Below are 56,386 nucleotides of genomic sequence, written 5' to 3'. Positions count from 1 at the left end.
GGCACCGCTCACGGTGAGGCGAGCTTTCTGGCGCCGGGCACCGCCGACGGTGCGGCGGGTCCTCTGGTGCCAGGCGGCGTCCGTGGTCAGGGCAGCGTCCTGACGTCGGTCCGCGGCGAGGGCGATGCGGCCGAGCAGGAGGCGTTCGCGCTCTACGACGCGGTCACCACCGCGCTGGTCGCGGTCTCGCAGCGCCGGCCGGTCATGGTGATCCTCGACGACCTGCACTGGGCCGACCCGGCGTCGATGCGACTGCTGCGGTTCGCCGCCCAGCACACCTGGTTCGAGCGGCTGCTGCTCGTCGGCACCTACCGCGACGCCGAGGTGGAGGCCGCCGACCATCCGCTACGGCCGCTGCTGATGTCGCTGATGGCCAAGGCCACCACGATCAGCCTCAGCGGCCTGACCCGGGACGAGGTCGGCGAGTTGATGACCCGTACCGCCGGTCGGACGCCCGACGCCAACTGCCTCGACGACGTGCACCGGCGTACCGGCGGCAACCCCTTCTTCGTGGAGCAGACCGCCCGGCTCTGGCACGCCGACGGTGGGCTGGCCACCATCCCTCCCGGCGTACGGGAGGTGGTGCGGCGGCGGCTGGACCACCTGCCCGCCATGGTGGCCGAAGCGCTCACCGTCGCCGCCGTCCTAGGGCGCGAGTTCCACGGCGAGGTTCTCGCGGTCAGTGTCGGCCTGCCCCCGCCCCGGGTCGGTGAGTTGCTGGAGGTCGCGGTCACCGGGCGACTGCTGCTCGGCCTGGGCGACGGCCGGTACGCCTTCGTGCACGACCTGGTCCGCGAGACGCTCTACGACGCGTTGACCGAGGACGACCGCAGAGCGCGGCACGCCGCCGTGGTGCGGGCCGTCGAGGAGTACGACACGCTGGGCCAGCTGCTGATCCCGGCCGATGTGGCCCGCCACGCGTGGCTCGCCGGTGCGCATCTGGACGCGTTCCGCGTCACCGAGCTGCTGCTCGATGCCGCCCGGGACGCCCGGTGCCGGCTGGCGCTGGAGGAGTCCACCGTTCACCTTCGACGGGCGCTGGAGGTGGTCCGGGACGACCTCCAGCGAGTCAAGATCATGACGGCGTTGACCGATCAGCTTTTTCACTGCGGTGCCCGGGAGGAGGCGCGTCAGCTGCTGAGCGACGCCACGGCGCTGGCCCTGACGGTCGACGACCAGGCGACGCTGGCCCGGTTCGCGCTCAACGTGCGTCGCCACTGGCAACTCGAGCCGGTACCCGGCATCGACGGCGAGGCGCTGCTGCGGGAGGCGTACCGGCGGCTCATCGGCGAACCCGACGACAGCGCCGGGCCGGCCGTCCTCGAAGCGGACCTGATCACCGCCACCGAGACGCTCGCCCGGTCGACGCGGGACGACGAGGCGCTCACCTTCAGCCTGTGGGTGCGACACGACTCCACCTGGGGGTTGGGCACCGCCCCCGAACGGGCCGCGCTCACCGGCGAGATCCGCGACGTCGCGCGCCGCAACGGGGACCGGGAGACAGAGTTGTGGTCCACCTCCCTGCGCTGGGTCGCGTTGCTGGAACTCGGTGACCCGCACTATCTCGACGAACTCACCGCCTTCGTCACCGGTGGACGGCAGACCGGCAAGCCCCGGCACCGGATGGCGGCGGCCATCGACGGCGGCATCATCGGCGCCTTCCGAGGCGACTTCGCCGGTGCGGAGGCGTGCTACGCCGAACTCGGTGAGCTGGACGAATGGGAACACGCCGACCACGCCTTCCTCGGGCACCACCTGCGCTGGGCGTTGCTGCTGCTGCGGGGCCGACTAGACGACGCCGACGCGTTGCTCGACGGGCTCACCGCGGCCGATCATCCGCACCTCGGCCTGCTGCGGGCGATCACCGCCGCCGAACGCGGTGACCACCGCACGACGGCCGACCTCGCCGCGGAACTCGAAGCCGCGGGTACCCGGTTCGCCGGGTCGATCTCGCCGATGTGGTTGCGGGCGCGTGCCCAGGCCACGGTCGCCGACCCGAGCCGCTGCGCCGAGGTCCGGCAGGCCCTGCTGCCGTACCGGGGCCAGTGGCTCGTCTCGCTGTACGGCTGCGACCTCAGTGGCCCGGTGGATCACTGGCTCGCCGTGGTCGACGCCGCCGAGCAGCGCTGGGACGACGCCGTCGCCGGTTTCTCCGCCGCCCGCGCCGCCGCTGACCGGATGGGTGCCCGCCCCTGGTCGCTGATCGCCCGGGCCGCGCTCGCCGACGCGCTGACCGCTCGTGGCGGCCCGGGTGACGCCACGAGCGCCGCCGCCCTGCGCGCCGATGCCGAGCGTGAGGCCCGCGAACTCGACCTGCCGCAGATCCTGGCCCGACTCGCCGCCGTCGCGCCGGCCCTGCCGGCCACCGAGGCACCCGAGCGGTCCGCCGAGGCAGACCCGGCGGCCGGCTCGGCCACGGCCGACAGGTTGACGGCGGGCACTGCGGCGGCGGGCGGAGCGGCGGCGGGCACTGCGGCGGCTGGCACAGCGGCGGCGGGCACAGCGGGGGCTGGCTCTGCGATGGCGGGTCCAGCGGCGGGGTTGGCGGCTGGCCCGGCGGGGACGGCCACAGCCCGGTGGGCGTCGGACGGGTCGGCCGTGGGGTCGATGCCAGCCGGTACGGCCGGCAACGGTGGCGCGGTGGGCCCGGCGTACGAGTTCCGGCGCGAGGGCGCCGTCTGGCGACTCACCTTCGACGGAAGCACGGTTCATCTACCCGACGCCAAAGGGCTGCATGACCTGCGACTGCTGCTCGGCTACCCGGGCGTCGACGTACCCGCGGTCGAACTACTCGACCCGGCCGCCGGGCCGGAACTCGTCGCCGCCCGCCGGATGGGTGGCGATCAGGTGCTCGACGACGAAGCGAAGAACCGTTACCGCCGCCACCTGGAACGGCTCGACGACGAGATCGATCTGGCGGCCGGGCGCGGCGACGAGGGCAGGGTGGCGGCGCTGGAGGCTGAGCGGCAAGCGTTGATCGACCAGTTGCGGGCCGCCGCCGGGCTGGCCGGACGTACCCGTCGGCTCGGTGACGAGGCGGAACGGGCCCGCAAGACAGTCACCGCCCGCATCCGCGACACGTTGCGCCGTCTCGACCAGCGGCACCCACCCCTCGCCACCCACCTGCGCGCCACAATCTCCACCGGCACCGCCTGCCGCTACCTCCCACCCACCCCCCTCCCCTGGCACCTCTAACCCCACCCCCCAACCCCCACCCACCAACCCCAACCCCCACCCACCCACTTCGATGAGTTGATCATGAGGTTAGCGGCGTATTCGATCTCTATGAGTGCCGCCAACCTCATGATCAACGAGGCCGGGCGGGGTGGGAGGGGTGGGAGGGGGGAGAGGAGGGGTTAGCGGCGGTTGTAGCGGTACATGGTCAGGGTGCCGAAGACCACGATGAAGGCGGCGCTCCAGAGCACGATCCACATCATCGCCGAGGCGTCCGTGGTGCCGGCCATCGCCGCGCGTACCGACGAGACCAGGTGCGTGATCGGATTTGCCTTGACGAACGCCTGGAGCCAGCCGGGCATGGTGGACGGGTCGACGAAGACGTTGCTCAGGAACGTCAGCGGGAACAGCACCATCATGCTGACCCCCATCACCGACTTCTCGCTGCGCAGGATCAGCCCGAAGAACGTCCACACCCAGGAGAACGCGAAGGAGAAGACCACCAGCAAGCCGATCCCGGCGAGGACGCCGAGCACGCCACCGTCGGGGCGGAAGCCGAGCACCAGCCCGACGGTCAGGATCACCAGCGCGGCGAGGATGTAGCGCAGCACGTCGCCGACGATCATGCCGACCAGCGCGGCGGGTCGCCAGACCGGCAGCGTCCGGAACCGGTCGAAGACGCCCTTCTCGATGTCGGTGTTCAACCCGACACCGGTGTACATGGTGATCATCACGACGCTCGTCACCATGATGCCCGGCAGGAAGAACTGCAGGTAGTCACGGGGGCTGTCGGCGAGCGCGCCACCGAACAGGTACGTGAACATCAGCACCATGATGATCGGGAACGCGGTCACGTCGAAGAGTTGCTCCGGAACGTGCTTGATCTTCAGCAGAGCGCGCCAGCTGAAGGTGAGCGACGCCGACAGCGGGCTCGGCCGCGGCGGTCGCGCGCCCGGCGCGAGGACCGTCGCGAGCGCCTCCGACGAGGGTACGAAGACCGTCGGCGCCCGGCCGGTCGAGGTGGCGGTGTCGCTGCTCATCGGGCTGCCTCCAGCTCATCGTCCCGCTCGTCGGTGGCCGGCACTGCGGGGTGGTCGGTCAGGGCCAGGAAGACCTCGTCGAGGCTCGGCTGGCCGAGGGAGAAGTCGTCGACCACGATCCCGGCCCGGGACAGCTCGCCCAGTGCCCGGGCGGCCTGCGCGCTGGCGTCCAGTTCGCTGCCGTCGCCGCCGACGCGAGCGGTGATCGCCACCGGGTCGGCCTCCAACTGGACCGGCACGCTCAGCGTCGCCTGCAACACCCGTTCGGCCTCGGGTCGCTGGTCGGCGTTGCGCAGCCGCAGGTGGACCGTGCCGGAGCCGACCGATGACTTCAACTCGCCCGGGGTGCCCTCCGCGATCACCCGGCCGTGGTCGACCACCGCGATCCGGCTGGCCAACTTGTCGGCCTCGTCCAGGTACTGCGTGGTCAGCAGCACGGTCGTGCCGTGCGCGACCACCGCCCGGACGATCTCCCACACCTGGTTACGGCTGCGAGGATCGAGCCCCGTCGTCGGCTCGTCGAGGAAGAGCAGGTCGGGGGTGTTGAGGATGCTCGCCGCGATGTCGATGCGTCGCCGCATGCCGCCCGAGTACTTCTTCACCTGCCGCCCGGCCGCCTCGGTCAAGCCGAACGCGGCGAGCAACTGCTCCGCCCGTTGCCGGGCGGCGGACTTGGGCAGCCCGAGCAGCCGGCCCAGCAGGATGAGGTTCTCCGTGCCGGTCAGGTCCTCGTCCACCGAGGCGTACTGGCCGGTCAGGCTGACCCGGGCGCGTACCGCGTCGGCCTCGGCGACCACGTCGTGACCGAACACCCGGGCCTGCCCGCCGTCCGGGCGTAGCAGGGTGGCCAGCACGCGTACCGCGGTGGTCTTGCCGGCCCCGTTCGGACCGAGCAGCCCGTACACGGCGCCGGCCGGAACCTGGAGGTCGATGCCGGCGAGCGCGCGGGTCTCGCCGAACGACCGGGTCAGACCCTCGGCCTCGATGGCGAGGCCGGTGGTGCGTCTACTCATGATTGCGAAGTGTCCTTCCATTCGTCACGCCGATGAGCCGGGCCGCCGTGACCCGGCGACCCACCACACCCCACGGGTACGACAGAATGCTCCGTTCCGTGGCCACCCGCCAGCTACAACGACGCCGCCCGGCGGGAGTGGTCGGCTCACCTCAGAGGCGCGAGACGGCGGACGGCCGCCGCTAGATCAGATCTAGCGGCGGCCGTCCCGACACCCGGCACCCGCCCCTACCGGCAGTGCGACCCGTCGCGCTGCCGGCCCCCGTTACCAGGCGGTGTCGAGCCGGTGCCGTTGCTCGGGCGTCAGTTCCAGGTCCACGGCGGCGAGGCTCTCGTTCAGCTGGGCCACCGAGGAGGCTCCCACCAGCGGGATGGTGGGGATGTCGCCGTCGATCAGCCAGGCCAGCACCACCTGGTTGGCCGTCGCGCCCGTCTGCTCCGCGACCTCGCGCAGCGCGGCCAGCCGCACCGGCGCGCTCGGCAGGTCGTACTCCGGCCCCAGCGGCTTGTCGTCGCGGACGTAGGCACCCCACAGCAGTGACCCGTACGACACCAGGGTCAGGCCGGGCTCGGCGCGCAGGTAGCTGGTCAGTTCGCCGCCGGCGGCGCCCACGTTGCCGTCGATGTCGATGTCGGCCGGCCCGTCCAGTCGGGCGGGCAGGTAGCTGCGGTGGTACTGGAGCACCTCGTACCCGGGCAGACCGGCCGCGGCGGCCAACGCTCGGGCCCGTTCCACCCGCCAGGTGCGGTGGTTGCTCGCGCCGAGCAGCCCCACGGTGCCCTCGGCGACCAACTCGGCGAAGCCCTCCACGGTCTCCCGCAGCGGCACCCGGTGATCCTCGATGTGGGCGTAGAGCAGGTCCAGCCGCTCCACGCCGAGTTGTTCCCGGCTGCGTTCGGCGGACTCCCGGATCACCTTGGCCGACAGTCCCTCCGGGTTGTCCAGGTAGCTGGTGCCGGGGGCCAGCGGCCGGGCGCCGAGCTTCGTGGCGATGACGATCTCGTCGCCGATGCCCCGGCTGCGCCGCCACCGACCCAGCAACTCCTCGCTCTCGCCTCCCTGCCCGCCGGTCATCCAGAACGCGTAGTTGTCCGACGTGTCGATGAAGGTGCCGCCGGCCTCGACGAACCGGTCGAGGATCGCGTAGGAGGTGGCCTCGTCGGTCTTGGTGCCGAACAGCATCGCCCCGAGGCTGAGCGCGCTTACCTCGCGGCGGGTACGCGGGTCGCTGCCGATCGTGCGGTACCGCATGGAAACTCCTCTCGTGCGCCCGAACAGATGGACGCGGCACCAGCCTGCGTCTTCGAGCGCACTCGAGGTCAACCCCTTGACCCTCCCCGCTTGGCCGAAGGTCCATCGACGGTGACACCTGAGCCGGGTGCGGACCGGCAGCCCCACCCATACGGTGTGTTCCTGTCCGATGTCACCGAGTAGAGGAGCCGCCCTGTGCCACAGCTGCCGGACCTGCCATTCGGTTTGGAGTACGCGGCACTCGGCCTCTTCCTGGTGGCCGTGCTCGTCGGGGTGGTCCAGCAGTTCTTCGCCGACTGGATCAGATCCCTGCTGGCCCGGCTGTGGGGGCTCGTCGCCGGCCGACGACGCGGCATCCGGGCGGACGAGTGGCGCCGCTACCGTGCCTGGGTCGCCCGCACCTACAACCGGATGGAACTCGGCTTCCTCCGGGACGTCTCGGTCACGTTGGACGAGGTGTACGTGCCGTTGGAGTACGAACAGGACGGCCGGCGGGTCGACGTCTACCGCGACGTCCAGGGCCGCCGACGGACGGTGATCCTCGGTGCGGCGGGGGCGGGTAAGTCGATGCTGCTGCGACACTCGATGGTGCGGTGGGCGGCGGAGCCCGAGCGGTTCGAGCGGGTACCGGTGCTGGTGGAGCTGTCCCGGTCCAATCGGGACGGACGCACGATCCGGCAACTGATCGCGGAGGCCCTCGGCCGGCTCGACGACGAACCGGGGAGCCGCCGCCGGCATCGTCGCGCCCGTCCGCTCGTCGCCGACGCGGAGCAGGTCGTCGAGGTGGCGTTGATCAGTGGCCGACTCTGTGTGTTCCTCGACGGGCTCGACGAGGTGGTCACCGAGCGGCGCGGCGCGGTCGCCGAGGACATCAAGGAGTTCGCCGAACGCCATCCGACGACGCAGGTGGTGGTCACCTGCCGGGACGCGGTCTACGACGGTGACCTGCGGCCGGTCTTCGACCGGGAGGTCCGGGTGGCCGGCTTCGACGACGCCGGGATCCGGCATTTCCTGCGGCTCTGGTTCACCCGACGGCGCGGCGCGGAGCAGCACGGGGCCGGGCGGGAGCGCGACGAGGTGTCGGCCGATCCCCGGCACAGCGTGGAGCAACTCCTGGCGGAACTGCGGTCGAGCCCGACGGTGATGAGGCTGGCCCGCAGCCCGCTCATGCTCACCATGATCAGCACGTTGTACGAGGCGGACGCCGGTGCCGGCCCGATGTTGACCAACTCGCGGGCGGAGTTCTACCAGCAGGCCGTCGAGCACCTGCTCCGCCGGGACCGGGATCTCGGCCGGCACCGCAACCTGGCCCGCTACCAGGCCGGCCACAAGCTCATGGCGTTGCGGGCGATCGCGCTGGCCGCGCAGGGTGGGCGGTCCCAGGGCACCGACCGCCGGGTGATCGGCGAGGCGGAGGTGTACGCCGAACTCGCCCGTATCCTGCCCCGCTTCCGCCTGGCCGAGGAGCACCTGCCGCGCATGGTCGACGAGATCGTGGAGCGCAGCGGGCTGTTGATCCGCATCGACGACAACAACCTGCTCTACGAGTTCGCCCACCTGACGTTGCAGGAGTACCTGGCGGCGGTGGAACTCGCGGACGATCCCGAGCGGCTGCTCGGGCTCTACCGGCAGAACCCGGGCCGGTGGCGGGAGACGGTGAAGCTCTGGTGCGCCGGGGCCAACCGCGACGCCTCCGGCGTGGTCCGGCAGATCTTCGCCGGTGACGACCGGGACAAGCTGCTCGCCCTGGAGTGCGTCGCCGAGGCCCGGCAGATCGACGAGAGACTCGCCTCGACCATCGTGGACAGGCAGGTGCGGCTGCTCGGCAGGCCGGTGGCCGACAGGCATCTGGTGCTGGCGGCGCTCGGTGCGGTGGCCGGCAATCCGGGGCCGTTCGGTCAGCGGCTGTTCGACAGCCTGTCGCAACAGGCGCGCTCTGGCGGCCAGGTGGCCGAGGACGCCGTGGTGGCCCTCGCCGAGTCCCGCCGTCGCGAGGCGATCGAGCTGCTCAGCGAGATGGCGGTACGGGTACCGGCGGCCCGTACGGCGTTGCGGGCCACCGGTGAGCTGGCTATCCCGACGTTGGCCGCCCGGGCCGGTGCCGGCTCGGTGGCGGCCGTCGACGACCTGGCCGCCGTCGGCACTCCCGCCGCCGCGGTGGCCCTGGCGGAACAGTTGTGGGCGCGAGACCCGAAGGTCGCCGTACGCGCGGCGTGGCGGCTGGCCGTCCTGGTCGGCGCGCCGGACGTGGCGAACGAACTGCGCACCTTCGACCCCACGGCGGTGGAGGCCGCGTCCGTCGCCGCCGAGGCGGCGCGGCTGACCGACCGGCGATCGGGACGGGTGCCGGGCGCGGAGTGGTGCGACTGGCTGTGGGCGCCCTTCGAGCCGGGTACCACAATGGCCCGGACGATGGGCCGCCTCGGCTGGCTGATCCTTGAGTCGACGGACGACGCGCCGAGTGATCTCGGCAGGGTCGACGTACGTCTCGCGATCGGCCTCGTCGCGAAGCCCGGCACGTTCGACGGCCGCAAGGTGCCCAAGGAACTGACCGAGGAGCTGAGCCGTACGGCGCACAGCTACGAACGGCTGCTCTCCGGTGCCTTCGGCACGTACGAGATTCGCGCCATGCTCGACCTGGTGGTCCGGCGGGAGCCCGAGGCGGCACGCGACATCGCGGTGCGGGCGCTGGCGCATCGGATGTCCGGCTGGCGGGCGGCGCTGTTGACCAGCCTACCCACGCCGGTGCTGGCGGAGTTGGCCGGTCGACTGTGGAACAGCACCGACCTCGACGCCGACCTGCGGGACTGGCGGACGCTCAACGAGCGGCCGGAGGCGCCCACGGTCCTGACCTTCCTACGCAACGTCGCCGTGACACTCGGGGTGCTGGCCGGCGTGGCCCTGGTCGGCATCGCGATCACGCGCTCGGTCGGCACGTGGATCGGCTGGTGGGCGTGGGGGACGAAGGAAATGGCGGCCCTCGTGCTGGTGTGCACGGTAGTTTTCGTCATCTCCTTCCTGGTCGCACTGTTCATGCCGGCCGACCACGACCTGCTTTGGGTACCCTCCGTCGTCCTGATGCTCAGCGGGGTCGGGCTGGCCGGCGTGGGAGCGCCTGCCGCGGTCGCGACCGTGGCCGGTTGGCTGGGCGTCGTCTACACCGTCGTCTCGGGTGTGGCGCTGGTGGGCGCGATCGTCGTGCTGGTGCGCTGGACCAGCCGCCGGGAGCGGGCGTTGCGCAACCCGTACCGGGCCCTGCTCGACCGGGCGCCCACGGCCCGTACCGCCGCACAGACCGTGATCGGTCGTCAGACCGCCAGTGGTAGCGGCCGAGCGCGGCAGGCGGTCAAGACCGGCGGCTGACCGGTACCGTGCTCGGATCAGCGTCGGCGCAGCGCGGTGGAGGTGAGGCGGTAGCCGATGGTCTGCTCGACCAAGCGCTCGACCAGGTCCGCCTTGCGTAGCCCGCCGACGCCGCGTAACCCCAGCTCCGCGGCGAGGTCCCGCAGGTCACGGAGCGGCCAGGGGGAGAGGTACGCGGTGCCGTCGGCGCGGTTGGTCATCGTCGCCAGCCGGTCGACGGCAACGGTCAGGTCGTCCCGGCTACTCATGTCGACCCTCCGCTGCGCTGCGGGCCGCCATGAGGCACCACGCGCAGAGTTGATGATTCGCTCGCTGTCGCTCGCTCATGTCGACCCTCCGCTGCGCTGCGGGCCGCCATGAGGCACCACGCGCAAAGTGATGATTCGCTCGCTCATGACGGCTGCCGGTCCGGTTGGAGATGGTCGAGGAACTCGGTGGCGAGGCGGCGCAGTTCGTCGCGTACGGCGGGTACCGTGACGCGGTCGCGCAGCACCACGGGCACGCCGCGCGGGGTGTTCGTCGCGTAGAGCGTGACGTTCTCCCGCAGCGCGGTGGGGAAGACCGGCAGGCCCAGGTTGCGGACCTGGTCCATGTAGCTCTGGTGGGTGGCGATCGGTTGCTGCGACAGCAACTGGATCATCGTGAAGACCACGCCGGCCACGCCGGGGGCGACCTTCTGGTGCCGGCGTACGGTGGCGAACCGGCGGGCGTCGGCGTTGTACTGCTCGACCAGCTCCCGCACGTTGCCGTGCAGGTAGTCGATGCCGAGAGTGGACAGGTAGTCGGCTCGGGCCGGGATGACCAGGTGGTCGCTGGCGATGATGGCCGACTGGGTGACCACGTTGAAGTTCGGCGGGCAGTCGATCAGCACCATGTCGTACGGGTCGAGCCCGTCGGCGAGCAACCCTTCGGCGAGCGAGCCACGGACCCGGAACAGTTCGGCGTCGTACTCCTCGCCACCGGCGACGCTGCGGGCCAGGGCCAGGTCGATGTCCACCAGTTGCAGGTGCGACGCGATCAGGTCGAGCCGGCCGGCGCCGGTGAGCCGGGCGTTCGCCGGGCCGGGCGACACCACGAGTTCACCGAGGGTGACCGACGGGCTGCCCTCGCGCAGGCCGTCGTACCACCGTTTCACGGTCCGGCTGTCGCGCAGCCGCTCCCGCCAGTCGTCCGGGTCGTAGAAGCCGAAGGTCAGACTTGCCTGCGGGGCGAGGTCGATGAGCAGCACCTTCATGCCTCGGTTGGCCAGTTCGGCACCGAGGTTGGCGGTCACCGTGGTCTTGCCGACCCCACCCTTGTAGTTGATCACGGACACGACGTACATCGACGTACCTCCCCAAGACGACTGACGGTAGCGGGCCGTCCGCCGGAAAGTCGATCATCCTCGGTTTGCACGTAACTACGTAAGTTCGTATTGTCGAACTATGGCGAGCGTGCAGGAGCGGTTGGCGGCACTGGAGGCGCAGGTCGCCGGGCTGGTCGAGCGGCTCGGCGGCGCGGACCGACCGACGCCACCGCCGGAGGGGGTCTTCTGGGCGCTCGACGGGCTCAAACAGCGAGTGCCCGCCGAGAGCGCCGGTGCCGTGCTCTACACCGGCACGGTCCGCCTCGGCGGGCAGCACTACGACTGGCAGTACGGCCGGGGCGTCGAGGACCTGTTGGCCGACGACTGGGCCGACCTGCCGGCCGTCCTGTCCGCCCTGGCCCATCCCGTACGCCTGCGGCTGTTGCGCGAGATCCTCGGCGGCCGGCAGGGCACCGCCGAGCTGGCCGGGATCGAGGATCTCGGCACCACCGGCCAGCTGCACCACCACCTGCGCCAGCTCACCGCCGCCGGCTGGCTGCGCAGCGCCGGCCGGGGCCGGTACGCCATCCCCGCCGAGCGGGTGGTGCCGTTGCTGGCCATCCTCACCGCCGCTGGTCGTTGACCCCGGTCGCGCCGGGACCACCCCGGGGCCAGCATGTCGGCTGCGCGTCGGGCCGGCAGGAACGGAAGGAGCACCCATGCGTAAGACAATCGTCATCGTCCTCGTCGCCGGGGTGGTCGCCGGCCTGGCCGGGCTCGGCCTGATGCCCCGGCAACCCCGGCTGACCGCACAGACCACCGGCGACGCCGACCTCGCCGCCGCCGCCCGGGCCGTCGTGGACGACCCCGGCGGCTACCGTGGGCTCGCCGTCGCCCTGATCGATGGAGGTCAGGTCCGCACCGCCGGCCTCGGCGACCGCGACCGCGACGGCAAGCCGGTCGAGCCGGACACCCCGTTCGAGATCGGATCGGTGCCCAAGGTGCTGACCGGCATGCTGCTAACCCACCAGGCGGACGCCGGGGCGGTACGCCCCGACGACACCCTCGGCGCGACCTGGCCGGCGGTCACCGGTGCCGCCCGGGAGGTGACCCTGGCCGAACTGGCCAGCCACCGCTCCGGGCTGCCCCGGGTCGTGCTCAGCTCGGTCACCGACTGGGCGCGCCTGCTCTGGGCCAACTATGCGGCCGGCAACCCGTACGCGGGGCAGGACGTCGACCGGGTCCGCGTCGCCGCAAACGACCAGACACCCGGCGACGACCGGGGCGAGGTCGGCTACTCGAACCTCGGCATGGCGCTGCTCGGCCAGGCCCTCGCGGCCGACGCCGGCACCGGCTATCCCGAGCTGCTCGACCGGGAACTGCTGACCCCGCTGGGCATGACCGCGACCATCCAGGTCACCGGCTCGGACGCGCTGCCGGCCGAGCGGGCCGAGGGTGCGACCGGCAGCGGTCGCACCCCGGACCCGTGGACCGGCACCGGATACGCCCCCGCCGGCATCGGCTACTGGTCCACCGTGGAGGATCTCGCCCGGCTCGTCGCGGCCACCGCCGTCGGCACCGCGCCCGGTGCCGACGCCCGCGACCCGCGCTTCGACGACACCGAGCGCACCCGTATCGGGTACGGCTGGTTCACCACCCGCTACGGCGACCGCGAGATCACCTGGCACAACGGCGCCACCAGCGGCTTCCACTCGTACGTCGGCTTCGACCGGGCCACCGGCCGGGGCGTGGTGGTGCTCGGCAACACCGACCGGGGCGTCGAGCCGATCGGGTTGCGGCTGCTCGGCGTGCCTCGCGACCAGGCCGGCACCGCCTCGCCGGGGCGGCCCACCTGGATCGGCGTCGGGATCGCGCTGCTGTTCACCTTCATCGGTGGCCTGTCGCTGCTCGGCACCGCGCTGCGCACCACGTCGGACCGGCTGACCGTGCTGTCCGGCGCCGTCTGGGCGGTGGTCTATCCGGCCCTGGGTCACCAGCTCGGTGACTGGTCGGCCGTGCCCGGATGGCTCTGGCCACTCGGGGTCGCGGCCTCCGGGGCCGGGCTGGCCCTCGCCGCGATCCAGTGGCGAACCCTGCCGGTAAACGGTGCACCCCGGCCCTGGCTGCGGGTGGCGGCGACCGCCGGCTCGCTGGCCGCCGCCACGGCACTGACCGTCGCGCTGCTGTCTTGAACGGCGGCACGGGCCGGATGCCGGCGTCCTCGCTTTGTCGACATGGGGCATGACGACCGAACGTCGCCCCGTATCGGCTGATCAGGCGCTGTGCGGTGACATCGAGATGTATCAGGATGGCGGGACGTCCGGCGCGCGGGGGTAGGGGAGCCGGACATCCACAGCGGAAGGACGTGGCACATCGTGGTGCCTTTCACCGGCAGGAAAGTGCTCGCTGCCATCGCAGCCGGCACGCTCCTGGGCACGACAGCGCTGGTAAGCCCGGCGTTGGCCAGCCCGAACAACAACTCGGCCAAGAAGCTGACCAAGGCGGTGACGGTCAAGGGGGTGCTCAAGCACCTCGACACCTTCCAGGCCATCGCCGACGCCAACGCCGGCACCCGCGCCTCCGGCACCCCGGGTTACGACGCCAGCGCCGACTACGTGGCCCGGCAGTTGAAGAAGGCCGGCTACCAGGTGACCCGGCAGCAGTTCGACTTCGCGTTCTACGAGGAGTTCGGCTCGTCGTTTGCCCAGGTGTCGCCGAGCCCCACCACGTACACGGAGGGCGTCGACTACGAGCTGATGAGCTACTCCGGCGACGGCACCGCCCAGGGGCTGGTCGTACCGGTGGACCTCGCCCTCGACCCGCCGCGCGCCTCGTCCTCCGGCTGCGAGGCGAGCGACTTCGCCGGCGTCGACGTGGCCGGCAAGGTCGCGCTGATGCAGCGGGGCACCTGTGCGTTCGGCGACAAGGTGGTCAACGCCGAGGCGGCCGGCGCCGTCGGCGCGATCATCATGAATCAGGGCAACGGTACGCCGGAGGCCAACGCGGATCGCTACGACCTGTACGCCGGCACCCTCGGCGCACCTGTCGGCATCCCGGCCATCTCCGTGTCGTACTACAGCGGTGAGCAGTTCGCGGCCACCGACGGCCTGGTGCTGCGGATCGAGGCCGACACCACCTCGGAGATCCGCAGCACCGAGAACGTCTTCGCGCAGACCCGGCACGGTCGCACCGACAACGTGGTCATGGCCGGCGCACACCTCGACTCGGACCCGGCCGGGCCGGGCTACAACGACAACGGCACCGGCAGCGCGGCGCTACTTGAGGTGGCGTTGCAGATGGCGAAGGTGAAGCCGAAGAACGCCGTCCGTTTCGCCTGGTGGGGCGCGGAGGAGGCGGGCCTGGTCGGCTCGCAGTACTACGTGGACAGCCTGACCGAGCAACAGATCGCGGACATCGCCCTCTACCTCAACTTCGACATGGTCGGCTCGCCGAACTACGTGTTCGGGGTGTACGACGGCGACGACTCCGCCGAGCAGGGCTCCGGCCCGGGTCCGGAGGGTTCGGCGGAGATCGAGAAGGTGTTCGAGAAGTTCTTCGCCTCCCGCAAGCTGCCCACCGTGCCGTCCGACTTCACCGGGCGCTCGGACTACGGCGCGTTCATCGCCGCCGGTGTCGACATTCCGGCCGGTGGCCTGTTCACCGGGGCCGAGGGCGTCAAGACGGAGGACGAGGTCGCGCTCTTCGGTGGGCTGGCCGGGGTCTCCTACGACCCTTGCTACCACCAGGCCTGCGACAGCCGTACGCCGGTCGCCGACGGCGGCGACGCCGACATCTACCAGGCGCTGGGCAAGAAGTACCGGCTCCAGGGCAACGTGAACGTCTTCGCGCTCGACGTCAACGCCGACGCCATCGCCACCGCTGTGATCACGTTCGCGTACGACACCTCGAAGGTGAACGGCGTGACGACGCCCGGCAAGGGCAAGGGTAAGCACGGCCACAAGCACGGTCATGGCCACAAGCACGGCCACGGCCACCACTGGAGGTAGCCGCTCGTCCGCCCGGCGGGCCGGACCCCTGTCGCCGGGGTTCGGCCCGCCGGGTCAGTCGGGCAGTGCGGCGCGGCGGGTCAGCCGGAAGTGCTGTCGCTTGCCGTCGTCGCGGATCACCACGCCGTAGCGGGACAGTTCGGCGCGCAGCTCCTTGGCCTCGCCGCCCCGGTCGTGCTCCAACGCCTCCCGCCGGGCCCGCAGCAGCGCATCCGCGCCGGCCGGCAGGCCGGGCAGGTCGGGCACCCAGAGCCGGTACGCCGCGTGGTGCGGATCCGCCTCCGCCCACGGCCAACCGTGCTCCCGGAAAGCTTCGGCCAGTTGGTTGGCCGGCAGGTCGCTGGACTGCCGGGCCAGCTCGGCGTCGTCCGCGTCGAGCAGCACCAGGTTCTTGCCGTCCAGGTAGACCGCCTGGGTGTCCCGTCGTTCGATCTCCCGTTCGGAGCTGCCCTGACGCAGCCGCACCCCGGTGCCGGAGACGGTCACGCGTACCCGCTCGGCGGTGCCGATGGCGGCGATGACCAGCCCGACCAGGATGCCGACCGCCACCCCACCGGGCAGGGCGTACCGGTCGGGCAGGCCGTCGACGGCGCGGAACAGGCCCTGCGCCGGAGCCCAGGGCAGGTCGGCCACCCAACCCGCCCCGGCCACCAGCAACCCACCCAGCGCGCCGCCGACCAGCGGGATCCCGCCCCAGAGCACGACCAGTTCGGCGACGCCACCGCTTACCACTGTCGGCGTCCCGTACGCCCTCACGCCACCTCCCGCCGCATGGTGCGGACCGTACCGGCGACCACCGGCACGACCAACCACAGCAGCAGTGACACCGCCAGTCGCTGCCACTGCCCAACGGTCACCTCGGCCGTGAACAGCGGCTCCATGGTCCGCCCGGTGTCCAGCCACTCGGCCGCGCGGTTCAGCGGCCGGACCAGTTCTCCCACGATCGACCAGATGATCGGCAGTACCAGGTAGGTCACGATGGCCAACGGGGTGTTCAACAGCAGCAGCCCGAACCCCGCGCCCATCAGCACGCTCGCCACCTGGAACACCACGGCGTGCGCCACCAGGGCCGCCTCGATCCGCCAGGTGCCCGCGCCACCCGTGGCACCGGCGATCGCCGTGCCGACGGCGGCGAACGCCAGGCTGCTCAGCACCGCCCCGAGCGCCGCCAGCACCACCGCGACGAGCTTGGCGGTGATCACCCGTTCCCGGCGGGGCACCAGGGCGAACGTGGTGAGTGCGGTGCGCTGGGACCACTCACTGGTGATCGACAGGATGCCGAGCACCGGAAGGAGCACCCCGACCGGCAGCAGCGCGGTGGTGAAGAAGATTGTGAAGTTCTGTTCCGGTGCTTCGGCGTACACCAGGAGGAGCGCGACGATCACGGCGCTGATCAGGCCGATGGTGATCAGCAGCCAGCGGCCGGCCCGGGTGTCGACGAGCTTGCGCAGCTCCACGGCGGTCAGCCGGGCCAGCGACGGTCGGTGTTCGCCCGGGCGGTGACCCGGGGTGACCTCTGGTGCGGTGCTGACGGTGGTCATCGGACGACCTCCCCGGTCGGTTCGGTGCTGGTGGTGGAGTGCATGACGGGGCCCGCTGCGGTGGCGGTCAGGGTGAGGAACAGCTGTTCCAGGCCACCGCCGCCGGCCGGACGCAGCTCGGTGAGGACCAGCCCGGCGCTCAGCGCGACCTCACCGACCGCGTCGGTGTCGGCGCCGACCAGCAGGCCCTCGGAGCCCTCGCTGACCGTCAGGCCGGCCCGCTGCAGCGCGGCCCGTAACGCCGCACCGTCGCGGGCCCGCACCACGGTGCCGGCACCGGCCAGCAACTCGTCCTTGCCGCCCTGGGCCACGATCCGGCCACCCCCGATGACCACCAGCCGGTCCGCGACCGCCTCCACCTCGCGTAGCAGGTGGGAGGAGAGCAGCACGGTGCCGCCCCGGTCGGCGAAGTCCCGGAGCAGGCCACGCATCCAGAAGATCCCTTCCGGGTCCAGGCCGTTGGCCGGCTCGTCCAGGATCAGCACCCGGGGGTCACCCAGCAACGCGTGTGCCAGGCCGAGCCGCTGACGCATGCCCAGCGAGTACGCCCGCACCCGCCGCCGGGCCGCCGTCGGGCCCAGCCCCACCCGGTCGAGCACCGCACCGACCCGGTGCCGGTCGACGCCCATCGTCGACGCGGCCACGGTCAGCGCCTCCCGGCCGGTCCGCCCGGCGTGCTGGGCGGAGGCGTCCAGCAGCACCCCGACCGTACGGCCCGGGTTGGGCAGCTGCCGGTACGGCTGACCGTCGACGGTGGCGGTGCCGGCGGTCGGTGGGGTGAGCCCGCAGATCATGCGCATGGTGGTGGACTTGCCGGCCCCGTTGGGGCCCAGGAAACCGGTGACCGTGCCCGGTTCGCAGTGGAACGACACGTCCTCGACGGCGGTGTGCCGCCCGTACCGTTTGGTGAGCTGATGTACGGCGATCATGTCGGTGAGCCTGTCTGAGCCGGCCGGCCACCCGCAGCGGCCATCGGTCTGCCCCGCGCAGACCAAGGTCGATACTCAGGTCTCGACTTTGGTAGCTGGTCCGGTGCCCGACCGGCTGCCTACCATTGCGCCTGTGACCAGCGCCGTCGTACTCGATCACCCGGGTCTGCTGCCCGGGGCGCTGGACCCTGGGGTGGGCCGCCGGTCGCGGCGCACCCCCCGCGACTGGCTGGTCGACAGCCTCGCCTTCCTGGCCTGTCTGGCCTGGGTGGTGCTGGCCACCTTCGACGCCGCCTCACCGAGTCCGGCGCTGGCCGACCGGCTGCCCCACGACTGGATGATCGCGGCCGACGCGCTCCTGGGTCAGCTCTGCACGGCGGCGCTCTGGTTACGGCGTCGCTGGCCGGTGGGAGTGGCGCTGGTGACGCTGCCGCTGGGGCTGTTCTCCATCGCGTCCGCCGCCGCGCTGTTGATCATCTTTTTCACTGTGGTGGTGCACCGTCGGACTGCGGTCGCTCTGGCCGTCACCGGGGCCGGGCTCTTCACCAACTTCTTCTTCGCCCTGCTGCGTCCCGAGCCTGGCAGCCCGTACTGGATATCCACCCTCTGGGGCGTGGTGATCACCCTGCTGGTGCTGGCCTGGGGGATGTTCGTGCGGGCGCGCCGGCAGCTGGTGCTGTCGCTGCGCGAGCGCGCCGAGCGGGCCGAGGCCGAGCAGCAACTACGCGTCGCCCAGGCCCGGCAGTTGGAGCGCACCCGCATCGCCCGGGAGATGCACGACGTGCTCGCCCACCGGATCTCGCTGCTCAGCCTGCACGCCGGGGCGCTGGAGTTCCGACCCGACGCGCCCGCCCAGGAGGTGGCCCGGGCCGCCGGGGTGATCCGGGGCAGCGCGCACGCCGCCCTTCAGGACCTGCGCGAGGTGATCGGCGTGCTGCGGGCCGAGACCTCGCTCCCCGACGACCCGGAACGCCCCCAGCCGACCCTCGACGACCTGCCCGCCCTGATCGCCGAGTCCCGGGCCGCCGGGGTCCGCGTCGGCCTGCGGGAGCAGGTGTCGACGCCGGACCGCCTGCCGGTGGCCGTGGGACGCAGCGTCTACCGCATCGTGCAGGAGGGGCTCACAAACGCCCGCAAGCACGCCCACGGCGCCGCCGTCACCGTCGGCCTCAGCGGTGCACCCGGTGACGGGCTGCTCGTGGAGATCCGCAACCGCAGGCCGGTGGGCGAGCTGTTCGGGACGACCATCCCCGGCACCGGCACCGGCCTGGTCGGCATCGCCGAGCGGGTCAGTCTCGCCGGCGGCCGGCTGGAGCACGGCAGTGACGAGCAGGGCGACTTCCGGTTGGCCGCGTGGCTGCCGTGGCCGGCGACGTGACCGGCCCGGTGCCGGCCGCCGCCGAGGGCAGTGGCGCGGTGCCGGCGGCGGCTGGCTCCGACGCTCCCGCTGCCGGCGGCAACCACCAAGTGCGGATCCTGATCGTGGATGACGACGCGCTGGTACGCGCCGGGTTGTCGATGATCCTCGGCGGTACGCCCGACCTGAAGGTGGTCGGCGAGGCGGCCGACGGTAGCGAGGTCGTTCGGGCCGTCGCCGCGTGCCGGCCGGACGTGGTGCTGATGGACATCCGGATGCCCCGCCTGGACGGGCTGGCCGCCACCGAGGCGCTGCGCGCGCTGCCCCGGCCGCCGGAGGTGCTCGTGCTGACCACGTTCGACGCGGACGAGCACGTGCTGCGGGCGCTGCGGGCCGGTGCCGGCGGGTTCCTGCTGAAGGACACCCCGCCGGTGGAGATTGTGCGGGCGGTGCGCCGGGTGGCGGCCGGCGAGGCGACCCTGTCGCCGACGGTCACCCGGACCCTGATCGAGCACGTCACGGCCGGACCGGCGGCCGACCCGCGACGGGACCGGGCCGCCCGGCTGATCGAGGGCCTGACCGAGCGGGAACGTGCCGTCGCCGTGGCGCTGGGCATGGGGCGCACCAACGCCGAGATCGCCGCCGAGCTGTACATGAGCGTGGCCACCGTCAAGGCGTACGTGTCCCGGCTGCTGACCCGTCTCGGGCTCAACAACCGGGTGCAGGTGGCCCTGCTCGTACACGACGCCGGGCTGGTCTGAAACCGGTTTGAACCATCCCGCTCCGGTGGCCGTACCACTGCCCGAGGTGCGGTGCTCAAGCGCACCGCTACCGGAGCTGCGGGAGGTCTGCCGTGCGAGTTGATGAGCAGTCGACGGATCCCATCGATCAGATTCTGGGTGAGTTGCCGGTCCCGACGCCGTTGACCCCTGAGGATGTCCGGCTGGCCGTCCGGGCGGTGGTCGTGCACGCGGCCGAGGAGTGGCCGTCCGGGGCGCTGTGCCGCAACGACGGTGCCCGGTTCCCCTGCCGGCTGCATCGTTGGGGTCGGAAGGTACTGCTGAACCACGGGCTCAACGAGCGTCAGCTCGACGCCCTCATCCGGCACGGCAATCCGTTCGTGCACGTGCCGTTCCCGTTCCTGATCAACGGGCCGTCGGCGGGACGTACCCCCGCCGCACGTCCGGCTGGCACCGACCGTGCCGCCGGTTACCCGCCGCGGGCCGCCGGACATCCGGGGCGGCCCGACCGCGCCGCCGGATACCCGGCGCGTGGCCCGGCACCCCGGGTGGCCGCCCCGGTCGGGCGTACCGGTGTGCGGACGCCCGGCTCCGGCCGGCCGGTGGCACCCCCCGCCACCGCGCCCCGCTGGCCGCGGGCGAGCTGAGCGGGCTCGCCCGTCGGCGGTACGACGCCGGCCCGGAGCGCGGGGTCATTCCCCGCCCGCGCCCGGGCCGGCGTCGCGATGCACCGTGCGATCAGCGGTTCCCGGCGGGGATTCCGCAGTTGGGCGCCGCCCAGTAGGTGTTGTTCGTTTGGCGGTCCTGGTTGTTCTCCCGCCGCGAGTCCACGTGGACGTGGGTGTTGTGGCCGGAGACGCCGGGCCCGATGATGCCGCTGAAGCCGTGGTTGCGGGCCTGGCGGGCGATCTGGCACAGCGACTTGTCGTTCGAGATGAGGTCGGCGGCGTTGCCGTAGAGGTGCTGGCTGTCCGACGCCCCGCCCACCCGGTTGTTGCAGGTGCGGCTGCGGAACCCGCTGGTCACGATCAGCGGATCGTCGCCGAGGCTCTTGCGCAGCGCCTCCAGCTTCCACATGGTGCGCAGCGCGTTCTGCCGGGTCTGCCTGGTGCTCAGCGGGCCGCCGTCCCACCCGCTGCCGCCGCAGCCGTCGTCCATCTCGCGGTAGGCGAAGTGCCGGGGCGTGCAGTTGTTGTCCTGGAGCTGGTACAGCTTCCGGAAGGTCTGCGGCCCGGCGATCCCGTCGACCCGGAGGCCGTACGCGGACTGGAAGCGGCGTACCGCGGCGGCGGTCTTCGGGCCGAACCGTCCGTCGAGTTCCACGACGTTGTTGTTGCCGGCCCAGCCGGCTATCCGTAGTTGCAGCTCCCGCACGTCGCTGCCGGAGCGACCCTGGTAGAGGTTGCGGTCCCAGGTGTAGCAGCCGTCCGCATGGGCCGCTGGCGCGGCGACCACCGAGGCGATCGCGGCGCCTGGCAGGGCCAGGGCGAGGGCGACGACTGCCCGTTTCAAGGTGTGTACGCGCACAGAAGTCCTCCCGATAGGAGAGTGAATGGGATGGCATCCCGGGACTTCGACCGGGCTGTCCCGTGTATCCACCCTCGCACCGGAGCGGACGATTGGAGGGGATTAACGAGAATTGTCCTCACAATTCGCGATGCCTGGGCATCAGCTGGGAATTAGGCCTGTTTGAGAAACCGGCAATCGGTGGTGAGGGGCCGTAGAGATGCCATTTCGGCGCGGAAGGTCGCAACTGGTGACACGGAGGGTGATGTTCTCCGAGCCTGCCGGCCCGGTAACGTCAGCGCGGGCGACGACGGGGAGGCGGGCGTGGCGCGTGGTGGCATCTTCTGCGTCGAGGGCCAGTGGCACCGGGATCTCAACGAGCGCGGATCCGTGCTGCCCACCCTGGAACTGCTCGAACGGCTGGGCAAGGTCCGCTTCATCCACAAGGACGCGGCCACCCGCGACGAGCTGTTCTACTTCATCGACCGCTGGCTGCTGAAGCAGTACGCCGACCACCGGCTCGGCTTCTTCGCCATGCACGGCGAACCGAACCGGCTGTGCCTCACCGACTGGCATTCGGTCGAACTCACCGAGGTGGCCGAGTTGATGGCCGGGCGCTGCGAGGGACGCCGCCTCTACTTCGGCAGCTGTTCGGTGCTGCGCGCACCCGAGCCGGTGCTGCGGGACTTCCTCGCCGTCACCGGCGCGGCGTTGATCTGCGGCTTCACCCGCGAGGTGGACTGGGTCGAGTCGGCGGCCTTCGAGACCGTCCTGCTCGACGTGCTCGCCAACGGCCGCCGGCACAACGCCGCCGAGCTGCGGATGGGCTCGGCGCACTGGGCACCCCTCGCCTCGTACCTGGGCTTCCGGATCATCTACGCCAACGGTCGGGCCTGGCGACCGTCGCTGCGCCCCCGCGTACCCAGCCAGCCGTCCGCCGGTCAGCACGCCTGAGTGCTGGTAGAAACGAGCGATGGCACGCATGATCGCTCGTAACACCCCGGTCGACCGGGACGAACTTGTCGAGTTTCTCCGACCCCGGCACCGGGTGGTGCTGATGACAACCCGCGCCGACGGCCGACCGCAGTCCTCTCCCGTCGCCGCCGGGGTGGACGCCGCAGGCCGGCTGGTGATCTCCAGCTATCCGGAGCGGGCGAAGGTCGCCAACATCCGCCGCGACCCTCGCGTGTCGGCCTGTGTGCTCTCCGACGACTGGAACGGCCCGTGGGTGCAGATCGACGGGCAGGCCGAGGTGCTCGACCTGCCCGACGCCCTCGAACCGCTGGTGGAGTACTTCCGCAGCATCTCCGGCGAGCATCCGGACTGGGACGAGTACCGCGAGGCGATGCGGCGGCAGGGCAAGTCGTTGATCAGGATCACCATCACCGGGTGGGGTCCGGTGGCAACCGGAGGCTTTCCCGCTCGACTGGCCGACTGACCCGGGCGGGGCACGGCGGATGCCGCGCCCCGCCCGGGGTTCAGCGCCGAGCCGTCGCGTACGTGGCGCAGCCGATCAGTTCCATCGACACCTGGAGCCGTTCCAGGCTGATGTTCTTGGCGATGGTGTCCTCCGGGCTGTGGTACGGCGGCTCCAGCAACGCCGGTGACTCCTCGCCGCGCCAGGAGAAGTTCGCGCTGGCGATGCCGGCCTCCTGGAACGACTGGTGGTCGCTGGCGCCGCGCTGGGTGACCGGCGAGATCCGCGGCTCGTAGCCGAGGCGCCGGGCGGCGGCGGAGACCTCGTCGGTGGCCCGGTTGCTCTCGCCGGTGAACGACAACAGCCAGTACCGGGTCGCCGGGTCCCAGCTGGTCGCGACCATGTCGTTCTGATAGACGGCGAGGATCCGGTCCCGTTCGGGCTGCGGCAGCTGGGCCACGTAGTAGCGCGAACCGATCAGCCCCTGTTCCTCCGAGCCCCACAGGGCGAACCGCACCGTGGCATTGATCGGTACCGCCTTCAACACGCGGGCCAGTTCCAGGCAGAGCACGGTGCCCGAGCCGTCGTCGTTGGCGCCCGGAGCGCCGATGACCGAGTCGTAGTGGGCGCTGACCATGACGACCGGCCCGTCGCAACCCGCCCGACCGCGTCGCTCGGCCAACACGTTGTGCGAGGTCAGCCCCCGGTGGGCGGTGGTGGCAATGGTCAGGGTGAGCGGCCCGGCCGCCAGCAGGGCGCGCAGCCGGTGCTTCTGCGCCTGAGCCACCCCGACGACCGGGATCGGCAGCGGCGCGGCGGCGGAGCCGGGCAGCGTGGGGGAGAACGCCGACGCGCGACGGGGCGCGACCAGGTCGGCCGGCAGGAAGACCACGGCTGCCGCACCGGCCGCCACGGCGGTGGCGGCGAGCTGTTCGCGCTGGGCCGCGACATAGTCCACAAGCACGATCCGGCCGCTGACGTCGGCCGGGTAGTCGCCGGGCGTACCCGCGCCGACATCGACCACGGAGGCGGTGACCCTGGTGTCCAACGCGGCCTGCCCGCTCGCCCCGACCTGCCAGTTCAGGTCCCGGGGCAGCCCGGACGGCGAGCTGAGCTGGGCGAGGAACTTGTCGGCGACCGGGAAGGGTTGCAGCGTGGTGTCGTAGCGCAGCCGGTCGAGCTGACCGGCGATGTAGTGCGCCGCCCGGCGCTCCGAGTCGGTGCCGCCGATCCGCGGGCCGATGTCCTCGGAGAGCACCTTCAGGTGTTGCAGGGCGCGCTGCGCCGACAGTTGGGCCACGACGACCCGGTCCTGCGGGGTGAGGGCCGGGGGTCGGTGCGCGCCCGGGCGCTGGCCGGTGGCCGCCCAGGCGGGGGCGGGCAGCGCCACGGTGGCGGCGCCACCGAGTGCGACGGTCAACATCCGTCGCCGGTCGAGCAAGCCTGATCCGGTGGAGCGGGACGATTCGTGCGGGGTTGTCACGGTGTCGTCGAGCGAGGCCAAGACGGCGCCCTCCTGATTCGAGGTCCGACCCGCGCGTCAGGGGTGTGACGTCCGGGTCACAGAGACTCGAATCTATCCGGCGGGCTGCCGGCGCTCAAGATCAGAGATCAGTACGCGGCGGTGAAGCGCATGTTCGGGAAGCGCTCGTTCTCGATCTCGTCGACCACCGCGACCGCCAGGTCCTCGTAACTGAGCACGCTGCGGCCCTGCGCGTCGGTCACCGGCTGGTCAGTGCCGGTGCGGTACCGGCCGGTGCGCTCGCCCGGGTGGAACTCCAGCGGTGGCGGGCAGACGTACGTCCAGGTCACCCCGTCGGCCGAGGAGCGGTAGACATCCAGGGCCTCCGCCTGCCCCAACGCGGCGTCGCGGTACTCGTCGGGAAAGTCCGGGTCGTCGAGCAGCGGGGTACCCGCTGGGCTCAGCAGGGTGGCACCGCCGCCGACGTGGATCACCCGAGGCGCCGCCGGCATCCCGTGCAACGCGTCGAGCACGGCCCGCGCCGCGTCGGGCCACAGCGTGCGGTTGCCGCCGCCGATCGCCACCACCAGCGCATCCGCCTCCGGCGCGAGTTCCCGCACGCTCCGCTCACTTGTCGCGTCCCCGGTGACGACCCGAACCCCGGCCGGCAGGTACGGCGCGTCCGCCTCCGGGCGGCGTACCGCGGCCACCACCCGGTGCCCTCGGTTGAACGCCTCCCTGACGATCCGGGAACCCGCGGTGCCGGCCGCACCGAACACGACGACGTCACTCACGCCGCCGCCCGCTTCGCGGATCGGCGGCGCGAGGCGCCCGCTGCTGTGCCTGATGGCTCGCTCGCAAGCTCGCTCACGCCGCCACCCCGCTTCGCGTGGCGGCGGCGCGAGGCGCCCGCTGCTGTGCCTGATGGTTCGCTCGCAAGCTCGCTCACGCCTCCAGGCTAGGCAGGAGAACTGGTGAGCGTCGGCGGAACCGGTCAGTCGACGAGCGCCGAGTAGACCAGCTGGCGTAGCTGCGAGCGGAGCGGCCAGGTACTCGACGGCATCAGCTGGGTGAAGAACAGGGCGGTGATCTCTTCGACCGGGTCGACCCAGAACGCGGTGCTGGCCACGCCGCCCCAGTAGTACTCGCCGACACTGCTCGGTACCCGGCTCGGCACGGGGTCGTCGACGACCGCGAAGCCGAGACCGAACCCGATGCCGTCGAGGTTGGTCTCGGCGAACCCGCCCGTGGACAGGGTGCCCAGGTCCTGCCCATCAGGCAGGTGGTTGCGAGTCATGAAGCGCACCGTCCGGGGACCGAGCAGACGCGTGCCGTCCAGCTCACCGCCGCGCAGCAGCAGCTGGGTGAAGCGGTGGTAGTCGGCGGCCGACGAGATCAGCCCACCGCCTCCGGAGAGCAGCACCGGCTTCTCGTACGCCAGCGCGCCCAGCGCGTCGTGACGTACCGCGCGACCGGACGCCGGGTCCGGCACGTACAGGGCGGCCAGCCGTTCGGCGTCGGCGCCCTCGACGTGCCAGCGGGTGTCGCCCATGCCCAGCGGACGCAGGATCCGTTCGGTCAGGAAGGTGTCCAGGCTCTGCCCGGAGACGACCTCGATCAGCCGGCCGAGCACGTCGGTGGCGACCGAGTAGCCCCAGGCAGTGCCGGGCTGGAACAGCAGCGGCAACTCACCGAAGACCCGGCAGGCCCCGGCCAGGTCGACCTCGGCCGGCGGGTAGAGGTCGTAGCCGGCGGCCCGGTACAGCCCGTCGACCACCGACGTCTGCATGAAGCCGTAGGTCAGCCCGGCGGTGTGGGTGAGCAGGTGCCAGATCCGGATCGGCTCGATCGCCGGCACGGTGTACGGCTTGAGCGTCGAACCCTTCGAGTAGACCCGCATGTCGGCGAACTCGGGCAGCCAGCGCCCGATCTCGTCGGTCAGCTCGAAGCGGCCCTCCTCCCAGAGCATCATCGCCGCGACCGAGGTGACCGGCTTGGTCATCGAGTAGATCCGCCAGAGGGTGTCCGACTGCACCGGCGTGCCCGCCTCGCGGTCCCGCAACCCGTACGTCGAACTGTGCGCGATCTCGCCACGCCGGGTGACCACCGCCTGCCAGCCGGCGAGCCGGCCGGAGTCGACGTAGCTGGCGAAGTGTTCGTCGATCCGGGCCAGCCGCGTCGGGTCGAATCCGACCTGCTCCGGCTCGATGCTGGATGCCATGCTCACCCCAGGGAACCTACCGGCCGGTACGCGGGGCGGGGAAGGCATGTTGTCGGGGTCACTGGTTAGCCTGCGGGACATGCCGGAGCCGACCGAGGACGTCACCTTCCACGACGAGGACTGGTACGCCGAGGACCTGGCGGACCGGCACTTCGTCAACTGCACCTTCCACCGGGTGGATCTCACCGAGGCGACCAGCCGGGGTGCCACCTTCGAAGGCTGCACCTTCGGTGACGTGACGTTCAACGTCTCCCGGCACGCCGACTCGGCCTTCACCCGGTGCGTCTTCACCCGGTGCAACCTGTTCGAGGCGGAGTTCACCGGCTGCAAGCTGCTGGGCAGCACCTTCGACCGTTGTGACCTGCGGCCGTTGACCGTGACCGGAGGCGACTGGTCGTTCCTCACCCTCGCCGGTGGCGACCTGCGCGGCGCGCGGTTCACCGGCGTACGGATGCGGGAGACCGACCTGTCCGGGGCCGACCTGACGGGTGCGTCGCTGACCGGGTGCGACCTGTCCGAGGTGCAGTGGCGCGACGCCCGGCTGTCCGGTGCCGACCTGCGCGGCAGTAATCTGGCCGGGCTGGATCCGGCCACGGTGCACCGGGCCGGGACGGTCATCGACCTGATGCAGGCGGCGACCCTGGCCCGGGCCCTCGGCTTCGACATCCGCGACTGACCGCCCGTTCGGCGGCCCGCTTCGGCAGTAGCCTGGTCGGCGACCGTCCCACACGACGGAGACGACCCGGGGAGGACGAGCAATGCCCGCTTTCGCGTTGGCGCACCTGCGGAACCCGCAGGTCAATGAGGATATTCTGACCTACCTGGAGCGGATCCAGGCCACGCTGGAGCCTTTCGGTGGCCGGTTCGTGGTGCACGGCCCGGAGGCGGACGTACGCGAGGGAGAGTGGCCGGGCACCGTGGTCATCCTCGAGTTCCCCGACCGGCAGCAGGCACACGCCTGGTACGACTCGCCGGCCTACCAGGAGATCCTGCCGCTGCGTACGCGGCACATCGACGCCTCGGCGATCATCTTCGACGGGGTGGGCCCCGGCTACGACCCCGGCCAGACCGCGACGGCACTGCGGGCGCAGGCGGCGGCCGGCTGAGCCCACGGGACAGTTTGTCCGTCACTCCGGGTCCATCGGGTCGTAACGTCCTGCTGTCCGTGTTCGACCGTCCTGTGTGGAGGCCAGGCCGATGAACAGCAGCAGCAGTACCGTCCGTCCCGCCCCGCCCGACGGCGAGTGGCCCGGGGTGGGGCTGCGGGAGATTCCGCTGCCGCCGTACGTGACCGCCGAGGATGCCCAGTTCGCCGTGCGGGCTGTCGTGGTGCACGCGCCACGGAACTGGTCGGGCGGCACGGTCTGCCGCAACGACGCCAGCCCGCACCCGTGCCGTCTGCATCGGTGGGGCACCCGGGTGCTCGCGCTACGCGGTCTGCACGACGCCGACATCGCCGCGCTGATCGAGCGCGGTGATCCCGCCGCGCCGCTGCCGCCCCGGCCCTCAGCCTGATCGACGGGAGGGGGCGCAACCGGTCCGGGTACCCACGCAACGGGCCGTCACGCCTCCAATTGTGCTGACATCGCTCTATTTGACGGACGCCTCGACAGCGGGCACCGTGGGGGCTGGGAGGGGCCTTGAGCTGCCCCGATGTGGCGGTGGTGGCACCGCCCGGGAGCCCAGAAACCACGAGGAGTCCCACCATGCTCACGATGACCGACAACGCCGTCCTGGTGATCCGTGATCTCGCCGCGCAGCAGGACGTCTCCGAGGACGGCGGCGTACGCATCGCCGCGGACACCACCGCCGGCTCGCTCACCGTCGAGTTGGTGCCCGCGCCGATCGAGGGCGACCATGTGGTCGACAACCAGGGTGCCCGGATCTTCCTCGATTCCGACGCGGCCGACCTGCTCGGTGACGCCTCGGTCGACGCGACCGTCGACGACGAGGGTGTCGTGCAGTTCGGGTTCACCGAGCAGGAGTAGCCCGGGCCAACGCGTTCAGTACGTGGGCCAGATGGTGCGAGGTGCTCCACGCCATCCAGTTGGTTGCCGAGCCGGCCCCGGCGCCGCGCCGCGCCCGGCGCGAGATCTCCTGATCACCCCAGGAGAAGCTCGCACCCGTGGTCGGCCAGTGCGGGCCCGACACCAGCGTGCGACACAGGTCGGCGACCCGCTGGTCGCCCTGTCCCCGGCGGCGCGACCAGCGGTGGATCAACCAGGCGTCGTCGCCGGTGTAGGGGATCGTCAGGTGCCGGTCGACGGTCGGCTGGGCAGCGGCCGGGGTCACGCCGTAGTCGCCGAAGGTGACACCCAGGTCGGCCAGCCGTTGCCAGAGCAGCCAGTCCCAACGATCCACCCGCACCGGCTCGTCGATGGGCAGTCGGGACAGGGCCGGCGGCATGCCACCGGCCACCACGCTCACCGAACGCCAGGCGTGCCGCCGGGTCCAGTCCAGCATCCGCCGGACCCGGGGCTCGACCAGGCGGACGTCCGCCGGGCAGCACACGTCACCGCAGTCGAGCACCAGATCACACTGCTCAGGGGCCAGCCGCGCGTGCCTTCCGATCCGCTCCACGGCCGTGGTGGTGGCGTCGGGGCCGGCCCGGTCCTGGCGTAGCCGCAGGCGCACCACGCCCCGTTGGGGCTGCGCGCGAGCCGTGGCACCGAGCGCCGCCAACCGCCGCTCACCGTCCGTCAGGCCGATCACCGGCACCAGCGGTACGCCCCGACGGGCCAACGCGGACGCCGTGGTGTCGGGTAGGGCGCCGATGTCGACGGCGGGGAGCAGTCCGGGCGGCAGTCGGGTCAGCGGGTCGATGACGTTCTTGTCGACTTCGGACAGTTGCAGGATCGGGCTGAGCATCGGGGCGAGGGCGTCGTCGAGGTGGCCGAGCGCCTCCAGTTCCCCGCGCCGTGCGGCGAGGATGGGACGGTAGACCGGCTCCTCCGCCCGTCCTCCGAGGGCGGGCATCATAATTCAATGTAGCCAGACGATTACCCACCTCCCAGAGGGGAGCAGCGGGAATTCGCCGGACAGGTGTCAGCTCCCCGACTATCCTCGCGCGGTGGCTGCTACACCGACCCGGTACCGGTCCGCCGACGAGGACAGCGCCCGCTGGCAGGGCTTTCCCTTCCGTCCCGGGGACATCGTGATCAGCACCCGCTCCAAGAGCGGGACGACCTGGATGCAGATGATCTGCGCCCTGCTGGTGTTGCGTACGCCGGAACTGCCGGCGCCGCTGACCGAGCTGTCGCCCTGGCTCGACTGGTTGGTCGAGCCGCAGGAGCGGGTGTACGCGCGGCTGGCCGCCCAGCGGCACCGTCGCTTCATCAAGACCCACACCCCGCTGGACGGGGTGCCGAACGATCCCCGGGTGCACTACGTGGTGGTGGCCCGCCATCCCCTCGACGCGGCCGTCTCGCTGCACCACCAGGGTGCCAACCTGGATCGCGCCCGACTCGCCGAGTTGACCGGTCAGCCGACCACACCCGGGCCGGACAGCCCTCGTCCGCCGGTCGAGCAGGCGCTCGTACGCTGGATCGACGCGGATCCGGATCCGCGCGCCGAACTGGACTCGCTGCCGGGTGTCATGCGGCACCTGCGCGACGCCTGGGCCCGCCGGCACCAGCCGAACGTGCACCTCGTCCACTACGACGACCTCCGGGTCGACCTGGCCGGGCAGATGCGGCGCCTGGCCGAGCGCCTGGACCTCGAACCTCCCGGACCTGATCTGGTGGAGGCGGCAACCTTCGACCGGATGCGGGCCCGCGCCGACCGGCTCGCGCCCGACCCCGCCGGAGTCCTGAAGGACCGCAACGCCTTCTTCCGCAGCGGCCGGTCCGGTCAGGGCAACGCGCTGCTCGCCGCGGAGGCACGGGCCCGCTACCGGTCCCGGGTCGCCGCGCTGGCGCCGCCGGACCTGCTGGCCTGGCTGCACCGGGCCGAGGCGTGAACGTCGGCGCCCCAGGCGGCGGATGCCGTTCCGGGGCGCCGGTGAGCCGAATCGGGCTCGGTGATGGCCAGGTCAGTCGTCGTTCCGGTCGTCGTCGTCCCGGTCGTCGTCATCGTCATCGTCGTCGTCCACCGGCTCCTGCTCGGCCTTGACGACCTCACCGGACTGCCGGTCGACGTCGATCTCGTGTTCGGTGCCGCCGTTGACGATCTCGACCTCCCAGACGGCCCGGCCGTTCTCCTCATCCCGGTCGGTCTCGGTGATCCGCCCACCACCGGCCTGCGCCAGCGCGATCTCACCGGCTCGCTCCCGACTCACCGCGTCGCCCTCCGTGGCCTGCTGGTTCTGCCCGGGAGTACTCGGTGCAGCACCGGTCGGCTCGGCCGTGGTGGTGGCGCTCGGGCCGGTCGTGGTGGTGTCCGTCGGGTCGATCGTGGTGGTGCTGGCCGGGGCGCCGGTCGCGGCGGTCAGGGTCGTCTGCCGTGCCCGACTGTCGTCCGCCGCCGCGACGCCGAGGAACACCCCGGCCACCGCGAGCACCGCCGCCGCGCCGCCGACCGACGCCAGAATCAGGGGGTTGCGCTTCATCGTCTGCACCTCTCCTCGGTTGTTGCATCGAGGATCGGCCGCGCCGCGATAGCAGCGCGCTGTCCGAACCCTAAGCCCTGGTTAAGACCGGCCTGCTCACGGAAAGCGACCGTGCTGGGAGCACAAGGAACCTCGCCCGGTGGCCGTCTCCGGCCGAGCCGGAGTGCCTCGCCGGGCGAAGCGGAACGCCAGCCGGGCCGGGACGGGGACGGAGGGTTACGCCCGGCCGAGCCAGAGCGTCACCTCGGCACCGCCGCCGGGCCGCTCGCCGAGTGACAGCCGGCCGCCGCTGGCCTGGGCCGCCCGGCGGGCGATGTCCAGCCCGAGTCCGGTCGAGCCGGCCTGGCTCGCTCCCCGACGTACCGAGGCGGCGGTGATGCCGGGGCCCTCGTCGGCAACCGTCAGGATCACCTGGTCGCCGACGGCACGGAGCCGGACGGCGAAGGCAGTGCCGTCCGGGGTGTGCGCGAAGACGTTGCCGAGCAGGGCGTCCAGCGCGGCAGCCAACTCGTCGGCCGCGACGGCGACCGGAACCGGGCCGGGCGCCAGGTCGAGGTCTACCGCGCGGCCGGTCTCCTCCGCCAGCACCGACCAGAAGGCGACCCGGTCCGCCACGGTGGTCGCGGCGTCGGCGACCACCGCACCATCGGAGGGGGCGCGCCAGCGGGCCTGCCGGATCAGGCCGGTGACGGCCCGCTCAAGTCCGTCCACCGCGCCGATCACCCGGGCGGCGTCCTGCGGGTCGCGCAGTGACTCGGCCTCCAGACGCAGGGCGGTCAGCGGCGTACGTAGCCGGTGCGACAGGTCGGCCACCTGTTCCCGCTCCTGCACCAGCAACTCCTGGATCCGGCCGGCGAGGTGGTTGAGGGCGCCACCGACCTCGCGCAACTCGACCGGCCCCGCCGGGCTCACCCGCGCGCCCAGTTCGGCGTTGGCCAGCCGGTGCGAGACCTCCGACAACTCGCTGATCGGGCGGACCAGCGTGCGGGCCAGCCGGTCGGCGACGGCCAGGGCGATCAGCACCAGCAACGCTCCGAGCAGGGCCAGCACCAGCCAGGCACGTCCCACCCCGGCGGTCATCTCCGCCCGCGGCACCACGGTGCGGATCACGGTGGTGCCGTCCGCGCGGCCCTGCACCGCGATGACCACCTCCCGGCCGTCGGTCGTCTCGGCGGTGAGGCTCTGCCCGCGCCCGGCCAACTCCACCGCCGGGGTACGCGCGGCGTCCGAGCCGAGCACCGTGCCGTCCGGCAGGAACACGCTGACCGGCCGGGCCGATTCGGCGGCGAGCTGTTCGACGGTCAGCCGTACGGTCTCCGCGTCGGCGGTGCCGACCACCGGAGCGAGGCTCTGCGCGTCGGCGGTGGCCCGCACCGTCGCCCGGTCCTCCGCGGCGGTGCGCAGCAGCAACGCCAGCGGCACCAGGAAAGCGATCACGATGAGGACGCTGACCGCGGCCACCAGCAGCGCCAGGCGCGCCCTCACCCGCCGACCTCCGGCGTGACCAGCCGCACCCCGACTCCGCGTACCGTGTGCAGGTAGCGCGGATGCTGGGCGCTCTCGCCGAGCTTGCGGCGCAACCAGGACAGGTGCACGTCGACGGTCTTGTCCGCCCCGCCGTACGGGATCTGCCACACCTCGGTCAGCAACTCCCGCTTGGTCACCACCTCACCGACCCGGGTGGCCAGATGCCGCAACAGGTCGAACTCGCGCGGGGTCAGCTCGACCGGCTCGCCGTCGAGGCTGACCTGTCGGGAGCGGGGGTCGATGCGCAGCCCACCGACCACCACCGTCGGATCCTCCGTCGGTCCGCCGGGTCCGCGGCGGAGCACCGCGCGGACCCGCGCGTCGAGCTGGGCGGCGGTGAACGGTTTGACCACGTAGTCGTCGGCCCCCGCGTCGAGTACCCGGACGATCTCCCGCTCGTCGTCGCGGGCGGTGGCCACGATGACCGGGACGGCGCTGACGGCCCGCAGCATCCGCAGCAGCTCGCGGCCGTCCAGGTCGGGCAGCCCGAGGTCGAGTACGACCAGATCGGGGCGGTCGTCGAGGGCGTCGCGCAGCCCGGTCATCGCGGTGGAGGCGGCGGCCACGGCGTGCCCCCGCTCGCGTAGCGCCCGCACCAGCGGGGCACGGATGGTCAGGTCGTCCTCGATCAGCAGCAGGCGGGCCACAGCAGGCAGGGTATCCCCGGCGATCGGTGCCGGCCGGTTTCGTTAACCGTCCCTTAGCGTTGCCCGAAGGTCGCCCCAACCGGTGATCGGGGATAGTCGGGTGATGGGCCGTCGAACCTTCCTCGCCGTGGCCGGATGGCTGGCCACTGCGGTCGTCGCCACCCTGATCGGGCTCGCCGCGATCCGGTTGGTGGGTGAGAGTCTCACCGGGACGCCCGGTGGGGTCCGCAGCCAGGAGGAGATCGCCCGCGCGCTCGCCGAGCCGGCACCGGTCGGTACCGGGTCGCCCGGCAGCGCGTCAACTGACACCCCGGCGCCCGGCAGCGGGCCGAGCGGTGCCGGCCCGAGCGGGTCACCGTCGAGCCCGGTGTCGCCGGCCGGTCCGAGCGCGGAGCCGGGCAACCGGCGCGGCTTCTCCACGGCGGGCGGCAGCGCGGTGGCCGAGTGCGTGCCGGGCGGGGTCTACCTGGTTTCCTGGAGCGCGCGACCGGGTTACCGGGTGGATGACGTCGATCGTGGCCCGGACGACGATGCGGATGTGACGTTCGTCGGCCCGAGCGGCGAGTACGAGCTGTCGGTGCGGTGTGTGGGCGGGGTGCCCACCGTCGACCTCGACGACGACTGAGCCGCACACCTTCCAGACGCCACCGCAGGTCAATGGCGTGATCAACTAAGCAAATGTCCTTTATCGGACAGCCATTCGCCTGGCTGCCGACAGGGAACGCAACATACGTTCGAGGCACAAAGGGGGCCGATCGGCGCTGATCCACCTTTGGTCGCCGCAACAACTCAAGACGCCAGGGCCGCTCGGCCGGGTCGGGGAAGGAGTCCGATGTCCAGCGCGAGAGCCAGGAGCAGAGGGGCACCGCAGCCGGTGCCGGGCGACGAGGCCACGGCGCACGCCGAGGCCGAACACACCACCTGCGCCGGCGCCGGCATGCCACTGACCGCGAGAGTTCTGTTCGCGGTGGTCAGCGCGGACGGCCTCCTGGTCCGAGGACTGGGCGCGGCGGCGGCCAACCGGTTACAGACCGGGATGTACCAGGTGGTCTTCGACCAGGACGTGACCGGTGCCGGCCTGGTCGGCACCGTCGGCCTCACGGGTAGCTCCGGACTGGCACCCGCCGGTCAGCTCACGGTGGCCGGTCGTACCGGCATTCCGAACGCCGTCTTCGTGACCACCTTCGACGGCGCCGGGTCGGCCGCCGACCGTCCCTTCCACCTGGCCGTGCTCTCCTGAGCACCCTGTCGCACGCGAGCGCGCGGCGCCGTTGACCCGAGAGTCGAAACCGCGCCGCGCTCGGCCGTCTCCCACCGCCGCAGCCGTACGGCGGTACGTCAGCGGGGACCTGGCATGACCGGTCGTACCGGTCGCTGGTGTCGATCCCCGATCGGCGTCGGTCCAAACCCCGGGCGGTGGCCGATTTCCACCATGTGCGAAGCGCGGCGTGGACCGGCCCGCGACGGGGTATGTGTCGGGGCATGGAGCACTTCACTATTGCGACTGTCGCCGAGAAGAGCCCGGACTTCCGGCGGGTGCTGTGGACCGGGGAGCACACCCAGTTGGTGATCATGACGATCCCGCCGGGCGGCGAGATCGGTGAGGAGGTCCATGAGGACATCGACCAGATCCTGACCTTCGTCAGTGGCACCGGTGAGGCACGGGTGGCCGGGGAGAAGCGCGAGGTGGTGCAGGGCGACCTGGTGGTCGTACCGGCCGGCACCCGGCACAACTTCGTCAACACCGGGCCGAACCCACTGGTGCTCTACACCGTCTACGGGCCGCCGGAGCACGCCGACCAGGCCGTCCACCGCACCAAGGAGGAGGCCGACGCCGCCGAGGCCGCCGGCGAGGACGAACCACCCACCTCCTGAGACCTCCGCCCTGGCCGGTGTCCGCCCAGACCGGCGGAGACCGGCGGGGCGGCGTGATGAGGCCCGAAATCCTGGGTACGCCGACCGCATGGAGCAGCCGGCGATCTCCGACTACGGGTACCTCTCCGACTGCCGTTCGGGCGCGTTGGTCAGCCGGGCCGGCTCGATCGACTGGTGGTGCCCGCACCGGTTCGACTCGCCCGCCGTCTTCGGTCGGCTGCTCGACCCGAACGGCGGTCACTGGCAACTGGCACCGGTGGCCGTGGGACAGCCCGGGCACCGGGTGCAGCGCTCGTACCAGCCGGACACCCTGGTGCTGCGTACCGTGCACCACACCGCGGAGGGCAGCGTCGCCGTCACCGACGCCCTCGCCGCCGAGGTGGGCGCCCGCGCCCACGAGTTCGGCATGCGCTCCCCGGCCGTGCTGCTACGCGTCGTCGAGGGACTGTCCGGCCGGGTGCCGATGGCCCTGGACTACCGTCCGCGACCCGAGTACGGCCTGCTCACTCCGTACCTGCGGGAGCTCCCCGACGGTGCGGTGGCGGCCATGGCCGGCCCGGTGGCGTTGGTGCTGCGCTGCGCCGGACTGCCCCTGCGCGCCGAACAGGACCGGGTGCGGCAGACCTTCACCGTGGACGCGGGCCAGGTGCTCGGCTTCGACCTGGCCTACGCGCCGGCGTACCGCGAACCACCGGCCCGGCTGGACCCGGTCCGCACGTTGGCGGACACGGTGCTGGCCTGGGAGGCGTTCCGTGAGAGCCACCGGTACGAGGGGCGTTATCCCGAGGTGGTGCGGCACAGCGCCACGGTCCTCACCGGCCTCACCTACGCCCGCAGCGGCGCGGTCGCCGCCGCGCCGACCACCTCGTTGCCGGAACTGATCGGCGGCGACCGCAACTACGACTACCGCTTCTGCTGGCTGCGGGACTTCGCCATGACCATGCGGGCGCTGTGGGTGGCGGCCTGCCCGACCGAGGCGTCCCGCCTGTTCGAATGGGCGGCCCGCTCGATCGGCCGGGTCGGCCCCGATCCGGTGCCCGTGCTGTTCGGGCTGGAAGGGGAACGGGACGTTTCCGAGCACGTCTGTCCCCACCTCATCGGGTACGCCGGAACCGGACCGGTACGCGCCGGCAACGACGCCTGGCGGCAGCGGCAACTCGACGTGCCGGGCGAGGTCATCTCGGCGGTGTGGCGGTTGCACGACTACCTCGGCGACCCGCTCCCCGCCGAGCTGCGCGACATGGTGCTCGGCCTCACCGAGCAGGTGGCGACCACCTGGCGACTGCCCGACCGGGGGATCTGGGAACCGCGCGACCGTGAGCGGCACTACCTGTCGTCCAAGGTGCTCTGCTGGGTGGCGATGGACCGGGCGGTGCGGCTGGCCCCGCAGTTGGGAGAGCAGGCGGACGTGCGGCGCTGGGCCGCCATCCGGGACGAGATCCGGGCCACCGTCCTCCGGGACGGTTTCGACGAGCGCCGGGGCGTCTTCACCGGCGCTTTCGGGGCGCCGGAACTGGACGCGGCGGCCCTGTACCTGCCGGTGGTGGGTTTCCTGCCGGCCACCGATCCACGGATGCGAGCGACGATCGAGGCGGTCGAGCGGGAACTCGGCAGCGACGACGGACTGATCCACCGCTGGGACGACGACGCGGCGGGCTTCGTGCTCTGCTCGTTCTGGCTGGTGGAGTGTTTGGTGCTGGCCGGTGAACGGGAGCGGGCCGCCCGGCTGTTCGAGCGGGTCACCGGGCACGCCAACGACGTCGGGTTGTTCAGCGAACAGATCGACCCGGTCACCGGGGCACACCTGGGCAACATGCCGCAGGCGCTGTCCCACATCGGCCAGGTCAACGCCGCCTGGCGGCTGACCGACCCCACCGGCGAGTGATGCCTGCGCCGCATCGACGGCGGGTGCACCACTCGTCAGCGTGGTAGCACCGGTACGCCGGAGACGTCGATCGTCTCCGGATACTTCACCCCGGCACCGGTGTTGAGCACGACGACCCGTTCGCCCGCCCGGATCCACCCACCGGCCCGCAGCCGGCGCGCGGCCGTCAGGCAGGCGGCCCCCTCGGGGCAGAGCAGCAGGCCCTCCCGGGCGGCGAAGTCCCGCAGGTCGGCCAGGATCTCGGCGTCGTCCACCGCGATCGCGGTGCCGGCGGTGGCCCGCAGCGCGGCGAGGATCAACTCGTCGCCCAGCGGTGCCGGAACGGTGATGCCGAACGCCACCGTGTGCGCGTCCTCCCACGGTCGTGCCCGGTCGTCCCCGGCGGCGAACGCCCGCACGATCGGCGCGCAGCCGGTGGCCTGCACCGCCACCAGTCGGGGCAGCTTGTCCTCGACCCAGCCCAGCTCCCGCAGCTCGCCGAGAGCCTTGTGGATGCCGATCAGCCCCACTCCACCGCCGGTCGGGTAGATGATGACGTCGGGCACCTGCCAGCCCAACTGCTCGACGATCTCGTACCCCATCGTCTTCTTGCCCTCGAGGCGGTACGGCTCGCGCAGCGTACCGGCGTCGAAGACGGTGCCCTCGGAGGCCGCGACGAGCGCGGCCACCTGTCGCCCGGCGTCGCCGATCAGCCCGTCGATCAGGCGCAGGTCGGCACCGGCGGCCACGCATTCCCGACGGCAGATGGTCGGTGCGGACAGCGGCATCACGATGGTGGCGCCCAGCCCGGCCCGGGTCGCGTAGGTGGCCCACGCCGCACCCGCGTTGCCGTTGGTGGGCATGGCGATCCGTCGTACGCCCAGTTCCCGGGCGCGGCTCACGCCCACGGCCGCCCCACGCGCCTTGAACGAGCCGGTCGGGGTCAGTCCCTCGTCCTTGACCAGCAACTCGTCGATGCCGATGTCCGCACCGTACGCCGGTGCGCGCAGCATCGGCGTCCATCCCTCGCCGAGCGTGGTGACATTCCTCCGGTCGGCCACCGGGAGCAGCTCCCGGTACCGCCACAGATCGGCCGGGCGCAACCCGAACCGCTCCGGCTCGATCACCCGCCCCGCCGCCGCGAGGTCGTAGCGCGCCAGCAGCGGTGAGCCACATTCGCAGAGATTCTGCGGTACACCAGCGTCGTGTTCCCGGCCGCAGCGCGGGCACTCGAGGTGGGTCAGATACACGCCACTCCTCGCCGTCTCAGCTCGCGTTCACGCTGCGCCACGCGCGGCTGCGGCGACCCGGCTCGTAGCCGGAGTCCAGCCGCTTCGCCACCACCCCGGGCAGGCCCTGTTCGCGCGCCGCACGCATGGTTTCGGCACCGGCGCCGGGAAACCACGGCGGAGTCTGCCAGTGCGGCCCGGCCAACGCCAGCGCGTCGAGCAACTCGCGGCGCTGCGGGTACGGCAACTCCAGGCTGCTCACCCCCTCCAACCAGAGCAGGTCGACCAGCAGGTACTGGGCATCGACGGTGCTGCGCCCACCCCGCGCCGGCCGGACCTGCCCGGCGCGGTCGATGCGGACCAGGACGCCGTCCAGCACGACCTCCGTCGGCGCCAGGGCCTCGGCCATCGGCCGCAGCCACGGGTACTCGCCGGTGATCTCCGCACCGGCGTCGGAGAGCAGCCGCAGCCGCCCGCCCGAGACGTACGCCACCGCGCGTGTCCCGTCCCAGCGCAGCTCGTACCCCCAGGCGGCCTGATCGGTGGGAAGCCGGCCGGCCGGCGTGGGACGCATCGGCGCGACCAGGTCGGGCATAGCGGTCCAGCCCGGCGGTGGCGGGTCGGTGCGACGCACCATCCAGTCCCGGCCGTCGCGCCCGCCGGTGGCGAAGAGCACGTACCGTCCGGTGGTCCGCTTCCCCCGCAGCTCGACCACCACCTCGCGGTCCTGCCATTTCTCGCAGCGGTAGGTGCCCTGGTCGTGGAGGAGCATCTGGCCGCCGCCGTACTCGCCGGCCGGGATGTCGCCGGAGAAGTCGAGATACTCCATGGGGTGGTCCTCGGTGTGCACGGCGAGGTGGTTGCGCCCCTGATCACGGGGCAGCCCGCGCGGCACCGCCCAGGAGACGAGCACTCCGTCGCGCTCCAGCCGCAGATCCCAGTGCAGGCTGCGGGCGTGGTGCTGTTGGATGACGAACCGGGCGCGGTCGCCGGCCCGGGACCGCCGGGGACGCTCGGCCGGCACCGGTTCGGGGGTACGCGCGGCGTCCCGCTTGCGCCGGTACTCCTCAAGCCGGTCAGCCACGTCCCGCATTCTCCGGCAAATCGCGCCGACGCGCCCGGCGGCGGGATCCGACGCGCCCGATCTCGGGCATGCCGAGGGTCATCGGGGGTAGAACGGTCGACATGAACCACAGTGACCACCCCACCGCAGTTCTCCCCGGTGACGTCCGGATCCCGTTGCTCGGCTTCGGCACCTGGCAGGCGACCGGCGAGGAGGGCTACAAGGCCGTGCTCGCCGCGCTCGACGCCGGCTACCGGCACATCGACACCGCCACCATGTACGGCAACGAGGAGGAGGTCGGCCGGGCGATCCGGGAGAGCGGGCTGCGCCGGGAGGACGTCTTCATCACCACCAAGCTCCCGCCCGAGCGGGTCGGCCGGGAACGGGAGACGATCGAGGAGAGCCTGCGCGCCCTCGGCGTCGAGTACGTCGACCTGTGGCTGGTGCACTGGCCACCGAACGACCCCGGTGACCTGATCCCGGTCTGGCGGGAGATGCTCGCCGCCCGCGACGCGAACCTGGCCCGGGCGGTCGGGGTCAGCAACTTCAGCACCGCCCAGATCGACGAGCTGATCCAGGCGACAGAGGAGAACCCGGCGGTCAACCAGATCAAGTGGGGACCTCGGCTCTACGACCGGCAGCGGCACGCCGAGCACCGGGACCGTGGGGTGGTGCTGGAGGGCTACAGCCCGTTCAAGACCACCGACCTGTCCGACCCGGTGCTGACCCGGATCGCCGGCGCGCACAACGTCTCGCCCGCCCAGGTGGTGCTGCGTTGGCACCTCGACCACGAGATCGTGGCGATCCCCAAGTCGGTGACGCCGGAGCGGATCCGCGCCAACGCGGACGTCTTCGGCTTCTCGCTGACCGCCGAGGAGATGCGCGACATCGACGCCCTCGGCTCCTGACCCGGGGCCGGGCGACGCCCGCCGCGCCGCCGCCGCGAGGCGGAGCCGTCGCGACATGCGGCAACTCGGGCTCTCCCGGAGCGCTGAGAGCCCGAGTTGCCGCAATCCGCCTACGGTCGCCGGCCGCCGTCGTCGCCGGCCGCCGTCGTCAGGTGACGGCCGGCGGTGCCGGTTCGGTGTGCGACCAGCGATGCAATGCGTAGCGGCGGCCCTTGTCCTCGACGAAAACCGGTTCGTCGCCGGTCGGCCGGTAACCGCCGGACCGGGCCACGGCCATGCTGCCGGCGTTGTCCGGCTCGATCTCCAGGTAAACAGTCGGCAGGCCGATCACCCGGTGGGCGTACTCGGTCATCAGCCGAAGGGCGCGGCTGGCCAGGCGTTGACCGCGGTAGGCCGGGCCGATCGCGTAGCCGATGGTGCCGGTGGCCAGGTTGAGCATCACCTCGCCACGGGCCAGGTCGTCGCCGCTGGTGACGGCGAAGTAGACCCGGGCGTCGGCCCGTTGGGCACGCCGGGCGGAGTTCAGGTACGCCTCGGCGGCGGCCAGGTCGAACGGGGCCGCCACCGGCAGGCGGTACGCCATCTCGGCATCGTCGAAGAGGGTGACCAGTTGGTCGAGATCCTGCTCGGACCACTGGCGCAGGACCACCCCGTCACCTTCCAGGCGTACGTCCACGTCAGCTCGGCCCCCCGTCGTAGTGGCTGCCAAGTCTGCGATCTCCCGACACCACTGGGCAACCCCCGGGTGAGGCCACCGGTCGGTGGACGTCAGTCGGCCTGATCGGTGCCGGGGCGCGGCGGACACCGCACCCCGGCACCCGCTCGTCAGGAGCGCGAACAGGCGGTGCCGTTGAGGGTGAAGCTGGACGGGTTGGAGTAGGACCCGTTGAGCGTGCCCTGGTAGCCGAAGCTGGCCGTGCCGCCGGGCGAGATGGTGCCGTTGTGGCCGACGTTGCGGGCGGTCACCGACGAGCCGCTCTGGCTCACCGTGGCGTTCCACGAGTTGGTCACCTGCTGCCCGGACGGCAGCGAGTAGGCAAGCGTCCAGCCGTTGATCGTGCTGGAACCGGTGTTGGTGATCTGCACGTCGGCGGTGAAGCCGTTGTTCCACGAGTTGGCCGTGTACTTCACCGCACACGAGCCGCTCCCCGAGGGCGGGGGCGTGGTGGGCGGCGGGTTGCTCGGCGGCGGGTTGTTGCCGCCACCGTTGACCGCGGCCGAGAAGTTCGTCACGGCCAGCCCGACGCCGCCCTGCCAGGGCTCGAAACCGGCCTGGATGCTGGTCAGGTACCAGGAGTTGGTGATCGCGCCCCGGTTACGGGTGTCGTTGATGAACGCCAACAGGTTCAGGTTCGCGCTGCTGATGGCAGACGGGGCGAGGTACGAGATGACGTTGTTGGAGCCGTTGCTGCCCCGCCAGACCTCCCAGTTGCGTCCGTCGATGTTGGCGTTGCCGACCGGGGAACCGATGGGCTGGATCGAGCCCTGCCGGTTGAACCAGATCATGATCTCCATCTGGTTCACGCCGTCGCGCTTGGGAGACGGGTCGAGCCAGATGTCGTACGAGGCGTTGTAGATGCCGTTGCTCACGTACCGGTAGTTGATGCTGCTTGTCGCACTGCTGATCTGACTGACCTGGATGGGCAGGTTGGTGCCGGGGGAGCAGTTGGTGTAGTGGCAGCCGAGGAAGACCGACGGGTACGCGGTCGGCGCGCCGTTGGTGGGGCTGCTGCCGTTCTGGGTGGTGATCTCGAAGCCGTTGTTGGTGACGTTGATGCACTGCTGGGCGGTGGTGCCCCAGCGGTTGTTCTGCACCACGTACCGGTTCTGAATGACGGTCGAGCCGTACTGCTCACAGATCTGGGTGTCGGCGGAGGCGGTGCCGCCGAGGGCCACGGCGACGATCGAGCCGGCGGCAACCAGCCCGACGGCCATGATGGCTCGCAAGGTACGTCTCATGATGCTCCTAGCGCTGCGGCGTCGCTTGGACGCCGGGACGGATGCTGACGGAGCGGTCGGAACGCGCCGTCGATAGTTTCGGGAGCGCTCCCATGCTCATCGTCACATTTACATCCTTGAAACAATGGGCGCAACTGGTGCGGGTGATTGGTGTCAATTGCGACGTGTGTCACGGACGCCACGATCGGGCATCCGCCGACTCCGGGCGGCTGGTGACCGGCGCCGACGGGCGGATCCGGCGGTGCCGAGGGGTGTCGGAGGTGGGCCGGTTGCCTCTGGTGTGTGCCGATTGCGCCGAGTAGTCTCTTGCCTTCAACGCGTGCCGAACCCCTCCGGAGGCGTACACCCCCATGCGTGGCTCCCCCCTGCGCATCCTCGTCGTCGGCGCGGGCATCGCCGGGCTGGCCGTAGCCCGGGCGCTGCGCCTGGCGGGCTTTCGGCCGGACCTCACCGACAAGGCGCCGCCGCACGACCTCACCGACGCCGGCCTCTACCTCCCCGGCAACGCGGCCCGCGCGCTGCGCCGGCTGGACCTCGACGACCCCGTCCGCCCGTACGGGAAGGTCATCCACCGGCAGCGGTTCCTCGAATCGACCGGTACGCCGCTGTGCGAGGTCGACCTCGACGCACTCTGGGCCGGGGTCGGCGAGTGCCGTGCGCTGGCCCGCTCCGACCTGCACCGGGTGCTGCTCAGCGGTGCCGGCGGCGCGGTCCGGCACGGCGCGGAGGTACGCACCATCGACCTGCTGCCGTCCGCCGTCGGCGTCACCTTCGTCGACGGCACCCAGTCCGAGTACGACCTGGTGATCGGTGCGGACGGGCCGCGTTCCTCGATCCGGGCGCTGGCCGCGCTCGGCGGTCCACCCCGCCCCGCCGGGCAGGTGGTCTACCGCGGCGTCGTACGCGACGGCCCGCCGGTCGACGAGTGGACCGCCCTGCTCGGGCAGCGCTGCGGCTTCCTCGTGGTGCCGATCGGCGCCGGCCGTTTGCACTGCTACGCCGACGAAGCCGGCACCGACCTGCCAGCCGACCCGCTGGCCCGGCTACGCGAACTGTTCGGCGAGTACGGCGGACCGGTGCCGGAGGTGCTCGACGCGCTCGACGGGGTCCACGCCACGACCACCGACGAGGTCGAACTCGGGCGCTGGTACCGGGGTCGGGTGGTGCTGGTCGGCGATGCCGCCCACGCCACCGCGCCGACCCTGTCCCAGGGGGCCGCGATGGCCCTGGAGGACGCGGTGGTGCTCGCCGAGTCGCTGCACGCCGCGGGCAGCGTCGAGGCGGCGCTCACCGCGTACGAGAGCCGCCGCCGGCCGCGTACCCGATGGGTGCAGGACCGGACCCGGGACCGCAACCGCACCCGCGACGTGCCGCCGGCGCTACGCGACCCGCTGCTGCGCGGACGCGGCGACCGCATCTTCGGGGAGCACTACCGGCTACTTCTCGGCCCGCTGTGATCCACCCCCGGGCGACCCCACGCGGTGCTGTCACCTGCCGGGGACTATCCTCCTTGCGGATGACGGCCCGCCGAGTCAGCGCGTGCCGAGCGGGACAACCCAGAACCGGAGGCCACTCGTGACCACCGTCGCACCCAAGCCGGTCGTGACCCGGCCCTGGCCGGTCCGGGAGCCGGTCAAGGGGTCGGCCATCGCGCGGCTGCTGCGGACCACGGACGCGAAGCAGATCGGGATCATGTACATGGTCACCGCGTTCGTGTTCTTCATGATCGGTGGCCTGATGGCCCTGATCATGCGGGCCGAGCTGGCCCGGCCCGGGCTGCAGTTCCTGTCGCCTGAGCAGTACAACCAGCTGTTCACGATGCACGGCACGATCATGCTGCTGTTCTTCGCGACGCCCATCGTGTTCGCGTTCGGCAACTACGTCGTGCCCATCCAGATCGGTGCTCCCGACGTCTCCTTCCCGCGGCTGAACAGCTTCGCCTACTGGCTGTACCTGTTCGGCGGCACCATGGCCACCGCCGGCTTCCTCACCCCGGGTGGAGCGGCGGACTTCGGCTGGACCGCCTACACCCCGTTGAGCACCAGCGAGCACGCTCCGGGTGTCGGCGCCAACATGTGGGTGGTCGGTCTGGCCATCTCCGGTCTGGGCACCATCCTCGGCGCGGTCAACCTGATCACCACGATCCTGACCCTGCGCGCGCCGGGCATGACCATGTTCCGGATGCCGATCTTCACCTGGAACATGCTGGTCACCAGCCTCCTGGTGATCCTGGTCTTCCCGCTGCTGGCCGCCGCGCTGTTCGCGCTGGCCGCCGACCGGTTGCTCGGTGCGCACGTCTACAGCCCGGAGACCGGCGGGCCGATGCTCTGGCAGCACCTGTTCTGGTTCTTCGGTCACCCCGAGGTCTACATCATCGCGCTGCCGTTCTTCGGCATCATCAGCGAGATCATCCCGGTCTTCTCCCGCAAGCCGATCTTCGGCTACAAGGGCCTGGTCGCCGCCACCATCGCGATCGCCGCCCTGTCGATGAGCGTCTGGGCGCACCACATGTTCGCCACCGGCCAGGTGCTGCTGCCGTTCTTCAGCTTCCTGAGCTACCTGATCGCCGTGCCCACCGGCATGAAGTTCTTCAACTGGCTCGGCACCATGTGGCGGGGGCAGATCAGCTTCGAGTCACCGATGCTGTTCTCCATCGGCTTCCTGGTCACCTTCCTCTTCGGTGGCCTGACCGGCGTGTTGCTGGCCGCCCCGCCGCTGGACTTCCACGTGCACGACTCGTACTTCGTGGTGGCGCACTTCCACTACGTGCTCTTCGGCACGATCGTCTTCGCGGTCTTCGCCGGCATCTACTTCTGGTTCCCGAAGATGTTCGGCCGGATGCTCGACGAGCGGCTCGGCAAGATTCACTTCTGGCTGACCATGATCGGTTTCCACACCACCTTCCTGGTGCAGCACTGGCTGGGCGGCGAAGGCATGCCCCGGCGGTACGTCGACTACCAGGACATCGATGGCTTCACCACGCTGAACATGATCTCCACGGTCGGGGCGTTCATCACCGGTATCTCGACGCTGCCGTTCCTCTACAACTGCTGGAAGTCGTACAAGGCCGGCCCGGTGGTCGAGGTCGACGACCCGTGGGGTCACGGCAACTCCCTCGAGTGGGCGACCAGCTCGCCGCCGCCGCTGCGCAACTTCGACCGGATGCCGCGGATCCGCTCCGAGCGGCCGGCCTTCGACCACAAGTTCCCCGAGCTGGCTGCCGGACAGACCCTGGCCGGTCCGCCCGAGGGTGGTTCCAAGCCGCTGACCAGTGAATCCGACGGTGGTGCCAGCTACACCGAGGACGTGGCCAGCGACACCGACCGCCGCTGACCCACCGCGTCGCAAGACGGGCGCCGATCCCCATGCCGGGGGTCGGCGCCCGCCCGGCTGTCGCGGCCGGTGTCAGGCCCGTGACCCCATCCGCACCGACACTGCACCAGTTGTCGCTCTCTGTGATGACCGACCCTCGGCGCAGGGTTTCACTCTGTGTGATGGTCTTGGCTGAGACCCCACCTGTCACCTTTCATCCTTTGCTCTGCTTCAACCCACGCAATAGCAGTTGAGCTGCTGGGATTCGGCGGCCCGACGAAGGCGTGTCGGCCGGTGCGACACGGTGCGTAATCCGTTGCGTGGGTTGAAGCAGAGCAAAGGGAGTGGATGGGGAAGGGCGGGGTGGCGTGGGTGGCTACGTAACGTAAGGGTCGAGGTTGGCGACGTGGCCCCAGCCGCAGTCGAGGTTGGCGACGTGGTCCCGGCCCCGGTGATCCGACTCGGGTGGGGGCGGGGTGGGAAGCGTAGGGGAATGGGAGCGCCTGGCGTCGGAGGGTGGGTCAGGAGGCGGCCGGGGTGAGGGCGGTCGCGGTGGGCTCGTCGCTTGCCTGGGTGGTGGCCGCGACGTCCGCGCGGCGGTGGCGAAGCTCGATCGGCAGCACCGCGAGGGCCACCAGGGCACCTATCGCGCCGGTGACCGCGAACCCCCACAGCGGGGCCGAGGCGTCGATGACCGCACCGGCCAGCGGGGCACCGACGGCGATGCCGACGGTGACCGCCGAGCCGTGCAGGCCCATCGCCTCACCGCGGACGCCGGCCGGGGCGAGCCGGCTGACGGTGTCGGAGGTGGCCGCGATTGTCGGCGCGCAGAGCGCACCCGCCGGGATCAACGCCAGGCAGAGCAGCCACCAGTGGGAACCGCCCAGCCCGACGGGGATGGTGCAGAGGCTCAGCAGGCCCATCAGCGCCACCGGCGAGAACGAGCGGCGAACCGCGCCGTAGGCGAATCCTCCCAGCAGCGACGCTACCGCCCAGACGGAGAGCACCACGCCGGTGAAACCGACGTCGCCGTTCTCCCGCAGCACCGCGATGACCGCCACGTCGGTGCCGCCGAGCACCAGGGTCGCTGCGGCGCTGACGGCGAACACAGCGACCAGCCGCGAGGTGAGCCACTGCCGTCGGGCGACGCGCGGCTGCGGCCCGGTCGACGCCTCGGCGGCGCTGCGTACCGGCGGGTTGAGCAGCCACAGCACCACCCCGGAGACGACGATGCCGGCGCCGACGAGGTAGAGCGTGAGGCGGGCCGAGATGGTGGTGACACCCACCGTGGCCAGGGCAGGACCGATCATGAACGACAGCTCGACCGACATGGAGTCCAGCGCGTACGCCGGCCGACGCTTCTCCGCCGGTACCAGCGCGGCGATGGACTGCCGGATCACCGAGAAGATCGGCAGCGCCAGCAGGCCGGCCAGGAACGCGGCCGGCAGCAACAGGAAGTACGACAACATCGGTGCGGTCGACCAGAAGACGGCCTCGGCCACCGCGGTGAGAACCAGCACGGGCCGCAGACCGCGACGGTCGACCAGGCGGCCCAGCAGCGGACCGCCGACCGCCGCGCCGACCGTGATCGCGGCGCCGACCAGACCGGCCGCACCGTAGCCGCGGCCGAGGTCCTGCACGACGTAGAACGTCAGCGTGACGCCGGTGGCGGTCAGCGGGACCCGCGCCAGCACCGCGACGAGCAGCAGTGACCGCAGACCGGGCAGGGCGAGCGCCTCCCGGTAAGGCTTCATGTTCACGTCGGTCCGTACCTCCGCCGGACATCCTCGACCGGCGGAGCTACGCCTGCCAACGAATTAACGACTCATGCGGCTTTGATCACAGGGGCACCGAATGTGGTGATCCCGGCCCCCTCGAAGGCGCGCAGCGCGACGTCGGTGGTGTCCGGCGCGACGGCCGCCGTCAGGTCCAGCAGCACGGTGGTGGCGAAACCCTCCCGGGCGGCATCCAGCGCGGTGGCCCGCACGCAGTGGTCAGTGGCGATCCCGACCACGTCCACCCGCTCCACGCCACGCTGCCGCAGCCAGTCGGCCAGACCCTCGCCGTCGTCGGCGTGCCCCTCGAACCCGGAGTACGCGGCGGCGTACTCGCCCTTGTGAAAGATCGCCTCGATCCGGTCGGTGGCCAGTTCCGGGTGGAACTCGGAGCCGGGGGTGCCGACCACGCAGTGCCGGGGCCAGGTGCTCACGTAGTCCGGCGACTCGGCGAAGTGCGTGCCCGGGTCGACGTGGTAGTCCTTCGTCGCCACGATGTGATCCCAGCGGTCCGGCTCGGCGGCCAGCAGCCGGGAGATCCCGGCCGCTACCCCCGCCCCGCCGGCAACGGCCAGCGAGCCGCCCTCGCAGAAGTCCTTCTGCACGTCCACGATGATCAGCGCGTTGCTCACCGACTCCACTCCTCTCACTCGGCGGGTACCACGGTGACCGGGATGGCCGGATCGCCCGCGGAGAGCTTGAGACCCTCCCACGGGATCGAGATCAGGCACTGCCGCAGGTGCTCCCGCGACTCGTCGAGCGTCGGCAGGGCCACCGGCTCGCCGTCCACGACGTACGACCGTTGCAGCAGCCGGTCGTTGGGGCGGTGATCCGGCACTCCCTGCGGTACGACGATCTCCTCGATGGCCGTGCCGGTCGGCTTGTGCCGGCGGACGGCGACCTTGCGTCCGCCGATGGTGGCCTTCTGCTCGGACCGCTTGACCACCGGGCGGCCCTCGACCTCGACCAACTTGTAGACCAGCCCGGCCGTGGGTGCGCCGGAGCCGGTCACCACGGCGGTGCCGGCGCCGTACATGTCCACCGGCTCGGCGGCCAGCGCCGCGATGGCGTACTCGTCGAGGTCGCCCGAGACGATGATCTTTGTCTCGGTGGCGCCGAGCGAATCCAGCAGCTGCCGGGACTGCTGGGCGATCACCGCCAGGTCGCCGGAGTCGATGCGGACCGCCCGCAGCTCCGGCCCGGCCACCTCGATCGCGTTACGGATGCCCTGGCTGATGTCGTACGTGTCGACAAGCAGCGTGGTGTCCTTGCCCAGCGTGGCGACCTGTGAGGCGAACGCGGCCCGCTCGTCGTCGTGCAGCAGGGTGAAGGCGTGCGCGGCGGTGCCGGCGGTGGGTATGCCGTACCGCTGGCCAGCGGCCAGGTTGGAGGTGAACCGGAAGCCGGCCAGGTAGGCCGCCCGCGCCGCGGCGACCGCCGCCTCCTCGTGCGCCCGCCGCGACCCCATCTCGATAAGCGCCCGGCCACGGGCGGCGGTGACCATCCGCGCCGCGGCGGCAGCTACCGCGCAGTCGTGGTTGAGCACCGACAGCACCAGCGTCTCCAGCACCACGCACTCGGCGAAGCTGCCGGAGACGGTCAGGATCGGCGAGCCGGGGAAGAAGAGCTCCCCCTCGGCGTACCCGTCGATCTCGCCGGTGAACCGGTACCCGGACAGCCATTCGGCGCCCGGCTCGTCCACCACCCCGGTTCGACGCAGGAACTCGATGTCGGCCGGGTCGAAGCGGAACTCGCGGATCAGCTCGATCAGGCGTGCGGTGCCGGCGACCACGCCGTACCGACGGCCGGCGGGGAGCCGACGGCTGAACACCTCGAACACGCAGCGCCGGTCAGCCGTGCCGTCCCGCAGGGCGGCGCTGACCATGGTCAGCTCGTAGTGGTCGGTCAGCAGCGCGGGACGAAGGGTGTGCACCCCCTCAGACTAGGGTTCACAGTGCCGTCGTGCCGTCGTGCCCCGGGATCGTGCCGAGGGCCACCCTCAGCTCCGCCCGGCTGGTCACCCCGAGCTTGGTGTACACGCGTTGCAGGTGGTTCTCCACCGTGCGGGCGGAGAGAAAGAGCTGCTCGGCGATGGCGCGGCTGGTGCCGCCGACCGCCGCGAGCCGGGCCACCTGCCACTCCCGGTCGGTAAGAGTCGGGGTGGCCGCCTGTAGCGCCGGAGTGTGCACCATGTCACACCCGGCGAGCAGCGCGCCGAGCCGTTGCCGGGCGTGCCCGACCTCGGGCGCGCGGCGCTGCCGCAGCAGGTGCACGGCCTCCGCCGCGGCCTCGGCGGCCAGCAGGTCGAGCCCGCGCTCCGCGAAGTCGTCGGCCGCGCCGAGCAATCCCTCCGGCAGACCGTCGGCCGACGCCCGGGCATGCCGGGCCAGCAACGGCGGCAACTCCCCGTCGACCTGCTCGGACAGCTCGGTCAATCGCTGGGCGACGGTACGGCGGCCGCCGTCGGAACACCTCGGCCCGGTCTGCGCCCCGGCCTGACCCAGCCGCACCAGATCATGCAGCACCAGGGCCTCGTGACCGGCGAAGCCGTCAGCACGCAGCCGGTCCACCAGGCCGTGCAGCCGGCTCACCGCTGCGGACAGGTCACCACCGGCCGCCAGCGTCGCCACCCGGGCCTGTTCCAGCCACGGGTACAGCACACCCATGCTCGGCGAGTGGAGCCGATCGGCCTCGGCCATCGCCTCGGCGGCCTGTCGGGCGTCGCCACGCAGCGCGGCGGCCTGGGCCCGCTCCGACTGAGCCAGCCCCGCGTAGACCCGGCTGGTCGCCAGGACCGCACAGGCACTGAGCGCGGCCTGCAACGCGGTGTCGCTGCGTCCGCGCAGCCGCGCCGCGTACGCCCGCAGGATCGCCAGATAGCCGGTGCCGAGCCGGAAGTCACCCGCGTCGGCGAGGTCGGCGAACTCGTCGGCGACCAGCGCGTCGATGCCGGCGAGATCGCCGGAGAGGGCCAGCCGGGTACCCCGGGCCAGCTCCACTGCCAGTTGCAGGTACGGCATGTCGGCCCGCCAACTGGCCACCTTCGCCTGCACCAGGTCCACCGCGGTGGCGCTGCGGCACAGTTGCCCCTGCACGGCCTGAAGGTGTGCGATCGTGCAGCGGGCCAGCTCGCGGGCGGCGACACTGGCCGCCGGCCGGTCCAGCACGCTCTGTGCGAGCCGCAGCGCGGCCGGCGCGTCCAGCCGGTGCAACCGCATGATCGCCTCGAAGGCTCGGACCCGGGCCTGAGCGGCGGCGTCGGTCAGCTTCGTGCCCTCGGCGGCGATCTCCTCCACGGTGGACGACTGGCTCAGCCCCCAGTAGCTGACCATGCCGCGTACCGTCAGCCACCGGCTCAGCCGCTCCTCCTGACCGGCGTCGGTGGCGACGGCGTCGAGCACGCCGAGCGCCTCGGCGGGCCGGTCGGCGAACATCAGAATGGTCGCCAGCAGTTCGGCCGCGTCGAACCCACCACCGGCGTCGAGCGCCGCGCGGGCCAGCCGGGTCGCCAGGGGTACGTCGTACCGTGCGAACGCCTCACCGGCCGCGGCGATCAGCATCGCCGGGTCCTGCGCGGTGCCGGAGGCCAGTCGCCATCTCGCCACCCGCAGCAGATCCTCCCGCCGCCGCTTGCCGACCTTTTCCAGCAGGTCCGCCAGGTGCGCCTGCAAGCGGCGGGTGCGGCTGACCGGGCACTGCCGGCGTACCACCTCGCCGTAGAGCGGGTGGGCCAGGCGGACGTCGAGCCGCCGGTCGGACTCCACCATGGTGATCAGGCCGCGTTCCTCGGCGTACTCCACGTCGTGCTGTTCCACGGCCTGGTGCAGCAGCCGCAGGCCGAGCGGCTCGCCGAACGCGACCAACTCGACCACCGCCCGCACCCCGGGGGTGAGCTGGCCGATCCGGATGTCGATCAGCTCGGTCAGGCTGGGTGCCAGTTCCAGCCGGCCCGTCCAGGTCCAGACGCCGTACCTCTCGACGAGTTCACCGCTGTTGGTGGCCGCGTGCACCAGCTCGCGCAGCAGGAGCGGGTTGCCGGCACTGAGTCGACCCAGGCGGTCGGTGGAGCCGCTGTCGACCTGACCGCCGACGATGGCGGTGAGCATGGCGGCCGTCTCGTCCGACGTCATCGGGCCCAGCTCGGCCCGCTCCACCAGCCCATCCGTCCACAGTGCCCGGATCGGCAGGGGGATCTGCTCCCCGTCGCGCAGGGTGCCGACCACCGAGGCGTTGTCGGCGCGGGCCACCAGGTGCACCAGCGCGGCCGACGGTGGATCGAGCAGGTGCGCGTCATCGACCGCGAGGACGATCCGCCGGCCGGCGGCCTGCTGCTGCAACACGTCGACGGCCCAGCGCAGGATGCCGGCCGGGGACAGGCCCTGCGGCTGCTCCGGAAGCACCTGGACCAGTCCGCCGAAGGCCATCGCGGAGGTGGTGGCGCTGGCCGCGATCCGCCAGACCGCGTACTTCTCACCGGGCAGCGTGTCGACACCCTCGTGCAACAGCCGGCTCTTGCCGATGCCGGCGCTGCCGGTGAAGAGGATTCCCCGACCACGTACGCCGGCCACCGCCATCCGGAGACGGTCGAGTTGCTCAGCCCGGCCCACGAAGCTCCACCGACTCATTCGCGCAGCATATCGACGGAACTGTGGCCCGCACGGCAGCGCGCGAGGGCGAACTTGAGTAGTTGTAGAGTTACCGCTGAGTATCGCAATTGTCCCGATCCCGACGCTCGCGCCTTTACTCTTCCGGAATCCGAGTGTCGACACCGGATGCTCACTGCGGCCGGGTCACCGGTCGCCCTGCCTCGGAGGCCGCCGCCTGATGAAGCCGGGCCCGCTCCACCATCTCGGCACGCCCGACGACGCGGCCGGGCCGCATGGTCGCCGGCCCTTTCCGGAGCGGCTCGGCGTGTCCAGCACCGATGCCCGTGAACCGGTCGCGGTGGTCGCGGCCGGTCCCGCCGCCGCCGGCCGCACCGGTGTGCTCGCCACGCTGCTGGAACTCGACTCCGGACTCCTCGCCGTCCCGGGCGGTAGCTGGCTGGTGGTACGGCACAGCGCCGAACCCACCCGGGCCGCCTATGTGCCCGGCTACCGTACGCCGCACTCGTACCGGCCCGACCTGCCGGCTGCCGGACCGGCGCTGGCCAGGCCGCCACGCCGGGTCGAGCTGAGCCTGCCCCAGCCGTTGATGAGACGCTTCGTGCTTGTCGACACGCCGGACATCGCCACGCTGGGTCCGGCCGGGTGTGGTGTCCTGCTCGACGCGGTGGGCCGGGCCGGCGCACTCCTGTTCGTGATCGCGGCGGACCAGTCGTTCGGCGCCGCCGAGCTGAATCTGCTGTCCGACCTCGCCGGGACACCGGTCCGGGTCTTCTTCGCGGTCACGCCGGGCGCCGACGGCTGGGCGGCCGGCGAGGGCACGGCGGCGGTGCGGTGGTCGGGGGAGTCCGGCGGCTCGGCGGTCGATCCGGTCACGGTCACCGTCGAGGCACACCGGGCAGCGCTGCTCGCCGCCGTGCCCGGGCTGGCCGATGCCCGCTGGTTCCCCATGGTCACCGGTGGCGAGGCCGACCTGCGACGGGCCCTGGTGGACTGGGCCTCCGACGAGGAACTGCGGCGGGGCAGCCTGGAGCCGCCCGAGTTGCCGGGTGAGCGCGGCCGGGTGCCGGTGCTTACCGAACCGGGCGAATGGTCGGAACAGCTCGACCGGCAGGCCCGCACCGCCGCCCGGCGGATCCGCCAGCATCTCGCCCTGGAGCTGGCAAACATGCACATGCGCCTGGTGCAGGAGATCGTCTTCGGCGTCGGCTGCGCCGGCCTGCCCCAACTGCTCGACCGGGAGATGGCGGCGCTGTCGCTGCTGGCCACCGCCCAGTGCGACCACCATGCCGGCGAACTCGTCGAGGACGCCGCCGGTCGGCTCTTCGGTGCGCCGTTGCCCCAGGGGATCCGCCGGCGCATCGACACAGCGCTCCGCTGGAGCCTGGTCGACGATCCCACCGGGCAGGAGTTGGAGCGGGCGTTCCTCGTCACCAGTACGGCGGGCGTGGCGTCGCTGACCGGTGCGGCGGCGATCGACATGCTGTCCGCCTACCCCGCACCGCCCCGTACGGCGGTGCTCCCGCCGGTGGCCGTGGCGTTGTCGGGAGGCTGCTGGCAGCACTGGCGTTCGCCCGGCAACAACGACCCGAGCGCGGCACGGGCCTGGGCGCAGCGGGCGCTGCGGGAGATCGAGTTGGAGTTGTCGCGAGAGGTCGCCCGCCGGTTCGAGGCGGTCCGTCTCTCGCTCGGCACGGTGCTGTCCGATGCTGCCGAACACGGCATCCTGCTCGCCTGACCGGGCTGCCGCTCACCCTGCTGGCGGTGCCGGTGGGGGATCTGCGCACGTCCGGGACGGGACCGGCCGAGGCGCGGGAGCGGCCGTGGCTGGTGATCCGGGCTGGTCCGGCGTTCCGGTTCCTCGATTCCCCGGATCCGGTGGCACGATGGGGGGCATGGCGGCTCCGCAGGTTGCACCGGTCGAGACCCCGGACACCGATGAGGTGCCGGCAGCTGACCGGCCGTGGGTGACGATCGTGTGGGACGACCCGGTCAACCTGATGACCTACGTGACCTGGGTGTTCCAGAAGCTTTTCGGGTACAGCCGGGAGAAGGCCGAGCAGCTGATGCTGGACGTGCACCACAAGGGCAAGGCGGTGGTCTCCAGCGGGGCCCGCGAACGCATGGAGCACGACGCCTCGCAGCTGCACGCGTACGGTCTCTGGGCGACGGTGGACCGGTCGTGAGCATGTTCCGCCGCCGCGCCGACCGGTACGTCGCCACCTTCGCGGTGGACGAGGTGCGGGTGCTCCGTAAGGTCGCCTCCGAGGTGGTCGGCCTGCTCACCGACGGTTTCGACCATTCCGACCCGGTTGTCTGCCGGCTCTTCCCGGAGGCCTACCCGGAGGACGCGGCGGGCACTGCGGAGTTCCGCCGGTATACCGAAGGCGACCTGAAGACCGCCAAGATCGACCAGGCCGGCGCGATCCTGGCCGCCCTGCCCGGCGACAGCGGCGGGGAGGTGCGCCTGGACGCCGAGGCGGCCGAGGCGTGGTTGCGCGCGCTCAACGACGCCCGGTTGGCGATGGGCGTACGGCTGGAGATCAAGGACGGGACGGACTTGGGCGCGGAACTCGACGACGCGGTCGCCGACGATCCGAGTTCCAGCCGGGTGTTCCAGCTTTCGGTCTACGCATATCTCGGCTATCTCCAGGAGTCCCTGCTCAACGCCTTGATCGGCTGACTGTGACCGGCACCGCCTCGCGGTTGACCGCAGTCGGGGCTACCCTTGGCGACGTGCTGAGCATCGACCGGTCGATCGTCGACGCGATCGTCGCCCACGCCCGTCGGGATCACCCCGACGAGGCCTGCGGCGTGGTCGCCGGTCCCGTCGGCAGTGACACGCCGACCCGGCACATCCCGATGGAGAACGCCGCCCGTTCGATGACCTTCTACGAGTTCGACTCGATGGAGCACCTGCGGGTGTGGCGCGAGATGGACGACCGGGACGAGGAACCGGTGGTGATCTACCACTCGCACACCGCCACCGAGGCGTACCCGTCACGGACGGACATCTCCTTCGCCGGCGAGCCCGACGCGCACTATCTGCTCGTCTCCACGCGCGAGCCCGACACGGAGGAGATCCGCTCCTTCCGCATCGTGGACGGCGTGGTGACCGAAGAGCCGGTGCGGATCCTCGACGCCGGGGTGGATCCGCACGCCGTGCAGTCATACATGTTCGGGCAGAGCCCGGCGACGGTCGACTACGAGTGTTCGGGCCGCTGATCACCCTCAGCCCCCGCACGCCCTTTCCCGTCACCGAGCATCCACCCGATCGAGGAGTACGACACCATGGCCATCGAGGTTCGCATCCCCACCATCCTGCGCAGCTACACCGGCGGCGCGAAGGTCGTCGAGGGCGGCGGCGACACGCTTGACGACCTGCTCACCGACCTGGACTCCCGGCACTCCGGGCTGCGTGGCCGGCTGGTCACCGAGGCCGGCGCGCTGCACCGCTTCGTCAACGTCTACGTCAACGACGAGGACGTCCGCTTCCTCGGCGCGCTGGACGCCAAGCTCAACGACGGCGACAGCGTGACCATCCTGCCCGCGGTGGCCGGCGGTGCGTTCGGCTTCGCCGCGGCGGCGGCGATGGCGCAGCACGTCGCAGCCGCGCCGGCCCAGGGCCGGGCGCGCGTCACCGCGAGCTGAGGCGGCCCGCGATGACGCGGTACGACAGCCTGTTGGACGCCTGCGGCGGGACACCGCTGGTGGGGCTGCCCCGACTGTCGCCGACGGTGCCCGAGGGCGCACCGCCGGTGCGGCTGTGGGCGAAGCTTGAGGACCGTAACCCCACCGGCAGTGTCAAGGACCGGGCCGCCCTGTTCATGGTCCGGGCCGCGGAGGCCGCCGGGCGACTCCGGCCCGGCGACACCATCCTGGAGCCGACCAGCGGCAACACCGGCATCTCGCTGGCCATGGTGGCCAAGTTGCGGGGGTACCGGCTGGTCTGCGTGATGCCCGAGAACGTCTCCACCGAGCGGGTGCAGCTGCTGCGGATGTACGGCGCGGAGATCATCTTCTCGCCGGCGGCCGGTGGATCCAACCAGGCGGTGGCCACGGCCAAGCAGATCGCCAGCGAGCACCCCGACTGGGTGATGCTCTTCCAGTACGGCAACGAGGCGAATGCCCGGGCGCACTACGAGACGACCGGGCCCGAGCTGCTGCACGACCTGCCGACCATCACCCACTTCGTGGCCGGGCTCGGCACCACCGGCACCCTGATGGGCACCGGGCGTTACCTGCGCGAGAAGGTCGAGGGCATCCAGATCGTCGCCGCCGAGCCGCGCTACGGCGAGCTGGTCTACGGGCTACGCAACATCGACGAGGGATACGTACCGGAGCTCTACGACGCGACCGTGCTCAACCGTCGCTTCTCCGTCGGCACCCGGGACGCGGTGCTGCGTACCCGACAGCTGGTGGAGGTCGAGGGGTTGTTCGTCGGCTTCTCCACCGGCGCGGTCCTGCACGCGGCGCTTGCCGTGGCGCACGAGGCGGCGCGGGCCGGCCGCCGGGCCGACGTGGCGTTCGTCGTCAGTGACGGCGGCTGGAAATATCTGAGCACCGGGGCGTACGGCGGGACGCTCGCCGACGCGGAGGAGGCACTGGACGGTCAGCTCTGGGCCTGACCTGCGGCGCGACCGACGCGGCCGGGGGCCCCCCCCCCCCCCCCGGGGGCCCGGGGGGGGGGGGGGGGCCCGGTTTTACCAGTGGGTGTGGGGGGGGGGGTGGGGGCGGGGGAAACCGGGGGGAGGTTTTTTGAACATAAAGC

At 71.7% G+C, this 56,386-nt stretch carries 52 protein-coding genes (1 of these 52 cut by a window edge); 28 read left to right on the top strand and 24 right to left on the bottom strand.

All coding sequences use genetic code 11. From position 1 onward, the window contains the following. Window positions 1-3,195: the 3' portion of an ATP-binding protein gene (locus ACFY2A_RS28025; protein ID WP_387175992.1), read on the top strand. It extends 396 nt beyond the left edge of the window; the window shows 3,195 of its 3,591 coding nt (coding positions 397-3,591); its start codon lies off the left edge, out of view; the stop codon is at window positions 3,193-3,195. Between the two features lie 161 nt (window positions 3,196-3,356). Here ACFY2A_RS28025 and ACFY2A_RS28020 read toward each other — a convergent pair whose 3' ends face one another. The 3 genes from ACFY2A_RS28020 to ACFY2A_RS28010 form a co-directional block, all read right to left on the bottom strand. Then, on the bottom strand, window positions 3,357-4,214 hold the full coding sequence (locus ACFY2A_RS28020) for an ABC transporter permease (protein WP_203997644.1): 858 nt from the start codon (window positions 4,212-4,214) through the stop codon (window positions 3,357-3,359). Continuing rightward, on the bottom strand, window positions 4,211-5,227 hold the full coding sequence (locus ACFY2A_RS28015) for an ATP-binding cassette domain-containing protein (protein WP_164449989.1): 1,017 nt from the start codon (window positions 5,225-5,227) through the stop codon (window positions 4,211-4,213). Before ACFY2A_RS28015 ends, ACFY2A_RS28020 begins: the two co-directional genes overlap by 4 nt. Window positions 5,228-5,491: 264 nt before the next feature. Continuing rightward, window positions 5,492-6,478, bottom strand: a complete 987-nt coding sequence (locus ACFY2A_RS28010) for an aldo/keto reductase (protein WP_387175977.1) — start codon at window positions 6,476-6,478, stop codon at window positions 5,492-5,494. A gap of 195 nt (window positions 6,479-6,673) precedes the next feature. On the opposite strand from ACFY2A_RS28010, the gene ACFY2A_RS28005 reads away from it, so the two are divergent. Continuing rightward, window positions 6,674-9,841, top strand: a complete 3,168-nt coding sequence (locus ACFY2A_RS28005; RefSeq protein WP_387175975.1) for an NACHT domain-containing protein — start codon at window positions 6,674-6,676, stop codon at window positions 9,839-9,841. A gap of 17 nt (window positions 9,842-9,858) precedes the next feature. On the opposite strand, the gene ACFY2A_RS28000 is transcribed toward ACFY2A_RS28005, so the two are convergent. Beyond that, on the bottom strand, window positions 9,859-10,089 hold the full coding sequence (locus tag ACFY2A_RS28000; protein ID WP_387175972.1) for a Rho termination factor N-terminal domain-containing protein: 231 nt from the start codon (window positions 10,087-10,089) through the stop codon (window positions 9,859-9,861). Window positions 10,090-10,232: 143 nt separating this feature from the next. After that, on the bottom strand, window positions 10,233-11,165 hold the full coding sequence (locus tag ACFY2A_RS27995; protein WP_387175969.1) for a ParA family protein: 933 nt from the start codon (window positions 11,163-11,165) through the stop codon (window positions 10,233-10,235). A 100-nt stretch (window positions 11,166-11,265) separates the two neighbouring features. Here ACFY2A_RS27995 and ACFY2A_RS27990 point away from each other — a divergent pair, with 100 nt between their 5' ends. The 3 genes from ACFY2A_RS27990 to ACFY2A_RS27980 all read left to right on the top strand — a co-directional run bounded on the left by ACFY2A_RS27990 (window position 11,266) and on the right by ACFY2A_RS27980 (window position 15,133). Continuing rightward, the gene (locus tag ACFY2A_RS27990) at window positions 11,266-11,769 is read left to right on the top strand and encodes an ArsR/SmtB family transcription factor (RefSeq protein ID WP_387175967.1); all 504 of its coding nucleotides are present in this window, start codon (window positions 11,266-11,268) and stop codon (window positions 11,767-11,769) included. A 76-nt stretch (window positions 11,770-11,845) separates the two neighbouring features. Next, on the top strand, window positions 11,846-13,318 hold the full coding sequence (locus tag ACFY2A_RS27985; RefSeq protein ID WP_387175965.1) for a serine hydrolase domain-containing protein: 1,473 nt from the start codon (window positions 11,846-11,848) through the stop codon (window positions 13,316-13,318). Window positions 13,319-13,501: 183 nt separating this feature from the next. Beyond that, window positions 13,502-15,133: a M28 family metallopeptidase gene (locus ACFY2A_RS27980; RefSeq protein ID WP_387175962.1), complete on the top strand. Its 1,632-nt coding sequence runs from the start codon at window positions 13,502-13,504 to the stop codon at window positions 15,131-15,133. 54 nt (window positions 15,134-15,187) lie between these two features. On the opposite strand, the gene ACFY2A_RS27975 is transcribed toward ACFY2A_RS27980, so the two are convergent. From ACFY2A_RS27975 to ACFY2A_RS27965, 3 genes are read right to left on the bottom strand one after another with little or no spacing between them, the layout of a single operon-like run. Continuing rightward, window positions 15,188-15,889, bottom strand: a complete 702-nt coding sequence (locus ACFY2A_RS27975; protein ID WP_387175960.1) for a hypothetical protein — start codon at window positions 15,887-15,889, stop codon at window positions 15,188-15,190. Then, window positions 15,886-16,674, bottom strand: a complete 789-nt coding sequence (locus ACFY2A_RS27970) for an ABC transporter permease (RefSeq protein WP_363916537.1) — start codon at window positions 16,672-16,674, stop codon at window positions 15,886-15,888. The genes ACFY2A_RS27975 and ACFY2A_RS27970 overlap by 4 nt, the downstream gene beginning before the upstream one ends. Continuing rightward, window positions 16,671-17,603 (bottom strand): ABC transporter ATP-binding protein, encoded by a 933-nt coding sequence (locus ACFY2A_RS27965; RefSeq protein ID WP_387175958.1) that lies wholly within the window; start codon window positions 17,601-17,603, stop codon window positions 16,671-16,673. Before ACFY2A_RS27965 ends, ACFY2A_RS27970 begins: the two co-directional genes overlap by 4 nt. A 133-nt stretch (window positions 17,604-17,736) precedes the next feature. Between ACFY2A_RS27965 and ACFY2A_RS27960 the strand changes: the two genes are divergently transcribed. The 3 genes from ACFY2A_RS27960 (at window position 17,737) to ACFY2A_RS27950 (ending at window position 20,347) form a co-directional block, all read left to right on the top strand. Beyond that, on the top strand, window positions 17,737-18,981 hold the full coding sequence (locus ACFY2A_RS27960; RefSeq protein WP_387175956.1) for a sensor histidine kinase: 1,245 nt from the start codon (window positions 17,737-17,739) through the stop codon (window positions 18,979-18,981). Further along, the gene (locus tag ACFY2A_RS27955; RefSeq protein WP_387175954.1) at window positions 18,957-19,721 is read left to right on the top strand and encodes a response regulator; all 765 of its coding nucleotides are present in this window, start codon (window positions 18,957-18,959) and stop codon (window positions 19,719-19,721) included. Before ACFY2A_RS27960 ends, ACFY2A_RS27955 begins: the two co-directional genes overlap by 25 nt. A 92-nt stretch (window positions 19,722-19,813) precedes the next feature. Further along, a complete protein-coding gene (locus ACFY2A_RS27950) occupies window positions 19,814-20,347 on the top strand; it encodes a hypothetical protein (RefSeq protein ID WP_363916543.1) in 534 nt (177 codons plus the stop codon). Between the two features lie 91 nt (window positions 20,348-20,438). Here the strand turns inward: ACFY2A_RS27950 and ACFY2A_RS27945 are convergent, their stop codons facing one another. Beyond that, window positions 20,439-21,227 (bottom strand): D-Ala-D-Ala carboxypeptidase family metallohydrolase, encoded by a 789-nt coding sequence (locus ACFY2A_RS27945; RefSeq protein ID WP_387175952.1) that lies wholly within the window; start codon window positions 21,225-21,227, stop codon window positions 20,439-20,441. Between the two features lie 303 nt (window positions 21,228-21,530). On the opposite strand from ACFY2A_RS27945, the gene ACFY2A_RS27940 reads away from it, so the two are divergent. Both ACFY2A_RS27940 and ACFY2A_RS27935 read left to right on the top strand, forming a co-directional pair. Further along, entirely contained in the window at window positions 21,531-22,160 is a 630-nt protein-coding gene (locus tag ACFY2A_RS27940) for a DUF6642 family protein (protein WP_269739628.1), read from the top strand. A gap of 19 nt (window positions 22,161-22,179) precedes the next feature. After that, window positions 22,180-22,644: a PPOX class F420-dependent oxidoreductase gene (locus ACFY2A_RS27935; protein ID WP_387175950.1), complete on the top strand. Its 465-nt coding sequence runs from the start codon at window positions 22,180-22,182 to the stop codon at window positions 22,642-22,644. A gap of 40 nt (window positions 22,645-22,684) precedes the next feature. On the opposite strand, the gene ACFY2A_RS27930 is transcribed toward ACFY2A_RS27935, so the two are convergent. From ACFY2A_RS27930 to ACFY2A_RS27920, 3 genes are all read right to left on the bottom strand, one after another. After that, the gene (locus ACFY2A_RS27930) at window positions 22,685-24,046 is read right to left on the bottom strand and encodes a M20/M25/M40 family metallo-hydrolase (protein WP_387175948.1); all 1,362 of its coding nucleotides are present in this window, start codon (window positions 24,044-24,046) and stop codon (window positions 22,685-22,687) included. Between the two features lie 188 nt (window positions 24,047-24,234). Then, on the bottom strand, window positions 24,235-24,879 hold the full coding sequence (locus ACFY2A_RS27925; protein ID WP_387175946.1) for an NAD(P)-dependent oxidoreductase: 645 nt from the start codon (window positions 24,877-24,879) through the stop codon (window positions 24,235-24,237). A gap of 200 nt (window positions 24,880-25,079) precedes the next feature. Then, window positions 25,080-26,306 (bottom strand): serine hydrolase domain-containing protein, encoded by a 1,227-nt coding sequence (locus ACFY2A_RS27920; protein WP_387175990.1) that lies wholly within the window; start codon window positions 26,304-26,306, stop codon window positions 25,080-25,082. Window positions 26,307-26,385: 79 nt separating this feature from the next. Here ACFY2A_RS27920 and ACFY2A_RS27915 point away from each other — a divergent pair, with 79 nt between their 5' ends. The 4 genes from ACFY2A_RS27915 (at window position 26,386) to ACFY2A_RS27900 (ending at window position 28,294) form a co-directional block, all read left to right on the top strand. Further along, entirely contained in the window at window positions 26,386-26,982 is a 597-nt protein-coding gene (locus tag ACFY2A_RS27915) for a pentapeptide repeat-containing protein (RefSeq protein ID WP_387175944.1), read from the top strand. Between the two features lie 82 nt (window positions 26,983-27,064). Beyond that, the gene (locus ACFY2A_RS27910; RefSeq protein WP_387175942.1) at window positions 27,065-27,412 is read left to right on the top strand and encodes a DUF1330 domain-containing protein; all 348 of its coding nucleotides are present in this window, start codon (window positions 27,065-27,067) and stop codon (window positions 27,410-27,412) included. Window positions 27,413-27,503: 91 nt separating this feature from the next. Further along, entirely contained in the window at window positions 27,504-27,821 is a 318-nt protein-coding gene (locus ACFY2A_RS27905) for a hypothetical protein (RefSeq protein ID WP_387175940.1), read from the top strand. A gap of 191 nt (window positions 27,822-28,012) precedes the next feature. Continuing rightward, the gene (locus ACFY2A_RS27900; RefSeq protein ID WP_387175938.1) at window positions 28,013-28,294 is read left to right on the top strand and encodes an adhesin; all 282 of its coding nucleotides are present in this window, start codon (window positions 28,013-28,015) and stop codon (window positions 28,292-28,294) included. On the opposite strand, the gene ACFY2A_RS27895 is transcribed toward ACFY2A_RS27900, so the two are convergent. Beyond that, complete coding sequence (locus ACFY2A_RS27895) at window positions 28,278-29,282, bottom strand: hypothetical protein (RefSeq protein WP_387175936.1); 1,005 nt, start codon at window positions 29,280-29,282, stop codon at window positions 28,278-28,280. The genes ACFY2A_RS27900 and ACFY2A_RS27895 overlap by 17 nt on opposite strands. A gap of 94 nt (window positions 29,283-29,376) precedes the next feature. On the opposite strand from ACFY2A_RS27895, the gene ACFY2A_RS27890 reads away from it, so the two are divergent. Next, entirely contained in the window at window positions 29,377-30,264 is an 888-nt protein-coding gene (locus ACFY2A_RS27890; RefSeq protein ID WP_387175934.1) for a sulfotransferase domain-containing protein, read from the top strand. 72 nt (window positions 30,265-30,336) lie between these two features. Here the strand turns inward: ACFY2A_RS27890 and ACFY2A_RS27885 are convergent, their stop codons facing one another. The 3 genes from ACFY2A_RS27885 to ACFY2A_RS27875 all read right to left on the bottom strand — a co-directional run bounded on the left by ACFY2A_RS27885 (window position 30,337) and on the right by ACFY2A_RS27875 (window position 33,026). Beyond that, on the bottom strand, window positions 30,337-30,852 hold the full coding sequence (locus ACFY2A_RS27885) for a PepSY domain-containing protein (protein WP_387175932.1): 516 nt from the start codon (window positions 30,850-30,852) through the stop codon (window positions 30,337-30,339). 216 nt (window positions 30,853-31,068) lie between these two features. Then, window positions 31,069-32,337 (bottom strand): ATP-binding protein, encoded by a 1,269-nt coding sequence (locus ACFY2A_RS27880; RefSeq protein WP_387175930.1) that lies wholly within the window; start codon window positions 32,335-32,337, stop codon window positions 31,069-31,071. After that, entirely contained in the window at window positions 32,334-33,026 is a 693-nt protein-coding gene (locus tag ACFY2A_RS27875; RefSeq protein ID WP_363916573.1) for a response regulator transcription factor, read from the bottom strand. Before ACFY2A_RS27875 ends, ACFY2A_RS27880 begins: the two co-directional genes overlap by 4 nt. A 103-nt stretch (window positions 33,027-33,129) precedes the next feature. Between ACFY2A_RS27875 and ACFY2A_RS27870 the strand changes: the two genes are divergently transcribed. The 4 genes from ACFY2A_RS27870 to ACFY2A_RS27855 all read left to right on the top strand — a co-directional run bounded on the left by ACFY2A_RS27870 (window position 33,130) and on the right by ACFY2A_RS27855 (window position 36,786). Then, window positions 33,130-33,651, top strand: coding sequence for a septum formation initiator (locus tag ACFY2A_RS27870; protein ID WP_387175928.1), 522 nt, complete (start codon window positions 33,130-33,132; stop codon window positions 33,649-33,651). 207 nt (window positions 33,652-33,858) lie between these two features. Beyond that, window positions 33,859-34,266 (top strand): hypothetical protein, encoded by a 408-nt coding sequence (locus ACFY2A_RS27865; RefSeq protein WP_387175926.1) that lies wholly within the window; start codon window positions 33,859-33,861, stop codon window positions 34,264-34,266. A gap of 230 nt (window positions 34,267-34,496) precedes the next feature. Continuing rightward, on the top strand, window positions 34,497-34,901 hold the full coding sequence (locus tag ACFY2A_RS27860) for a cupin domain-containing protein (protein WP_363916579.1): 405 nt from the start codon (window positions 34,497-34,499) through the stop codon (window positions 34,899-34,901). An 88-nt stretch (window positions 34,902-34,989) separates the two neighbouring features. After that, window positions 34,990-36,786, top strand: a complete 1,797-nt coding sequence (locus ACFY2A_RS27855) for a glycoside hydrolase family 15 protein (RefSeq protein WP_387175924.1) — start codon at window positions 34,990-34,992, stop codon at window positions 36,784-36,786. Between the two features lie 35 nt (window positions 36,787-36,821). On the opposite strand, the gene ACFY2A_RS27850 is transcribed toward ACFY2A_RS27855, so the two are convergent. Both ACFY2A_RS27850 and ACFY2A_RS27845 read right to left on the bottom strand, forming a co-directional pair. Next, on the bottom strand, window positions 36,822-38,015 hold the full coding sequence (locus ACFY2A_RS27850; protein ID WP_387175922.1) for a threonine synthase: 1,194 nt from the start codon (window positions 38,013-38,015) through the stop codon (window positions 36,822-36,824). Between the two features lie 16 nt (window positions 38,016-38,031). Continuing rightward, entirely contained in the window at window positions 38,032-39,078 is a 1,047-nt protein-coding gene (locus ACFY2A_RS27845; RefSeq protein WP_387175920.1) for a DNA polymerase ligase N-terminal domain-containing protein, read from the bottom strand. 101 nt (window positions 39,079-39,179) lie between these two features. On the opposite strand from ACFY2A_RS27845, the gene ACFY2A_RS27840 reads away from it, so the two are divergent. Beyond that, the gene (locus ACFY2A_RS27840) at window positions 39,180-39,965 is read left to right on the top strand and encodes an aldo/keto reductase (protein WP_387175918.1); all 786 of its coding nucleotides are present in this window, start codon (window positions 39,180-39,182) and stop codon (window positions 39,963-39,965) included. Between the two features lie 148 nt (window positions 39,966-40,113). Here ACFY2A_RS27840 and ACFY2A_RS27835 read toward each other — a convergent pair whose 3' ends face one another. Together ACFY2A_RS27835 and ACFY2A_RS27830 are read right to left on the bottom strand one after the other, a co-directional pair. Next, window positions 40,114-40,641, bottom strand: a complete 528-nt coding sequence (locus ACFY2A_RS27835) for a GNAT family N-acetyltransferase (RefSeq protein WP_387175916.1) — start codon at window positions 40,639-40,641, stop codon at window positions 40,114-40,116. 149 nt (window positions 40,642-40,790) lie between these two features. Then, window positions 40,791-41,924, bottom strand: a complete 1,134-nt coding sequence (locus tag ACFY2A_RS27830; protein WP_363916591.1) for a cellulose binding domain-containing protein — start codon at window positions 41,922-41,924, stop codon at window positions 40,791-40,793. A 350-nt stretch (window positions 41,925-42,274) separates the two neighbouring features. Here ACFY2A_RS27830 and ACFY2A_RS27825 point away from each other — a divergent pair, with 350 nt between their 5' ends. After that, window positions 42,275-43,381, top strand: a complete 1,107-nt coding sequence (locus ACFY2A_RS27825; RefSeq protein ID WP_387175914.1) for an FAD-dependent monooxygenase — start codon at window positions 42,275-42,277, stop codon at window positions 43,379-43,381. A 118-nt stretch (window positions 43,382-43,499) separates the two neighbouring features. Beyond that, window positions 43,500-45,257: a cytochrome c oxidase subunit I gene (gene ctaD, locus ACFY2A_RS27820; RefSeq protein WP_387175911.1), complete on the top strand. Its 1,758-nt coding sequence runs from the start codon at window positions 43,500-43,502 to the stop codon at window positions 45,255-45,257. Between the two features lie 500 nt (window positions 45,258-45,757). On the opposite strand, the gene ACFY2A_RS27815 is transcribed toward ctaD, so the two are convergent. From ACFY2A_RS27815 to ACFY2A_RS27800, 4 genes are all read right to left on the bottom strand, one after another. After that, complete coding sequence (locus tag ACFY2A_RS27815; protein ID WP_387175988.1) at window positions 45,758-46,990, bottom strand: MFS transporter; 1,233 nt, start codon at window positions 46,988-46,990, stop codon at window positions 45,758-45,760. A gap of 71 nt (window positions 46,991-47,061) precedes the next feature. Next, entirely contained in the window at window positions 47,062-47,643 is a 582-nt protein-coding gene (locus ACFY2A_RS27810) for an isochorismatase family protein (RefSeq protein WP_363916597.1), read from the bottom strand. A gap of 14 nt (window positions 47,644-47,657) precedes the next feature. Then, a complete protein-coding gene (locus ACFY2A_RS27805) occupies window positions 47,658-48,944 on the bottom strand; it encodes a nicotinate phosphoribosyltransferase (protein ID WP_387175909.1) in 1,287 nt (428 codons plus the stop codon). A 16-nt stretch (window positions 48,945-48,960) separates the two neighbouring features. Further along, complete coding sequence (locus tag ACFY2A_RS27800; protein ID WP_363916602.1) at window positions 48,961-51,636, bottom strand: LuxR C-terminal-related transcriptional regulator; 2,676 nt, start codon at window positions 51,634-51,636, stop codon at window positions 48,961-48,963. Between the two features lie 286 nt (window positions 51,637-51,922). On the opposite strand from ACFY2A_RS27800, the gene ACFY2A_RS27795 reads away from it, so the two are divergent. The 6 genes from ACFY2A_RS27795 to ACFY2A_RS27770 all read left to right on the top strand — a co-directional run bounded on the left by ACFY2A_RS27795 (window position 51,923) and on the right by ACFY2A_RS27770 (window position 56,243). Continuing rightward, on the top strand, window positions 51,923-53,353 hold the full coding sequence (locus ACFY2A_RS27795) for a hypothetical protein (RefSeq protein ID WP_363916604.1): 1,431 nt from the start codon (window positions 51,923-51,925) through the stop codon (window positions 53,351-53,353). 157 nt (window positions 53,354-53,510) lie between these two features. Then, window positions 53,511-53,801 carry an ATP-dependent Clp protease adapter ClpS gene (gene clpS / locus ACFY2A_RS27790; protein ID WP_093401920.1) on the top strand — a complete coding sequence of 97 codons (291 nt, stop codon included), beginning with the start codon at window positions 53,511-53,513 and terminating at the stop codon, window positions 53,799-53,801. Between the two features lie 2 nt (window positions 53,802-53,803). Continuing rightward, on the top strand, window positions 53,804-54,298 hold the full coding sequence (locus tag ACFY2A_RS27785) for a DUF2017 domain-containing protein (protein WP_387175986.1): 495 nt from the start codon (window positions 53,804-53,806) through the stop codon (window positions 54,296-54,298). Between the two features lie 53 nt (window positions 54,299-54,351). Beyond that, on the top strand, window positions 54,352-54,840 hold the full coding sequence (locus ACFY2A_RS27780; RefSeq protein ID WP_164445901.1) for a Mov34/MPN/PAD-1 family protein: 489 nt from the start codon (window positions 54,352-54,354) through the stop codon (window positions 54,838-54,840). A 66-nt stretch (window positions 54,841-54,906) separates the two neighbouring features. Continuing rightward, window positions 54,907-55,266: a MoaD family protein gene (locus ACFY2A_RS27775; RefSeq protein WP_363916606.1), complete on the top strand. Its 360-nt coding sequence runs from the start codon at window positions 54,907-54,909 to the stop codon at window positions 55,264-55,266. Between the two features lie 11 nt (window positions 55,267-55,277). Next, window positions 55,278-56,243 (top strand): PLP-dependent cysteine synthase family protein, encoded by a 966-nt coding sequence (locus tag ACFY2A_RS27770; RefSeq protein ID WP_387175906.1) that lies wholly within the window; start codon window positions 55,278-55,280, stop codon window positions 56,241-56,243. The last annotated feature ends 143 nt before the right edge of the window (window positions 56,244-56,386 follow it).

Source organism: Micromonospora sp. NPDC000442 (genome assembly GCF_042898635.1).
In the GTDB taxonomy this organism is placed as follows: domain Bacteria; phylum Actinomycetota; class Actinomycetes; order Mycobacteriales; family Micromonosporaceae; genus Micromonospora.
The sequence above is the reverse complement of the archived record's forward strand: the minus strand, read 5'-3'. Positions and strand labels throughout refer to the sequence as shown.

Coding starts and splice junctions, on each gene's coding strand:
- ACFY2A_RS27935 (WP_387175950.1), top strand. CDS start 22,180: ATGGCACGCATGATCGCTCGTAACACCCCGGTCGACCGGGACGAACTT.
- ACFY2A_RS28010 (WP_387175977.1), bottom strand. CDS start 6,478: ATGCGGTACCGCACGATCGGCAGCGACCCGCGTACCCGCCGCGAGGTA.
- ACFY2A_RS27860 (WP_363916579.1), top strand. CDS start 34,497: ATGTGTCGGGGCATGGAGCACTTCACTATTGCGACTGTCGCCGAGAAG.
- ACFY2A_RS27900 (WP_387175938.1), top strand. CDS start 28,013: ATGCTCACGATGACCGACAACGCCGTCCTGGTGATCCGTGATCTCGCC.
- ACFY2A_RS27770 (WP_387175906.1), top strand. CDS start 55,278: ATGACGCGGTACGACAGCCTGTTGGACGCCTGCGGCGGGACACCGCTG.
- ACFY2A_RS27825 (WP_387175914.1), top strand. CDS start 42,275: ATGCGTGGCTCCCCCCTGCGCATCCTCGTCGTCGGCGCGGGCATCGCC.
- ACFY2A_RS27855 (WP_387175924.1), top strand. CDS start 34,990: ATGGAGCAGCCGGCGATCTCCGACTACGGGTACCTCTCCGACTGCCGT.
- clpS (WP_093401920.1), top strand. CDS start 53,511: ATGGCGGCTCCGCAGGTTGCACCGGTCGAGACCCCGGACACCGATGAG.
- ACFY2A_RS27785 (WP_387175986.1), top strand. CDS start 53,804: ATGTTCCGCCGCCGCGCCGACCGGTACGTCGCCACCTTCGCGGTGGAC.
- ACFY2A_RS28015 (WP_164449989.1), bottom strand. CDS start 5,227: ATGAGTAGACGCACCACCGGCCTCGCCATCGAGGCCGAGGGTCTGACC.
- ACFY2A_RS27930 (WP_387175948.1), bottom strand. CDS start 24,046: ATGTTGACCGTCGCACTCGGTGGCGCCGCCACCGTGGCGCTGCCCGCC.
- ACFY2A_RS28000 (WP_387175972.1), bottom strand. CDS start 10,089: ATGAGTAGCCGGGACGACCTGACCGTTGCCGTCGACCGGCTGGCGACG.
- ACFY2A_RS27910 (WP_387175942.1), top strand. CDS start 27,065: ATGCCCGCTTTCGCGTTGGCGCACCTGCGGAACCCGCAGGTCAATGAG.
- ACFY2A_RS27915 (WP_387175944.1), top strand. CDS start 26,386: ATGCCGGAGCCGACCGAGGACGTCACCTTCCACGACGAGGACTGGTAC.
- ACFY2A_RS27920 (WP_387175990.1), bottom strand. CDS start 26,306: ATGGCATCCAGCATCGAGCCGGAGCAGGTCGGATTCGACCCGACGCGG.
- ACFY2A_RS28020 (WP_203997644.1), bottom strand. CDS start 4,214: ATGAGCAGCGACACCGCCACCTCGACCGGCCGGGCGCCGACGGTCTTC.
- ACFY2A_RS27995 (WP_387175969.1), bottom strand. CDS start 11,165: ATGTACGTCGTGTCCGTGATCAACTACAAGGGTGGGGTCGGCAAGACC.
- ACFY2A_RS27815 (WP_387175988.1), bottom strand. CDS start 46,990: ATGAAGCCTTACCGGGAGGCGCTCGCCCTGCCCGGTCTGCGGTCACTG.
- ACFY2A_RS27870 (WP_387175928.1), top strand. CDS start 33,130: ATGGGCCGTCGAACCTTCCTCGCCGTGGCCGGATGGCTGGCCACTGCG.
- ACFY2A_RS27985 (WP_387175965.1), top strand. CDS start 11,846: ATGCGTAAGACAATCGTCATCGTCCTCGTCGCCGGGGTGGTCGCCGGC.
- ACFY2A_RS27970 (WP_363916537.1), bottom strand. CDS start 16,674: ATGACCACCGTCAGCACCGCACCAGAGGTCACCCCGGGTCACCGCCCG.
- ACFY2A_RS27990 (WP_387175967.1), top strand. CDS start 11,266: ATGGCGAGCGTGCAGGAGCGGTTGGCGGCACTGGAGGCGCAGGTCGCC.
- ACFY2A_RS27965 (WP_387175958.1), bottom strand. CDS start 17,603: ATGATCGCCGTACATCAGCTCACCAAACGGTACGGGCGGCACACCGCC.
- ACFY2A_RS27895 (WP_387175936.1), bottom strand. CDS start 29,282: ATGCCCGCCCTCGGAGGACGGGCGGAGGAGCCGGTCTACCGTCCCATC.
- ACFY2A_RS27885 (WP_387175932.1), bottom strand. CDS start 30,852: ATGAAGCGCAACCCCCTGATTCTGGCGTCGGTCGGCGGCGCGGCGGCG.
- ACFY2A_RS27865 (WP_387175926.1), top strand. CDS start 33,859: ATGTCCAGCGCGAGAGCCAGGAGCAGAGGGGCACCGCAGCCGGTGCCG.
- ACFY2A_RS27800 (WP_363916602.1), bottom strand. CDS start 51,636: ATGAGTCGGTGGAGCTTCGTGGGCCGGGCTGAGCAACTCGACCGTCTC.
- ACFY2A_RS27830 (WP_363916591.1), bottom strand. CDS start 41,924: ATGAGACGTACCTTGCGAGCCATCATGGCCGTCGGGCTGGTTGCCGCC.
- ACFY2A_RS27775 (WP_363916606.1), top strand. CDS start 54,907: ATGGCCATCGAGGTTCGCATCCCCACCATCCTGCGCAGCTACACCGGC.
- ACFY2A_RS27840 (WP_387175918.1), top strand. CDS start 39,180: ATGAACCACAGTGACCACCCCACCGCAGTTCTCCCCGGTGACGTCCGG.
- ACFY2A_RS27905 (WP_387175940.1), top strand. CDS start 27,504: ATGAACAGCAGCAGCAGTACCGTCCGTCCCGCCCCGCCCGACGGCGAG.